The organism is Mycobacterium sp. DHQP2018-32-09 (assembly GCF_058148405.1).
On record NZ_JBYVYK010000043.1, the window covers coordinates 1 to 52,751 of the forward strand.

The 52,751-nt window shown below is 71.1% G+C and carries 49 protein-coding genes; 24 read left to right on the plus strand and 25 right to left on the minus strand.

The features are described 5' to 3' along the window. Nucleotides 1-353: 353 nt before the first annotated feature. Entirely contained in the window at nt 354-1,484 is a 1,131-nt protein-coding gene (locus AC30CM_RS19765; RefSeq protein WP_490118606.1) for a nitronate monooxygenase, read from the minus strand. A gap of 157 nt (nt 1,485-1,641) precedes the next feature. Between AC30CM_RS19765 and AC30CM_RS19770 the strand changes: the two genes are divergently transcribed. Then, the gene (locus AC30CM_RS19770) at nt 1,642-2,289 is read left to right on the plus strand and encodes a fatty-acid--CoA ligase (protein ID WP_490118607.1); all 648 of its coding nucleotides are present in this window, start codon (nt 1,642-1,644) and stop codon (nt 2,287-2,289) included. Nucleotides 2,290-2,292: 3 nt separating this feature from the next. Here the strand turns inward: AC30CM_RS19770 and AC30CM_RS19775 are convergent, their stop codons facing one another. After that, on the minus strand, nt 2,293-3,066 hold the full coding sequence (locus tag AC30CM_RS19775) for an HAD family hydrolase (protein WP_490118608.1): 774 nt from the start codon (nt 3,064-3,066) through the stop codon (nt 2,293-2,295). A 141-nt stretch (nt 3,067-3,207) separates the two neighbouring features. Here AC30CM_RS19775 and AC30CM_RS19780 point away from each other — a divergent pair, with 141 nt between their 5' ends. Beyond that, on the plus strand, nt 3,208-3,651 hold the full coding sequence (locus AC30CM_RS19780) for an STAS domain-containing protein (RefSeq protein WP_490118609.1): 444 nt from the start codon (nt 3,208-3,210) through the stop codon (nt 3,649-3,651). A gap of 69 nt (nt 3,652-3,720) precedes the next feature. Next, nucleotides 3,721-4,167: an ATP-binding protein gene (locus AC30CM_RS19785; RefSeq protein WP_490118610.1), complete on the plus strand. Its 447-nt coding sequence runs from the start codon at nt 3,721-3,723 to the stop codon at nt 4,165-4,167. A 27-nt stretch (nt 4,168-4,194) separates the two neighbouring features. On the opposite strand, the gene AC30CM_RS19790 is transcribed toward AC30CM_RS19785, so the two are convergent. Beyond that, nucleotides 4,195-5,274 (minus strand): NAD(P)H-dependent amine dehydrogenase family protein, encoded by a 1,080-nt coding sequence (locus AC30CM_RS19790; RefSeq protein WP_490118611.1) that lies wholly within the window; start codon nt 5,272-5,274, stop codon nt 4,195-4,197. A 77-nt stretch (nt 5,275-5,351) separates the two neighbouring features. Here AC30CM_RS19790 and AC30CM_RS19795 point away from each other — a divergent pair, with 77 nt between their 5' ends. The 3 genes from AC30CM_RS19795 (at nt 5,352) to AC30CM_RS19805 (ending at nt 9,319) form a co-directional block, all read left to right on the plus strand. After that, nucleotides 5,352-6,095 carry a glucose 1-dehydrogenase gene (locus AC30CM_RS19795; RefSeq protein WP_490118612.1) on the plus strand — a complete coding sequence of 248 codons (744 nt, stop codon included), beginning with the start codon at nt 5,352-5,354 and terminating at the stop codon, nt 6,093-6,095. Between the two features lie 151 nt (nt 6,096-6,246). After that, on the plus strand, nt 6,247-9,024 hold the full coding sequence (locus AC30CM_RS19800; RefSeq protein WP_490118613.1) for a glycoside hydrolase family 2 protein: 2,778 nt from the start codon (nt 6,247-6,249) through the stop codon (nt 9,022-9,024). Nucleotides 9,025-9,094: 70 nt separating this feature from the next. After that, nucleotides 9,095-9,319: a hypothetical protein gene (locus tag AC30CM_RS19805; RefSeq protein ID WP_490118614.1), complete on the plus strand. Its 225-nt coding sequence runs from the start codon at nt 9,095-9,097 to the stop codon at nt 9,317-9,319. Here AC30CM_RS19805 and AC30CM_RS19810 read toward each other — a convergent pair. Beyond that, on the minus strand, nt 9,292-10,143 hold the full coding sequence (locus AC30CM_RS19810) for an alpha/beta fold hydrolase (protein WP_490118615.1): 852 nt from the start codon (nt 10,141-10,143) through the stop codon (nt 9,292-9,294). The genes AC30CM_RS19805 and AC30CM_RS19810 overlap by 28 nt on opposite strands. Before the next feature lie 102 nt (nt 10,144-10,245). Between AC30CM_RS19810 and AC30CM_RS19815 the strand changes: the two genes are divergently transcribed. From AC30CM_RS19815 to AC30CM_RS19830, 4 genes are all read left to right on the plus strand, one after another. Then, entirely contained in the window at nt 10,246-11,529 is a 1,284-nt protein-coding gene (locus AC30CM_RS19815; protein WP_490118616.1) for a competence/damage-inducible protein A, read from the plus strand. A 6-nt stretch (nt 11,530-11,535) separates the two neighbouring features. Next, on the plus strand, nt 11,536-12,456 hold the full coding sequence (locus tag AC30CM_RS19820; RefSeq protein ID WP_490118617.1) for a phosphotransferase: 921 nt from the start codon (nt 11,536-11,538) through the stop codon (nt 12,454-12,456). A gap of 10 nt (nt 12,457-12,466) precedes the next feature. Next, nucleotides 12,467-14,965, plus strand: coding sequence for a GcvT family protein (locus tag AC30CM_RS19825; protein WP_490118618.1), 2,499 nt, complete (start codon nt 12,467-12,469; stop codon nt 14,963-14,965). Between the two features lie 133 nt (nt 14,966-15,098). Continuing rightward, the gene (locus AC30CM_RS19830) at nt 15,099-16,322 is read left to right on the plus strand and encodes an alpha/beta hydrolase family protein (protein ID WP_490118619.1); all 1,224 of its coding nucleotides are present in this window, start codon (nt 15,099-15,101) and stop codon (nt 16,320-16,322) included. A gap of 15 nt (nt 16,323-16,337) precedes the next feature. Here the strand turns inward: AC30CM_RS19830 and AC30CM_RS19835 are convergent, their stop codons facing one another. The 5 genes from AC30CM_RS19835 to AC30CM_RS19855 are packed head-to-tail and all read right to left on the minus strand — an operon-like array spanning nt 16,338 to nt 22,160. Beyond that, on the minus strand, nt 16,338-17,267 hold the full coding sequence (locus AC30CM_RS19835; RefSeq protein ID WP_490118620.1) for an alpha/beta fold hydrolase: 930 nt from the start codon (nt 17,265-17,267) through the stop codon (nt 16,338-16,340). A gap of 46 nt (nt 17,268-17,313) precedes the next feature. Continuing rightward, on the minus strand, nt 17,314-18,315 hold the full coding sequence (locus AC30CM_RS19840; protein ID WP_490118621.1) for an FAD binding domain-containing protein: 1,002 nt from the start codon (nt 18,313-18,315) through the stop codon (nt 17,314-17,316). Then, nucleotides 18,312-18,881: a (2Fe-2S)-binding protein gene (locus tag AC30CM_RS19845; protein ID WP_490118622.1), complete on the minus strand. Its 570-nt coding sequence runs from the start codon at nt 18,879-18,881 to the stop codon at nt 18,312-18,314. Before AC30CM_RS19845 ends, AC30CM_RS19840 begins: the two co-directional genes overlap by 4 nt. Before the next feature lie 55 nt (nt 18,882-18,936). Beyond that, nucleotides 18,937-21,075, minus strand: coding sequence for a xanthine dehydrogenase family protein molybdopterin-binding subunit (locus AC30CM_RS19850; protein ID WP_490118623.1), 2,139 nt, complete (start codon nt 21,073-21,075; stop codon nt 18,937-18,939). Next, nucleotides 21,072-22,160, minus strand: coding sequence for a cupin domain-containing protein (locus tag AC30CM_RS19855; protein ID WP_490118624.1), 1,089 nt, complete (start codon nt 22,158-22,160; stop codon nt 21,072-21,074). The genes AC30CM_RS19850 and AC30CM_RS19855 overlap by 4 nt, the downstream gene beginning before the upstream one ends. 165 nt (nt 22,161-22,325) lie before the next feature. On the opposite strand from AC30CM_RS19855, the gene AC30CM_RS19860 reads away from it, so the two are divergent. Continuing rightward, nucleotides 22,326-22,979, plus strand: coding sequence for a response regulator (locus AC30CM_RS19860; protein WP_490118625.1), 654 nt, complete (start codon nt 22,326-22,328; stop codon nt 22,977-22,979). Between the two features lie 10 nt (nt 22,980-22,989). On the opposite strand, the gene AC30CM_RS19865 is transcribed toward AC30CM_RS19860, so the two are convergent. After that, a complete protein-coding gene (locus tag AC30CM_RS19865; RefSeq protein WP_490118650.1) occupies nt 22,990-23,349 on the minus strand; it encodes a response regulator transcription factor in 360 nt (119 codons plus the stop codon). A 99-nt stretch (nt 23,350-23,448) separates the two neighbouring features. Here AC30CM_RS19865 and AC30CM_RS19870 point away from each other — a divergent pair, with 99 nt between their 5' ends. Further along, nucleotides 23,449-24,978 carry a histidine kinase gene (locus AC30CM_RS19870; protein ID WP_490118626.1) on the plus strand — a complete coding sequence of 510 codons (1,530 nt, stop codon included), beginning with the start codon at nt 23,449-23,451 and terminating at the stop codon, nt 24,976-24,978. A gap of 30 nt (nt 24,979-25,008) precedes the next feature. Here AC30CM_RS19870 and AC30CM_RS19875 read toward each other — a convergent pair whose 3' ends face one another. From AC30CM_RS19875 to AC30CM_RS19885, 3 genes are all read right to left on the minus strand, one after another. After that, nucleotides 25,009-26,472 (minus strand): amidase, encoded by a 1,464-nt coding sequence (locus AC30CM_RS19875; protein ID WP_490118627.1) that lies wholly within the window; start codon nt 26,470-26,472, stop codon nt 25,009-25,011. A gap of 60 nt (nt 26,473-26,532) precedes the next feature. Continuing rightward, nucleotides 26,533-27,531: a TerC family protein gene (locus AC30CM_RS19880; protein ID WP_490118628.1), complete on the minus strand. Its 999-nt coding sequence runs from the start codon at nt 27,529-27,531 to the stop codon at nt 26,533-26,535. A gap of 181 nt (nt 27,532-27,712) precedes the next feature. Continuing rightward, the gene (locus tag AC30CM_RS19885; RefSeq protein ID WP_490118629.1) at nt 27,713-27,958 is read right to left on the minus strand and encodes a hypothetical protein; all 246 of its coding nucleotides are present in this window, start codon (nt 27,956-27,958) and stop codon (nt 27,713-27,715) included. 179 nt (nt 27,959-28,137) lie between these two features. Here AC30CM_RS19885 and AC30CM_RS19890 point away from each other — a divergent pair, with 179 nt between their 5' ends. After that, nucleotides 28,138-28,551 (plus strand): VOC family protein, encoded by a 414-nt coding sequence (locus AC30CM_RS19890; protein ID WP_490118651.1) that lies wholly within the window; start codon nt 28,138-28,140, stop codon nt 28,549-28,551. A gap of 14 nt (nt 28,552-28,565) precedes the next feature. On the opposite strand, the gene yaaA is transcribed toward AC30CM_RS19890, so the two are convergent. Genes yaaA through AC30CM_RS19920 form a run of 6 tightly spaced genes read right to left on the minus strand, consistent with a single transcriptional unit; the run spans nt 28,566 to nt 32,719 of the window. Next, entirely contained in the window at nt 28,566-29,312 is a 747-nt protein-coding gene (gene yaaA / locus AC30CM_RS19895) for a peroxide stress protein YaaA (RefSeq protein WP_490118630.1), read from the minus strand. A gap of 25 nt (nt 29,313-29,337) precedes the next feature. Next, a complete protein-coding gene (locus AC30CM_RS19900) occupies nt 29,338-30,477 on the minus strand; it encodes an alkaline phosphatase family protein (RefSeq protein ID WP_490118631.1) in 1,140 nt (379 codons plus the stop codon). After that, nucleotides 30,474-31,088: a class I SAM-dependent methyltransferase gene (locus tag AC30CM_RS19905; RefSeq protein WP_490118632.1), complete on the minus strand. Its 615-nt coding sequence runs from the start codon at nt 31,086-31,088 to the stop codon at nt 30,474-30,476. Before AC30CM_RS19905 ends, AC30CM_RS19900 begins: the two co-directional genes overlap by 4 nt. A 21-nt stretch (nt 31,089-31,109) precedes the next feature. Then, nucleotides 31,110-31,571: a Rieske (2Fe-2S) protein gene (locus AC30CM_RS19910; protein ID WP_490118633.1), complete on the minus strand. Its 462-nt coding sequence runs from the start codon at nt 31,569-31,571 to the stop codon at nt 31,110-31,112. A gap of 21 nt (nt 31,572-31,592) precedes the next feature. Continuing rightward, complete coding sequence (locus AC30CM_RS19915; protein ID WP_490118634.1) at nt 31,593-32,159, minus strand: DUF6529 family protein; 567 nt, start codon at nt 32,157-32,159, stop codon at nt 31,593-31,595. Continuing rightward, the gene (locus tag AC30CM_RS19920; protein WP_490118635.1) at nt 32,156-32,719 is read right to left on the minus strand and encodes a hypothetical protein; all 564 of its coding nucleotides are present in this window, start codon (nt 32,717-32,719) and stop codon (nt 32,156-32,158) included. Before AC30CM_RS19920 ends, AC30CM_RS19915 begins: the two co-directional genes overlap by 4 nt. A 250-nt stretch (nt 32,720-32,969) precedes the next feature. Here AC30CM_RS19920 and AC30CM_RS19925 point away from each other — a divergent pair, with 250 nt between their 5' ends. Both AC30CM_RS19925 and AC30CM_RS19930 read left to right on the plus strand, forming a co-directional pair. Then, the gene (locus AC30CM_RS19925; RefSeq protein WP_490118636.1) at nt 32,970-34,214 is read left to right on the plus strand and encodes an acyltransferase family protein; all 1,245 of its coding nucleotides are present in this window, start codon (nt 32,970-32,972) and stop codon (nt 34,212-34,214) included. Nucleotides 34,215-34,256: 42 nt separating this feature from the next. After that, nucleotides 34,257-34,949 (plus strand): Rv0518 family GDSL lipase, encoded by a 693-nt coding sequence (locus AC30CM_RS19930; RefSeq protein WP_490118637.1) that lies wholly within the window; start codon nt 34,257-34,259, stop codon nt 34,947-34,949. A 22-nt stretch (nt 34,950-34,971) separates the two neighbouring features. Here AC30CM_RS19930 and AC30CM_RS19935 read toward each other — a convergent pair whose 3' ends face one another. Further along, the gene (locus AC30CM_RS19935) at nt 34,972-35,814 is read right to left on the minus strand and encodes an aminoglycoside phosphotransferase family protein (protein ID WP_490118638.1); all 843 of its coding nucleotides are present in this window, start codon (nt 35,812-35,814) and stop codon (nt 34,972-34,974) included. Between the two features lie 29 nt (nt 35,815-35,843). On the opposite strand from AC30CM_RS19935, the gene AC30CM_RS19940 reads away from it, so the two are divergent. Next, nucleotides 35,844-36,797, plus strand: coding sequence for an enolase C-terminal domain-like protein (locus AC30CM_RS19940; protein WP_490118639.1), 954 nt, complete (start codon nt 35,844-35,846; stop codon nt 36,795-36,797). Here AC30CM_RS19940 and AC30CM_RS19945 read toward each other — a convergent pair. Beyond that, entirely contained in the window at nt 36,794-37,093 is a 300-nt protein-coding gene (locus AC30CM_RS19945) for a DUF4193 domain-containing protein (protein ID WP_490118640.1), read from the minus strand. The genes AC30CM_RS19940 and AC30CM_RS19945 overlap by 4 nt on opposite strands. Before the next feature lie 158 nt (nt 37,094-37,251). Then, on the minus strand, nt 37,252-37,941 hold the full coding sequence (gene tenA / locus AC30CM_RS19950) for a thiaminase II (protein ID WP_490118641.1): 690 nt from the start codon (nt 37,939-37,941) through the stop codon (nt 37,252-37,254). A 261-nt stretch (nt 37,942-38,202) separates the two neighbouring features. Between tenA and ripD the strand changes: the two genes are divergently transcribed. From ripD to AC30CM_RS19965, 3 genes are all read left to right on the plus strand, one after another. Then, a complete protein-coding gene (gene ripD, locus AC30CM_RS19955; RefSeq protein WP_490118642.1) occupies nt 38,203-38,820 on the plus strand; it encodes an NlpC/P60 family peptidoglycan-binding protein RipD in 618 nt (205 codons plus the stop codon). 57 nt (nt 38,821-38,877) lie between these two features. Continuing rightward, on the plus strand, nt 38,878-39,372 hold the full coding sequence (gene tpx, locus AC30CM_RS19960) for a thiol peroxidase (protein WP_490118643.1): 495 nt from the start codon (nt 38,878-38,880) through the stop codon (nt 39,370-39,372). A 97-nt stretch (nt 39,373-39,469) separates the two neighbouring features. Further along, nucleotides 39,470-41,293, plus strand: coding sequence for a fatty acyl-AMP ligase (locus AC30CM_RS19965; RefSeq protein WP_490118644.1), 1,824 nt, complete (start codon nt 39,470-39,472; stop codon nt 41,291-41,293). Here AC30CM_RS19965 and AC30CM_RS19970 read toward each other — a convergent pair whose 3' ends face one another. The 3 genes from AC30CM_RS19970 to AC30CM_RS19980 are packed head-to-tail and all read right to left on the minus strand — an operon-like array spanning nt 41,294 to nt 45,152. Continuing rightward, nucleotides 41,294-42,466 (minus strand): SfnB family sulfur acquisition oxidoreductase, encoded by a 1,173-nt coding sequence (locus AC30CM_RS19970; protein ID WP_490118652.1) that lies wholly within the window; start codon nt 42,464-42,466, stop codon nt 41,294-41,296. Between the two features lie 56 nt (nt 42,467-42,522). Then, complete coding sequence (locus AC30CM_RS19975; protein ID WP_490118645.1) at nt 42,523-43,689, minus strand: LLM class flavin-dependent oxidoreductase; 1,167 nt, start codon at nt 43,687-43,689, stop codon at nt 42,523-42,525. A gap of 11 nt (nt 43,690-43,700) precedes the next feature. Beyond that, on the minus strand, nt 43,701-45,152 hold the full coding sequence (locus tag AC30CM_RS19980) for an LLM class flavin-dependent oxidoreductase (protein ID WP_490118653.1): 1,452 nt from the start codon (nt 45,150-45,152) through the stop codon (nt 43,701-43,703). Between the two features lie 260 nt (nt 45,153-45,412). Between AC30CM_RS19980 and AC30CM_RS19985 the strand changes: the two genes are divergently transcribed. Genes AC30CM_RS19985 through AC30CM_RS20005 form a run of 5 tightly spaced genes read left to right on the plus strand, consistent with a single transcriptional unit; the run spans nt 45,413 to nt 52,720 of the window. Beyond that, nucleotides 45,413-49,507 (plus strand): SpoIIE family protein phosphatase, encoded by a 4,095-nt coding sequence (locus tag AC30CM_RS19985; RefSeq protein ID WP_490118654.1) that lies wholly within the window; start codon nt 45,413-45,415, stop codon nt 49,505-49,507. Next, on the plus strand, nt 49,504-49,806 hold the full coding sequence (locus AC30CM_RS19990) for an STAS domain-containing protein (protein WP_490118646.1): 303 nt from the start codon (nt 49,504-49,506) through the stop codon (nt 49,804-49,806). Before AC30CM_RS19985 ends, AC30CM_RS19990 begins: the two co-directional genes overlap by 4 nt. Nucleotides 49,807-49,824: 18 nt before the next feature. Continuing rightward, a complete protein-coding gene (locus AC30CM_RS19995; protein WP_490118647.1) occupies nt 49,825-50,400 on the plus strand; it encodes a DUF1707 SHOCT-like domain-containing protein in 576 nt (191 codons plus the stop codon). Nucleotides 50,401-50,450: 50 nt separating this feature from the next. Further along, nucleotides 50,451-51,476, plus strand: a complete 1,026-nt coding sequence (locus tag AC30CM_RS20000) for an NADP-dependent oxidoreductase (RefSeq protein ID WP_490118648.1) — start codon at nt 50,451-50,453, stop codon at nt 51,474-51,476. A gap of 14 nt (nt 51,477-51,490) precedes the next feature. Then, nucleotides 51,491-52,720, plus strand: coding sequence for an ankyrin repeat domain-containing protein (locus AC30CM_RS20005; RefSeq protein WP_490118649.1), 1,230 nt, complete (start codon nt 51,491-51,493; stop codon nt 52,718-52,720). The last annotated feature ends 31 nt before the right edge of the window (nt 52,721-52,751 follow it).

A 52,751-nucleotide genomic window follows, 5' to 3' on the forward strand; every position in this document is an offset into this window, starting at 1 on the left:
CCGTCGCCGCGGCGCCCGCGCAGGGTCCGATTCCCGTCGCCGCGGCGCCCAATCCCGGCCCGGCTCCCGCGCCGTAGCGAGGCGGCGCGTCAGCCCACCGCCTCGATCGACGCCGGGACGTGCCCCGGCCGGGGCCCCGGGTACTCCGACGCGCCGCAGACCGTCGCCCACCCCACCCCGCCCCGAACGCCCCACCCCGCCCCGAACGCCGAGCCGGGCTGGCACGCGGCTTCGCCCGGGGGAGTCGTCCACCTTCGATCGCCTCAGAGCCGCGGCGTCCCCGCGATCACGACTCTGGCGGCAATCTCGACGCCCCCCGGACGGCGTGTGGCCGGGTGAGGTCGGCGGGGCCGCTAGACCCCGGCGGCTTCGTTGAGGTCCTGGAGCCTGCCGGTGGCCTCGAGGTACTCCTGCACCCAGCGCTCGATCACCACCGCGGTCTTCTCGACCTTCTCGAACTGGCCCACCACCTGGCCCACGGGATTGAACGCCACGTCGACGGTCTCGTTGGGGTACTTGTGGGTGGCCGCGACCGCCATCCCGGACACCATGTACTGCAACGGCATTCCCAGGGGCTTCGGGTTGTCCGGGTTCTCCCAGGCGTCGGTCCAGTCGTTGCGCAGCATGCGGGCGGGCTTGCCGGTGAAGGACCGGCTGCGCACGGTGTCGCGACTGGTGGCCTTGGCGTAGGCGGCGTGCTGCACGTCGGTGTGCTCGGATTCCTCCACCATCACCCACTGCGAACCCGTCCATGCGCCCTGTGCGCCGAGTGCCAGGGCCGCGGCGATCTGCTGTCCGCTGCCGATGCCGCCGGCGGCCAACACCGGGACCGGTGCGACGGCCTTGACCACCTGGGGCCACAGCACGATGGAGCCCACCTCGCCGGAGTGGCCACCGGCCTCGCCGCCCTGCGCGATGATGATGTCCACGCCGGCGGCGGCGTGCTTTTGCGCCTGCGAGGGAGAGCCGCACAGCGCGGCCACCTTGCGGCCCGCGGCATGGATGTGATCGATCATGTCGGCGGGCGGCGTGCCCAGCGCGTTGGCGATGAGCGTCATCTTGGGATGTCGCAACGCGATCTCGACCTGCGGCGTGGCGGTGGCCTCGGTCCACCCGAGCAGCTGGAAGGCGTCGGCGCCGCTGTTCTCGATCGGCACGCCGTGGTCGGAGAGGATCTTGCGGGCGAAGTCGACGTGCTCCTGGGGCACCATGTCCTGCAGCGTCTTGGTCAGTTCGTCGGCCGACAGGCCCGAGTCCATGCCCTCGTACTTGTTGGGGATGACGATGTCGACGCCGTAGGTGTGGTCGCCGATGTGCTGGTCGATCCAGTTGAGTTCGATCTCCAGCTGTTCGGGCGTGAAGCCGACGGCGCCGAGCACGCCGAACCCGCCGGCCTTGCTGACGGCCACGACCACGTCGCGGCAGTGGGTGAACGCGAAGATCGGGAACTCGATGTCCAGGACGTCGCAAAGGGGAGTGTGCATACCGGCTCCTAGGGCCACGGGACGACGATCGGAAAAAGTGGAACGTGTTCTAGTTTGATACCCGGCCAGGGTGCCCGCGGTCAACCGGCCACGCCACGATGCGCGGCGCGCGGTGCGCCTCGTCGCGAAGGCGTCCGGGATCGGGCACGCTGGGGACGTGCCCACCGCGACGCGCTGGCTCGACCACTCGTTGGTGGTCGCCGCGGACTATCGCGTACCCGCGCCGGCGCGCGTGGGGCCGCTGCTGCGGCGCCGGCAGTCGGCCTTGGCCGCCATGGGCGCCCACCACGTCCTGGTGTACGCGTCCGTCGCCGATCCCCGCCGGGTCGTGGTGATGATCGCGATCCACGCCCGCGAGACCGTCGCGGAGTTGCTGCGGTCACGGGTGTTCTTCGACTGGTTCGACGACGCGGGGGTCGACGACATCCCCGCCCTGTTCGCCGGCGAACTCGTCGAACGACTCGACCTGGTCGGTGACGAGTACGCGTCGGCACCGGAGGTGCTGGTGTCGGTGATGACGCCGGTGGTCGACGTGACCAACCTGATCACCCACGTCCGCGAGACGGCCGGCGCGCTGCGCGCGGCGGGCATCCGGAAGCTGTCGATCTTCGACGCCTTCGACGATTCTCGCGAGGTGATGATGCTGTTCCAGATCGACGACGAGGGTCACGCCCGGCACTGGCTACGCGATTCGGACCTGTCCACCGAGTGGCTGGGCCGCGCCGGGATCGGCGCCTACCCGCCCGTGTTCGTGGGGCGACTGCAGTGCGTGCTGGCCATCGACCACACCGCCCCCGGTCGGTGAGTGTCAGGGCCGCGCCTCGCCGTTGCGCGCGAGGCGCCGCAGCAGCCGGGAGGACCGGCGGGGCGCCGACCCGTCGGGGTGCAGCACGGGCCACCCGCGACGCGCGGCCTCGGCCGCCAGGCCCGCGCGCGGGTTCACGGGCCGGGGGAAGCCCACGTCGCGCATGAGGTGTACGTCCTCGTCGCCGTCGGCGTAGAAGTAGCTGCGGGCCAGGTCCACGCCGTTGGCCGCGCTGAAGCGGCGTGCCGCGTCGGCCTTGCGGGCCCCCCAGACGATGGGCCGCACGATGTCGCCGGTGAGGGCGCCGGCGTCGTCCACCGCGAAGTGGTTGCACACCACGTGCGTGATCCCCAGATAGCGGGCCACCGGCTCGGCGTGGATGGTGAGTGCCGACGAACTCATCACGACGGTGTGACCGCGGTCCTGGTGGGCGGCGACGATCTGACGCATGGTGTCGTACACGCGGGTCTCGATGTGCCTGCGGAACAGCTGCTCGCCCAGGACGTCGAGATCGGCCAGCGGTTCGCCACGCAGGTAGCCCGCGGCCCGCACGATCAGGCGTTCGAACTCCATGCGACCGAGGCGGTAGCGCACCGAGGCCTCGATGACCCCGAGTACCTCGCCGATGCGGGCCTGCCGGTTGCGGATGCGATGACCTGCGTGAACCGTCGCCGTAAACCCGGAGACCAGGGTGCCGTCGAGGTCGAAGAAGGCGCCGACGGCGGCCTCCCGCGGGCTTGCGGCAATGGCCTCCAACTGCGTGCGCGCCGTCGTCACCTCGCCAATTTCATCACGGATGTCTGACGCCCGCCGCCGCGTTGGGTGGCCGAGCAGCGCGGCGTCACCCACATCGGCTAGGTTCGACCACAGTAGTGTTTCGTTCTCGCCGGGTTCAGCGCGCAGCCTCGTGGGCACGGAATGACAGCCGATCCGCCCGTCAGCGCGTCGGCCGAACAGGGAAGATGGGCATTGGACGAACAACTCGACTCATCGGCCGCGGGCGCGGCTTCCTCGTCGTCGTCGGCGTGTGAGGTCAGCGAGCGGCAGGTCGGAGAGGTCGCCGTGGTGGCGCCCTCCGGTGTGGTGGACATGCTGACCGCCCCCCAGCTCGAGCAAGCCATCGGTACGGCGCTGGCAAAGAAGCCCAGCGGACTGGTCGTCGACTTGACCGAGGTGGAGTTCCTCGCGTCGGCGGGCATGGGTGTCATCGTCGCGGCGCACGACCAGAAGGACGACGCCACGACGTTTTGCATCGTGGCCGAGGGGCCTGCCACCAGTCGCCCGCTGAAGCTCGTGGGCATCGCGGACATCGTGCCGATGTACGCCAGTCTCGACGAGGCGCTCTCGGCTCTGGAGTCCTGACCGGCGGCCCGCGAATTCGCCTCGCAGACACGCTTACCGAGCTGACCGATCGGGTAAGCACAACCTGCCATGATCGAGCCAATGCCTACCGCCGACGTTGCCAACGCCGAGCGCTTCGCGCGTCTTGGCGTCGTGGCCGATGCGAGAACAGCCGGTCAGATCCGCGACGAGTTCGCGCGTTGGCTGCGTGAGCACTTCGACCTGGACCCGGTGCGCACCAGCGACCTGGTGCTGGCGATCAACGAAGCGTTGGCCAATTGCGCCGAGTTCGCCTACGTCGGGCACCCGCGGCGCGGCACCATGGACCTGCTGGCCGCGCACGATCCGTCCTCCGGGACCATCACGGTCGTGATCGCCGATCGAGGATCGTGGCGCAACCCCGATTCGCCGCGGGCGCTCAGCCGCGGCCGCGGCATTCCCCTCATGGAGGCGCTGGCGGATCGCGCCGAGATCGACGCCACGGATTCCGGCACGCACGTCCGGCTGGAATGGTCGAACGTGGGCCGTCTGACGTAGCACATACCGGCGACCCAGGCCGGCGACCTAGCGGTCGATCCTGACGACGCCGCGCCCCGTGCCCAACGGCATGTCCAGCGTGGTACGGATGCCCGCAGGCGCGGCCACCACGTCGGGGATCGCGTTGACGATGCGCCCGGCGGCGGCGAGGATCGCGGCGTAGTTGTGGTCGCCGTTGCGGCTGGTGGGCGAGACGTCCATGACGTAGGACGGTTCCCCGGTGATCTCCACGCGGTACGAACCGCCCGGTTGCGCCGGTTGCGCCCAGTCCGGTCGCAGGTCGCCGCGCAATCGGGTGACGTGTTCCACCACGATGACCGGCGTGCCTGCCACCATGCCCTCGATCAGGAACCGCACGGCGGCCACGGTGCCCCGCGCGATGGTGCCGACGGCGACGTCGAAGTCCTCGGGAGCGGGTTCTTGCTCGACGGAGTCGCGGATCTCGTCGAGTTCGACGCCCAGGCCCGCGGCGAGCTGCCGCAGCGCGGTGCCCCACGCGATGCTCAACACACCCGGTTGGAACAGGATCGGCAGATCCCCCATCTGGTTGCCGAAACCCATCACGTCGAACATCACGGTGGCGCCGTCGTAGGTCGCGTAGTCGGCGATCTCCATGGTGCGGATCTGCTCGATGCGCTGGCACGTCGACGCCAAGGCGAACGGCAGCAGGTCGGTGGCGAAACCCGGATCCACGCCGGTGATGAAGATCGTCGAATCGCCCTCGCGCGCAGCGTCTTGCACGCGGTCGACGTACTTGTCCGGGATCACTCCCCAGGGATACTGCAGCACGCCCGGTGCGGAACCGACGACGTCGATGCCCGCGGCGAGGATCCGTCGGACGTCGGCCATGGCCTCGGGCAGCCGCACGTCGCCCATGGCGCAGTAGACGATGCAGTCCGGCCGGGCGTCGATGATCGCGTCGAGGTCGTCGGTGGCCGCGACGCCCGTCGTGACGTCGAGCCCGGCGAGGTCGCCGGCGTCCCTGCCGACCTTCGCGGCCGTGGACACCCACACTCCCGTCAGCTCGAAGCGGGGATCTTCGACCAGCTGACGCAGGGCCAGGCTGCCGCAGTTGCCGGTTCCGATGAGCGCGACGCGATGGGGCATGCCGACGAGTATGCGTTGCCCACCAGCGAATTGGAACAGGTTCTAGTTCTCGGGGGCATGCGGTAGCCTGACCCGTCATGGGACGCGTCGACGGAAAAGTGACACTGATCAGCGGCGGAGCACGGGGGATGGGCGCCGCGCACGCCCGCGCACTGGTGGCCGAGGGCGGCAAGGTGGTTATCGGTGACATCCTCGACGACGAGGGCAAGGCGCTCGCCGACGAACTCGGCGAAGCCGCTCGCTACGTGCACCTCGACGTCACCGACGCCGAACAGTGGGACGCCGCCGTGCGGGTCGCCGTCGACGAGTTCGGCAGGCTGACCGCCCTGGTCAACAATGCCGGCATCGTGGCGCTGGGCCAGATCGGCAAGTTCGACATGGCCAAGTGGCAGAAGGTCATCGACGTCAACCTCACCGGAACGTTCCTGGGCATGCAGGCCGTCGTCGAGCAGATGAAGGCCGCAGGCGAAGGTTCGATCATCAACGTGTCGTCCATCGAGGGGCTCCGCGGAGCACCCATGGTGCATCCCTACGTGGCGAGCAAGTGGGCCGTGCGCGGGTTGGCCAAGTCCGCGGCCATCGAGCTGGGGCCCAAGAACATCCGCGTCAACTCGATCCACCCCGGGTTCATCCGCACGCCCATGACCAAGCACTTCCCCGACGACATGGTGACCGCACCGCTGCGGCGTCCCGGCACGTCCGAGGAGGTCTCGTCGTTCGTGGTCTTCCTGGTCAGCGACGAGTCGTCGTTCGCCACCGGCAGCGAGTTCGTGATGGACGGCGGTCTGGTCACCGACGTGCCCCACAAGGATCTCTTCTAGCGGCGACCCGCGCCGGCGGTCTCTTCTCGCGGCGACGCCGACGACCTCCCGTTCGCACCCCCGGCGGCGGTTGGGCACAATGAACGCTTCACGCCGTTCGACCCGGTCCCACCGTGGCTCGTGGACCGGGAGGAGTACCGACATCTCGACCGTGCCCCGGCGACGCGCAGGGCTGGCCGCCGCACTCGCCGTCGTCGCGCTGCTGCTGCTCCTCGCCACGCCCGGAGACGTCCCCCGATTCGCCACCCCCGAGGCCCCGGCCACGACCGTCGAACTCGCCGACGGGTGGGGTTTGGCGTCGGCGAGAGTCGTCGGCGACGACGGTGCGGCCATCTCCTCGGCCGGCTACGCCGATCCCCGGTGGCATGCGGTGCGGAGCATGCCGGCGACGGTGCTGCAGGCGCTCGAGGACGACGGCACCTATCCCAACCTGTACTTCGGCAAGAACCTGCGCGACGAGGTGCCGCAGGACCTGTGGCGCCAGGACTGGTGGTACCGCACCACGTTCGACGCACCCGCCGGGCACACCAGCTACCGGTTGAAGCTGCCGGGCATCAACTATCGCGCCCAGATCTGGCTCAACGGTCGAATGGTCGCCGACGACCGACAGGTGGTCGGCATGTACGTCGACCACGACGTCGACGTCTCGGCGGCCATCACCCGCGGTGCGCCCAACGTGCTGGCCATCCGCATCACCCCGGAACGGGCGCTGCAGGACGTCGACGGCGTGGAACTCGCCGACAGCTGGTTCGACTGGATCAACTGGAACTACCTCGGCTACCAGGGGCCCGGCAAGAACCCGGTCAACGGCAACTCGTTCGTCGCCGACCGCAACGCAGGCATCTGGAAGCCGGTGTCCCTCGAGGCGTCGGGTCCCGTCACCACCACGACGGGCACCGTCACCACGGCACTGCCGCTGCCGTCGACCGACAGCGCGCGACTCACCGTGTACGCCACCGTGCGCAACACCGGCGCCGAGCGCGTCCGCGGCACGGTGCGGGCGCGGATCTCGCGTCCCGGCACGCCGACGGTGACGGTCGAGCAGTCGGTCGGTCTCGGCCCGGGCGAGACCCGCGAGGTGCGATTCTCGCCCGACGACTTCGCCGAGCTACGGGTGCAGCACCCCGACCTGTGGTGGCCCTACACCATGGGGTCGCCCAACCTGTATGACCTGCACATCGACTTCGTGCAGTTCGGCCAGTCCGTCGACACCTTCGCCACCCGGTTCGGGGTGCGCGAGGTCGCCCAGTTTCGCGACGACGACGAGCGCTTCCCCGAACTGGGGCGCGGCGGCAGCTTCTACCTGCGGGTCAACGGCCGTGACTTCCTGGTGCGCGGCGCCACCTACACCCCCGACCTGCTGTACGACTACGACCCCGCCCGCGAGGACGCCATCCTGGGCTACGCGCGGGATCTCGGTCTGAACATGCTGCGGCTGGAGTCCAAGATCCCCACCGAACGCTTCGTCGAGCGGGCCGACGAACTCGGGATCCCCCTCATGGTCGGCTGGATGTGCTGCAACCAGTGGGAGAAGTGGCCGCAGTGGGACGCCGAGGACGACCGCGTGGCCCGCGAGAGCCTGCGCTCGCAGATCACGATGCTGCGGTCGCACGCGGCGTCGTTCGTGTGGGCCAACGCCAGCGACGGCAGGCCTCCGGCCCCGGTGGCCGACGCCTATCACCGCATCCTCGCGGAGTTGCACTGGCCCAACGCGGTGGTCGACAGCGTGTCCTCCTACGCCGTCGACGACCGCGGCGAACGGCTGTGGGACGGCATTCAGATGGCCGGCCCGTACTCCTGGCGGCCACCGACCTACTGGTTCAGCGGACGGTACCGGGCCGCGCGCGGCGCGTCGGCGGAGCAGGGCGACAACGAGCACGTGCCGCCGTTTGCGAGCCTGCGGCGATTCATCCCCCGCGACGAGCTGTGGCCCATCAACGACTTCTGGTACTTCCACGCCGGGTCGAACCCGGACAACGCCGGCCTGCGCAGCATCCAGCGTGCGGTCAACCGCCGCTACGGATACTCCGACGACGCCGAGGAGTTCGCGGCCAAGGCCCAACTGGCGCACTACGAGTCGACGCGCGCGCAGTTCGAGGCGTTCGCCGCACTCGGCTGGGCAGACCACAAGATGACCATCTACTGGATGCTCAACAACCACTGGCCATCCTTCTTCGGCAACCTGTTCGACTACTACCTGCGCCCCGGCGGCGCCTACTTCGGCGCCAAGAAGGGCCTGCGGCCGCTGTCGGTGGTGTTCGACTCCTACGCCACCGGCGCGCATCAGAACGCCCGCGTGATGGCCGTCAACCAGAGCCCCGACGTCGCCGCCGACGTCCGGGTGCGGGTGCGTACCTACGACCTGAACGGCCGCGTGCGCGACGACCGCTCCAGTGCGCCGATGACGCTGGCGTCCGGCGCGAGCACCCTGGCGCTGACGCTGCCGCGCACCGTGCGCGACTCGCGGGTGTTCTTCGTGCGCTGCGAGTTGCTCGACCGCGACGGCGGCGTCCTGGCCGACAACACGTACTGGCAGTCCCAGCAGAACGACGACGTCGGAGATCCCGATCGCGACTTCGCGTTCCAGCTCGATCAGGCCAGCTGGGCCGACATGACCGCGCTCAACCAGATGCCGCGGGCCACGCTGGAGGTGTCCGCGCGCCACGCCGCCGACGGGACGGGCCGAGACGGCGTCGTCATCCGGCTCACCAACCCCACCCCCAGGATCGCGTTCTTCGCCAGGGCCGAGGTGACCGCCGAGCGCGACGGCGACGAGATCCTGCCCATCACCTACGACGACAACTACGTCACCGTCTATCCCGGCGAGAGCGTCGACGTGCGGGCGGTGCCGTCGGGTGACCCGAGCGCCGCACGCTGGGCGCGGGTGACGCCGTACGGGGCACCGCCCATCGAGGTGCCCGTCACGTGAGGATCGTGTGTCGATGGTGCGCGGTCGGGTAGAAACGAGACGAGGCACCAACGACTGACGGGAGGCTGAGATGACCGACGTGCCACCACTCGGCGAGGCCGACGACGCCGACGTCGCCGAACAGGCCAGGACCCTCGACGACGTCGAGGACGTCGCGGGCGACGACGAGACCGCCGCCGCCGTCCCCGCGATCGACGTCGCGCTGGAGGCCGATCCCGCGGACTACCTCGAGCAGCATCAACCGGTCGCCACGGCGGACGACGAGGACTACCCGGCGGTCTCCGACGAGCCGTGACGCAGGGCCGCGTCGAGCACCACCTCCGGCCGTGCCCACGGCAGCGCCCCGCCCACACCTGGCACGACGGTGCGGGACGCCCCGAGCCGGGCGGCCAGCGTGCGTGCCAGGTCGGGGGAGTGCGCGCGGTCGTCGGCCCCGACGAGGATCGACACCGGCACCGGCGGGCTGAACAACTCCGGGGGCCACGCCGTCATGGCCAGCACGGTGTCCCTGGCGTAGCCGTCCGGGCCGCCTGCCAAGCCATCCTCGAGCGCGTCGAGGAACGACGCCCGGAAACGCGGGTCGTCGTAGACGGCGCCGTCGGAGGGCGGGTGGTCGCCTAGGGCGAGGTCGAACAGCGCGCGCGGTGTCACCTCGGCCAGCGTGGCCAGCACCAGGTCCGGGCGTTCGGCGACGTCGGCCAGCAGCGCCCGGTAACCCGGCTCCAGGTGCGCGTTGACCGGCGGGTGGGCCATGTCGTCGATGGGTGCGGCCAGCACGACGCGGCTGGCCCGTCCGGTGGTCGCCAGCGCCAGCGCGAACGGGGCGCCCTGCGAGTGTGCGACGACCGGCACCGGGGCGCCGATCACCTCGTCGACCAGGTGCGCCACGTCGGCGGCCACGCTGCTCAACGTCTTGGCCGGATCGGGAGTGGAGCTGCCCAGCCCGGGACGGTCCACCGAGATCAGGAGCACGCCGCGCTGCGACAGCAGACCGTCGCCGAACCGCATCCTGCGGCCGCAGCCCGCTCCCGGCAGGAACACGACCGGCACGCCGTCTGACGGTCCGTACCGGGCATACCCCAATCGGCGGCCGTCGGCGAGGATCATGACGTCGGGCACGTGCGCACTCTAGTCCGTCGGCGCTGCGCCGGGACGGCGCAGGACCGCGCGCAGCACCGACGGTCGCGCGCCGCGCGCCCGAATCGTCGTAGGGTCGCAGACGTGAGTGTGCGCGCGGGCATCGTCGTCACCGGTACCGAGGTTCTGACGGGCCGGGTCCAGGACCTCAACGGGCCGTGGTTGGCCGATCAGCTGCTGGCACTGGGGGTCGAGCTGGCCCACGTCACCATCTGCGGTGACCGTCCCGACGACATCGAGGCGCAGTTGCGGTTCCTCGCAGGCGAGGGCGTCGACCTGATCATCACCAGCGGCGGGCTGGGACCCACCGCCGACGACATGACCGTCGCCACGGTGGCCCGGTTCTGCGGCCGCGACCTGGTGCTCGACGAGGATCTGGAGCGGCGCATCGCCGACATCCTGCGCCGGCTGCTGCAGCGCCGCCTCGGCGACGACGCCGCCGCCGTCGACTTCGAGCACGTGCTCGCGGCCAATCGCAAACAGGCGATGGTCCCGGTGGGTGCGGAGATCCTCGATCCCGTCGGCACCGCGCCCGGCGTCGTCGTCGCGGGCACTCCCACCGTGGTGGTGCTGCCGGGGCCGCCCAGGGAACTGCAACCGATGTTCCCCGCGGCACTGGCCACCACCGCGGTCGCCCAGGCCATCTCGGGCCGAACCGTGTACCGGCAGCAGACCATCCGCATGTTCGGGTTGCCCGAGTCGGGGCTCGCCGAGACGCTGCGTGTCGGCGAAGCCGAGATCGCCGGCTTCGAACGGCTCGAGATCACGACGTGCCTGCGCCGCGGCGAACTCGAGATCGTCACGCGGTACGAACCCGACGACCAACCGGTCTACGACGCGCTGGTCGACCTGCTGCAGAGCCACCACCGCCGCGAGGTGTTCTCCACCGACGGGTCGCTGATCGACGAGCAGGTGGCGGCGCTGCTGACTGGCCGGACCGTCGCCACGGCCGAATCCTGCACGGCGGGAATGATCGCCGCGCGCCTCACCGACCTTCCCGGGTCGTCGGCCTACGTCGCCGGGGGCGTGGTGTCGTACTCCAATCAGGCCAAGAGCGAGTTGCTCGGCGTGGACCCGGAACTCATCGAGCGGCACGGGGCGGTGTCCGAGGAGGTCGCGGAGGCCATGGCCGCGGGCGCGCTGGCCCGCTTCGGCGCTGACACCGCGATCGCCACCACGGGCATCGCAGGACCGGGTGGGGGAACCGCCGAGAAACCGGTCGGCACGGTGTGTTTCGCCGTCGGACTCGGCGACGGCACGATGCTGGTCCGCCGACTGCTGCTGCCGGGCGGCCGGTCCGACGTCAGGGAGCGATCGACGACGGTCGCACTACACCTGCTGCGGCGGGCGCTGACCGAAGGACGTTGAGCGCGGATGTCGTTCTTGCGCAGCCTCGCCGAACTCGATGCCCTGCTCGAGGAGCTGCCCGAGCTGTCCGGACTGCCGCGCCGTCTCGACGATCTGCCCGGCGGGTTGACCAACCGCAACGTCAAGGTGACCACGCCCACCGGGGTGTACGTGGCGCGCTGTCACGACCCGTCGTCCAGCCTGCTGGGCATCGACCGCGACAACGAGTACCACAACACCCGGGCTGCCGCAGCGGCCGGGGTGGGTGCCCCCGTGTTCGACTACCGTCCCGATCTCGGCATCCTGCTGATCGGTTACGTGCCTGGGCGCACGCTCACCGAGGCCGACTTCGGCAGGACCGGCGTCATCGCCAAGGTGGCGCACGGTTGCCGTCGGCTGCACGCCGGTCCGCGGTTCCTGCGTGACTTCGACATGTTCGCCCAACAGGCGGCGTATCTGAACGTGGTGCGCCGGCACGGTTTCCGGCTACCGGAGGGGTACGAATCGTACGCCGAGCACTTCGCCGCCATCCGCGTGGCCCTCGCGGGCGACCAGACGACGGTGCCGTGCAACAACGACCTGCTGGCGGCCAACTTCGTCGAGGACGGCGACCACGTGTGGCTCATCGACTACGAGTACTCCGGCAACAACGATCCCAGCTTCGAACTCGGCAACGTGTGGCGGGAATGTCGCCTGTCCCTCGAGCAGCTCGAGGAACTGGTGACGTGCTACCACGGACGCCCGTCACGACGTCTGCTGGCCAGGGCACGGTTGCAGGGCACGGTGTCCCAGTACGGCTGGACGCTGTGGGGTTGCATCCAACACGGCTCCAGTGCGCTCGAATTCGACTTCTGGGCCTGGACCCTGGAGCGCTACGAGCGCGCCGTGGAGGAGTTCCGTCACCCCGACTTCCACCGCTTGCTCGACGACGTTCGAGCGGCCGACTGAAGGGCGATCGATGTCAGATCACGCGCTACCGACCCGCTGCCACGTCGTCGTCATCGGCGGCGGCGTCATCGGAACCAGCGTCGCCTACCACCTGACCAAGCTCGGCTACCGTGACGTGCTCCTGCTGGAGCAGGGTCGGCTGTCGTCCGGGACCACCTGGCACGCAGCCGGTCTGGTGGGGCAGCTGCGGGCCTCGGAGAGCGGCACGCGGTTGGTGCAGTACTCCTGCGCGCTCTACGCCGAGCTGGAGGCCGAGACCGGGCTGACCGCGGGCTACCGGCAGTGCGGTGGGGTGACCGTGGCACGCACCGACGACCGCATGACCCAGCTGCGCCGCACCGCGGCCAACGCCGCGGCCTTCGATCTGGAATGCGAGCTGCTCACGCCGCAGGAAGCGCTCGCGCACTATCCGGTGATGCGCGTCGACGACCTGGTGGGCGCCATCTGGCTACCTGCCGACGGGCGCGCGAACCCCACCGATCTGACGCTGGCGCTGGCCAAGGGCGCACGCCAGCGAGGTGCGCGAATCATGGAGCGCACCAGGGTGATCGGAGTGACGACCGACTCCGGCGGCGGCACCGGGGGCCGTCGCGGCAGGCGGGTGACCGGGGTACGCACCGACGCCGGTGACGTCGAGGCCGAGATCGTCGTGAACTGTGCCGGTCAGTGGGCCATGCAGGTGGGTGCGATGGCCGGGGTCAACGTGCCGCTGCATTCCGCCGAGCACTTCTACGTGGTCACCGAGCCCATCGCAGGCGTGCACCCCGACATGCCGATCCTGCGAGACCCCGATGGCTACACCTACTTCAAGGAGGAGGTGGGCGGCCTGGTGGTGGGCGGCTTCGAGCCGCAGGCCAAGCCCTGGTTGTCCCCGACCGAGATCCCGTACCCGTTCGAATTCCAGCTGTTGGAAGAGGATTGGGAACACTTCCAGGTTCTCATGGACAGTGCGCTGTTACGCATCCCGGTGCTCGAACGGACGGGCCTGAAGAAGCTCTACAACGGTCCGGAGAGCTTCACGCCGGACAACCAGTTCATCCTGGGCGAGGCCCCCGAGTGTGCCAACTTCTTCGTGGGTGCCGGCTTCAACTCGGTGGGCATCGCCTCCGCGGGCGGCGCCGGGCGCGCCCTTGCCGAGTGGATCGTCGGCGGCGAGCCGACGTCGGATCTCACCGGGGTGGACATCCGTCGGTTCGCGCCGTTCAACGGCAACCCCCGGTGGCTGCACGATCGGGTGGCCGAGGTACTCGGGCTGCACTACGAGATTCCCTGGCCCAACCGCGAGATGACGACCGCCCGACCCTTCCGCCGGTCTCCCGTGCATCACCTGCTGGTCGACGCCGGTGCCAACTTCGGCAGCCGGATGGGATGGGAACGCGCCAACTTCTTCGCCCCGCCGGGGCACGAGGCGAGAATCGAATACTCCTGGGGCAAGCCGAACTGGCTGCCGTGGTCGGCCGCCGAACAGACCGCGACCAGGACCGCTGTCACCGTCTTCGACCAGACGTCCTTCTCCAAGTACCTCGTGGTGGGTCCCGACGCCGAGGCCGCCCTGCAGTGGCTGTGCACGGCCGACGTCGCCGTCGAGGTGGGGCGCACCGTCTACACCGGCATGCTCAACGCGCGTGGCACCTACGAGTCCGACGTCACCGTGACCCGCACGGCGCCCGACGAATACCTGGTGGTGAGCAGCGCGGCCACCACCGAACGGGACAAGGACCACATGGCGCGGCACCTGCCGCCAGACGCCAGGGCCCACGTCGTGGACGTGACCTCGGCGACGGCGGTGTTCGGGGTGATGGGTCCGCGGTCCCGCGATCTGCTGGCCACGCTCACCGACGCCGACCTCTCCGATGCGGCCTTCCCGTTCGCCACCAGCAGACAGATCGCGCTGGGCTACTCCACCGTGCGGGCCACCCGCATCACCTACGTCGGCGAATTGGGTTGGGAACTATACGTTCCCACCGAGTTCGCCGTCGGCGTGTACGACGACCTGATCGCCGCGGGGGAGCGCTTCGGCATCGCGCGCGGCGGCTACTACGCCATCGAGTCGTTGCGCCTGGAGAAGGGCTACCGCGCCTTCGGCCGGGAGCTGACGCCCAACGACTCGCCCGTCGACGCCGGGCTCGTCTTCGCCTGCAAGCTGCGCACCGACGTCGACTTCCTGGGACGCGCGGCGCTGGAACGGGCCGTGGCGGACGCCCGCGCCGCCGGCGGACCGCGCAGGCGCTTGGTCGGGTTCTCCGTCGCGTCGCCCGACGCGATGCCGTGGGGTGGCGAGCTGGTGCTGCGCGACGGCGTCGTCGCAGGCCAGGTCACCTCCGCGGCCTGGGGACAGACGGTCGGCGCCGCGGTGGGCCTCGCCTATCTGCGTGCCGCCGACGGGGCGGTCGTCGACGCGAACTGGCTGGCCACGGGCAGGTTCGAGATCGCCGTGGGCGGCGCACGGCACGGCATCACCCCGTCCCTCGCCGCACTCTACGACCCGGCCAACTCCGCCATCCGGTGACACCCGCCCGCGCCGCGTCGCACCGCTCGTGCCGACGACCGAGGGCGTACTGTCGTACGCCGACGCCGGCCGCATGCCAGACCCGGACCTCGGAAATGCCAGATACGAGGCCAGACAAAGAGAGTGGAGTGACGTGAAGATCCTGCTGGACGACGCGGAGATGGACGCCCAGCTGGGCCGGACCCTGATCGCCGTGGCCGCCGAGGGATGCGACCTGGGCGAGGCCCTCGCCACCGCCGCCAGGACCTCGGCGGGCGACGCCGACGGCTGGTACGCGCAGTGGTCGGCGACGGCGCAGGCCGCGCACGAGCTGGCCGACCAGGCCCTGGCGACCGGCCATGCCGTCACCGCCCGCAAGGCCTACATGCGCGCCGCCGAGTACTGGCGGCAGGCGTTCTTCTTCATCCGCCGGGACCCGTCGGACGAGCGGCTGCAGCACGCGTGGCGCAGGCACCGCGAGGCGTTCCGCACGGCGCTGCCCATGCTGGGTTGGACGGCGACCGTCGCCGAGATCCCGTTCGCCGGGGTCACGATGTCGGGATACCTGTTGCGTCCGGCCGACGACGAGGTGCCCCGGCCCACGGTGCTGGCGCCGTGCGGCCTGGACTCGACCGCCGAGGCCGGTTACTTCGCCACCGGGTACATGGCGCTGCCGCGCGGGTACAACTTCTTCGTCTTCGAGGGTCCGGGGCAGGGTGGGATGCTCTACGAGCACGGCATGACGTTCCGTCCCGACTTCGAGGTGCCCTTCGGCAACGCCTTCGAGTGGTTGCTGGCCCAACCCGGCGTGCATCCCGACGCGGTCGCGGTGCTGGGTCGCTCGTTCGCCGGCTACCTCGGCCCGCGCGCCGCAGCCTTCGAACCGCGCGTCGCGGCGCTGATCGCCGACCCCGGGCAGTACGACTTCGCCTCCCGGGTGACCGCGCTGGCCAAGGGCTTGGCCGTCGAGGATGCCGGCCAGGACGCCGACCGGTTCGTCGCGCGGCTGCAGGCACGGGACCCCGCGGTGGACGCGCGACTGCAGGCGGCACTGGAGGAGCCGCGCACCCGCGAGTGGTGGGGTGCCCGGATGGCGGCCATCGGCGGGGCCACCGTCGGCGACTTCGTGCGCAAACAGCTCGAATTCACCCTCGAGGGTGTGGCCGAGAAGATCACGTGCCCCACGCTGGTCACCGAGGGTGAGGGCGACTTCGCCTCGCAGAGCCGGCAGCTGTTCGACCGGCTGACGTGCCCCAAGCGGCTGAAGACCTTCACGGCGGCGGAGGGGGCGGGTGGACACTGCGAGGGCCTGGGCGCCGCGGTCTTCGAGAGCTATGTGTTCGACTGGCTCGACGGCGTGATGGGCAGGCAGAGCTAGCGTCGCACCGCCGGGCTAGGACTGCCCCCGGCGGCGCTCGCCGATGCCGTCCCACAGTTCGAGCAGCGTGCCGAGGATCTCCTCGGCGACGCCGAGGCCGCCGAGGTGGCTCTCGCCGGGCAGCGTGAACAGTTCGGCGTCGGGCAGGCGTGAGGTGACGTGGCGGCCGTGGGAGAACGGGACGATGTGGTCCTTGTCGCCGTGCCACCAGCGCACCGGTGCCTTGACCTCCTCGAGTCGGAAACCCCAGTCCCTGGCGAACACCGTGACGTCGGCGAACGGCGCCGACAGTTGCTTGCGGCTGCCGTTGAGCAGGTCGTCGAGGAACATCGCGCTGAACTCCGGCCGGGTCAGCAGCCGCCGGTCGCCCTCGGGGGACACCGCGGCGTAGGCCTGCAGGGCCAACGGGGCGATGGGCCGGAACGCGTGCACCAGGCCGACGGCCGCCATGCGCAGCGGCAGGCCGAGGATGGGCAGTGCCGGCGCCACCAGTGACCCCAGCCCCATGGCGCCGCCGCCGATGCCGTCGTCGCCGACCGTGGGGGCCACGCCGCCGAGCACCCCCGCCACCGCCACCCGCTCGGGCATGGCGGCCGCGCAGGCCAGCGTGTACGGGCCGCCGCCGGAGAGGCCGACCACCGCCATCTGGTCGACGCCCAGCACGTCGGCGATGGTGCGCAGGTCGTCGGCGAACGCCAGGACGTTGGGGTACTGGTGTGGTGTCGACGAGCCGATGCCGGGCCGGTCCACGCCGATGAGGCGGACGTTGCGCCGCTCGGCGAAGGCCCGCGCCTCCACGGGGATCTGGCGGCGGGCGCCGGGGGTCCCGTGTAGCCAGAACACCGGCCGACCCTGCGGATCGCCGAACTCGGCGAACCCGATGCGGCGGTCGCCGCCGACGGCGACGTTGCCCTCCAACTTGGGCCGCTCGATTGGCATGACCATGGGCATGAGTGTCGCATGCCCCCGGTTGCGGGCAGACGGGCTTGCCCTAACCGGCGGCGCCGGCGGGTAGGGCGGCCGCCCGCGCCAGCGCGGCCACGACCGTGTGCTTGGCCAGGTCGACCTTGAAGGCGTTGTCGCGCAGCGGTTCGGCGTCCGAGAGCAGCGCGCGGGCGCATGCCCGGAAGGCGGCGTCACCGGGCGAAGCGCCGACCAGCAGCGCCTCGGCGGCCCGGCTGCGCCACGGGGTGGCGGCCACCCCGCCGAGGGCGACCGCCGCCTGCTCGATCGTGCCGTCGACGACGTGCAGGCCGACGGCCACCGACACCAGGGCGAACGCGTAGCTGTGGCGATCCCGCACCTTCGCATACCAGCTGCGCTCGGCGTAGCGCGAGGGCGGCAACTCGATGCCGACCACCAGTTCGTGGGCGCCCAGCGCGTGGTCGCGCTCGGGGTGGTCCCCGGGCAGTCGCCAGAACTCCTGCCAGTCGACGGCGCGGTCTCCCTCGGGGCCGCGGACGTGGACGCGCGCGTCCAGCAGCGCCAGGGCGACGCCCATGTCGGACGGGTGCACCGCGATGCACGATCCGGTGGTGCCGAAGATGGCGTGCTCGCGGTGGAAGCCGGTGCGCGCCGCGCAGCCCGAACCGGGGACGCGCTTGTCGCAGTGCTCGAACGCGGGGTCCATGAAGTACGGACACCTGGTGCGCTGCAACAGGTTTCCACCAGCCGTGGCCATGTTGCGCAGCTGGGTGGTGGCCCCCGACAGGATGGCCTGCGACAGCACGGGGTAGCGCGTCCGGATCAGCCGGTGGTTGGCGAGCGGACCGTTGCCGATTCCCGCGCCGACCAGGACCGAACCGTCGGGGCGCTCCGTGACGTCGCGCAATCCGAGCCCGCCGACGTCGATGACCACCTCGGGAGCCTCGACGCCGTTCTTCATCAGGTCCAGCAGGTTGGTGCCGCCGGCGTAGTAGCGGCCCCCGGTCGCGACGGCCAGGTCGACGGCGTCGGAGACGCTGCGGGCGCGCCGGTACTCGAAGGTCTTCACGACGTCCGTCCCCGCGCCTCGGCCACCGCCGCGATCGCCGCCACGATGTTGGCATACGCGCCGCAGCGGCACACGTTGCCCGCCATTCGCTCCCGAATCTCGGCGTCCGACAGCCGAACTCGGCCACACAGCGCGTCGCCGCGATCGCCCTCGAACGACGCCGTGGACAGGTCGCCCCGTGCGTGTTCGGCCAGCATGGCGGTGGCCGACTGGATCTGCCCGGACGTGCAGTAGCCGCATTGGAACCCGTCGTGCGCGACGAACGCGGCCTGCACGTCGGTCAACTCGTCGGTCGCCTCACCGTCGGCCAACCCTTCGATGGTGCCGACGGCGCGCCCGGTCACCGTGGCCGCCAGCGTCAGGCAGGACAGCACGCGGTCACCGTCGATCGTGACGGTGCAGGCGCCGCAGAGCCCGTGGTCGCACCCCTTCTTGGTGCCGGTCAGGTTCAGGTGCTCGCGCAGCAGGTCGAGCAGGGTCGTGCGGACGTCGACGGTGCAGCGGCGGGGTACGCCGTTGACGCTCACCGCGACCGTCGTGGTGTGGGGTGCGGGCGTTGCCGTCATGTCGCCGTCATGTCAGCCGTCGTGTCAGCCGTCATGTCGGCCGTCGTGTCAGCCGTCATGTCGTGGTCTCCTCGTCGAAGGGAATCATCAGGTCCTCCAGGGTGATCGGCAGGGAACGCAGTCGGCGTCCGGTGGCGTGCCACACGGCGTTGGCGATCGCGGCGGCCACCCCGCACACGCCGATCTCGCCGATGCCGCGCACCCCGATGGGGTCCAGCGTGGGATCGGGACGGTCGACGAACGCGACGTCGAAGGCCGGCACGTCGGCATGGGTGGGCACGTAGTACTCGCCGATCAGCTGACCCGTCCGGTCGTCGAAGGGCACCCGCTCCATGAGGGCCATGCCGAGCCCGAAGAGGATTCCGCCCATCACCTGGTTGCGGGCCAGGGTCGGGTTGAGCACGCGACCGCAGTCGAACACCGCCACCCAGCGGGTCACGGCGAGGCGCCCGATCCGTTCGTCGACCTCCACCTCGCAGAAGTGCGCGCCGAACGATTGCGACACCGGGCCCGACTCGTCGGCTCCTCCCGCGCTGACCGTGAACGCGGGTGCGGGATCTCCTGCGGCCACGCGCCTGCGCCACTCGAGGCCCGCCGCGTGCACGGCGGAGCCGACGGTGGCCGTCGTCTGCGAGGCGCCGCTGTAGGGAGCGTCGGGGAAGGCCGAGTCGCCCGAGGAGAAGCGCACGCGTTCGAGTGGCAGGCCGGCAGCGTCGGCGGCCACCTGGGTCATCACGGTACGGACGCCGGTGCCCACCTCGTGGGTCGCCGAGGCGAAGTGCACGACGCCGTCGGAACCCGTGGTGACGGCGCACGAGGCGGGCATCCGGCGTCCGGGATAGGTGGCGGTGGCCATGCCCCAGCCGACGAGCGCGCCGTCCCGACGCGTCGCACGCGGGTGCGGGGCGCGCCGGGCCCAGCCGAACCGTCGCATCCCCTGGTCGTAGCATTCGTCGAGGTGCTTGCCCGCCCACGGGCGGCCGCTCGGCTGATCGATCGCCGCGTCGTTGCGGGTGCGCAAGACCACCGGGTCGACGCCGCTCGCCACCGCCAACTCGTCCATCGCCACCTCGAGCGCGAACAGGCCAGGAGCCTCACCCGGCCCGCGCATGAAACACGGTGTCGGCGCGTTGATCCGGGCCACCGTGTGCGACACCGCCAGTCGCGGCGACGCGTACAGCATGCGCGCCGACAACCCGGTGGGCTCGCAGAAGTGGGCGACGGTCGACGTCTCGGTGAGCGTGTGCTGTTCGGTGGACAGCAGGTGGCCGTCGCCGTCGGCGACGAGCGTGACGTCCTGCTCGGTGCGGGGACGATGCCCCGTCGCGGTGAACATCTGGTTGCGGGTGACGACGAGCTTGACGGGCCTGCCGACGACGCGCGCCGCGGCCGCACACAACACGACGTGCATCCACAGGAAGCTCTTCGAGCCGAACGCCCCGCCGACGAGCGGGGACAGGATGTGCACGTTCTCCTGCGGGATGCCGAGTTGCGCTGCCAGCGCGCGGCGTTCGCCGGTGATCCACCGCGTGGTGTCGTGGATCTCCAGGACGTCGCCATGCCACGCGGCGACGGTCGCCGCCAGCTCGATGGGGTAGTGCGCGTTGAGGCTGGTGGTGAACCGGGCGCTCACCGACACGTCACCGGCCGGCGCGGCGTCGGGCCCTCGCCGGTCCTGCAGCGACTCCTCGACGAGTTTGACGAAGTGATCGGGACGGTAGGTCCCGCGACGCACCGGCCCGCTGCCAGGGTCCGGATCGGCGGCCAGGACGTCGGCGGCCCGCCGGTCCGCGGGTGCCCGCTCGTAGTCGACCCGAATCGAAGCCGCTGCGTGCGTGGCGTTCTCGAGCGTGTCGGCCACCACCACGGCGATGTGCTGGCCGACATGGTGTACCTCCAGGTCGGCCAGTGGCACCCGCCGCTCCAACGGCAGGTCGTCGCTCATGTCGTCGGGCGGCGGGTACAGCGGCGGACGGTTCAGCGGCGTGAGCACCGCGAGCACCCCGGGTGCGGCAGCGGCGGCCGCGGTGGCGGCGCGCAGGGAGTCGGCGACGATCCGACCGCGCTCGATCTGCGCGCCCACCAGCACGGCGTGGACCAATCCCGGCGCGGTGACGTCCGCGGTGTACGTCGCCGTACCCGTCACCTTCTCGTGCGCCTCGACCCGCGGCAGGGCCCGCCCGATCGCCGTCACGGCTGCGTGGGTGCGACGGGGTCGAGCGCGTTGGTGCGGCTCACGATCAAGGGGTCGTGCGGGGTGAACGGGAACGCCGGCAGGTTCTCGAGGTGGGTGCCGAACGTGGCGGCCAGCACCTCGCGCGAGTAGGCGCTGACCGAGGCGCGATAGCCGATGTCCGCGGGGAACGGCTGATCGAAGAAGATCAGGAAGTGCCACGGGTCGGTGCCCACGTTCTCGATGTGGTGCGGGTAGGCCCGAGGGATGAAGTAGACGTCTCCGGTGGTCAGCAGCCAGGTGTCCAGCGTGCCATCGGGATTCATGATCGTCATCCGGGCGTCGCCGTGCTGGACGTAGCCCATCTCGGCGGTCACCGGGTGCCAGTGGGGTTCGCGCATACCGTCCTCCGTCACGCGCAGCGAGTACATCGAGATGTCCTTCAGCGCCGGCCAGAATTGGTCGCGGGCGAAGCGGGCGTTGCCGCTGACGTAGTTCAGCCCGGGTTGCTGCGCCTCGATGTCGAACTTGTGCGGATCGCCGAAGTACGCCGATGCCGGGATCTCGGGGTCTCCGACGCGGGCGGCGAGCTTGCGATCACGGGTGTCGCGACGGATGGTGGCCAGATCGGCGGCGGGCAGGTCGTAGGTGTTGCCCAGGACGGCGTCGGAGAACGCGCCGAAGGTGGCGCCCAGGCCGAAGTCCTCTGGCCGCTCGTTCCGGAACGCGATGATGAACTCCGCCACGTCGTCGCCGACGTTCTCGATGTGGTGCAGCGCCCCCGACGCGACGTGGAACATCTGGCCCGCCGTCACCACGAAGTTCGAGAACCTGCTGCCGTCGTCCAGCACCGACACCAGCGCGGTGCCTCGGACGCAGTAGGTGAGTTCGTTGGCGTTGGCGTGCCAGTGCGGCGTCCGCATCGCCCCGGGCTGGAGCAGCACGCGCTTGATCGAGAGGTTCTTCAAGATCGGCAAGGTGTCGGCGGTGACCCGGCGCATCGAGCCAAAGTCGTTCTCCTCGACGATCTCTCCGTTGAGCAGGGACAGAGTGTGCGTGCTGCGCTGCGTGCTCGGCTGCGTGCTCGGCTGTGTGCTCGTCGTCATGATCGGGCCCTCTCTCTAATCACTGCCATCTGCGGTACCGGATCAGCTTCGCGCGCATCAGCCGCGCTGTCGTCTCGGCTGGCTGCCAGCGACCGGTGAGCATTTCCGGAGGAGATTCTTCATGCCAGCCGGTAATCCCGTGAGCTGGATGCGAGAATCGTCGCGATGAACGCCGTACGAGTGGTCGTGGCCGATGACGACGTCTTGTTGCGCGAGGGGTTGGCCAGCCTGCTCGACCGTTCCGGTTTCGACGTCGTCGGTCAGGCCGGTGACGCCACGGCGCTGCTGGACCTGGTGGCCGATCTGGCGCCCGCACTGGTGGTCGTCGACATCCGGATGCCCCCCAGTCATGACACCGAGGGACTCGACGCCGCCAAGACCATCCGCCAAAAGTGGCCGGACATCGCGATCTTGGTGCTGTCCTCGCACGTCGACGTCGATCACGCCATGGAACTGCTGGCCGGCGGACGGTCCATCGGCTACCTGTTGAAGAGCCGCGTCACCGACGTGACGGACTTCGTCGACACGGTGGGGCGCATCGCGGGCGGTGCCTCGGTGGTCGATCCCGCCCTGGTCGCCGAACTGGTGTCGGCCCGCCGCCGCGACGATCCCCTGGAAGCGCTGAGCGCCCGCGAGCGAGAGGTGTTGGGGCTCATGGCCGAGGGCCTGTCCAACGCCGGCATCGGCCGACGCATCTGGGTCACCGAGGGCACCGTCGAGAAGCACGTCCGCAGCATCCTCACCAAGCTGAACCTGCCCGACACGGGAGACGACCACCGCCGCGTGCGCGCGGTGATCATGTACCTCGACTCGCTGTGAGCGACCGCGGTCACGCTTCCCGGCCGAGCAGGCTCAGGATCGCGGCCGGAGACAGCGCGAACTTCGGGACGAAGCCCAGAGCCGGGCTGGCGGCGATCATGTCGGCGAAGTCGTGCTCGGAGTGGGTCGAGATGAGGATCGTCGGCGGCGGCGGATCGTCGGCCCGCTCCAGTTCGGCCACCAGGTCGAAACCGCTCTCCGCGCCCAGGTCGACGTCCACCAAGGTCACGTCGGGCCGCAACTCGCGGTAGCGGTCCAGCGCCTCGGCGGTGCTACACGCCATGCCGACGACCTCGATCCCCGCGCGCTCGAGCATGCTGCTCGCGGCATCGCGGAAGTTCGCACTGTCGTCGACGATCAAACAACGCATGGCCACCACATGGATCGAGTGTGGCAGCGCCACCGGCGTGCGGCATTGCCGCTAGCAGGAATCCGCGCATGGATGCTGACGCACTACCATCCCCATTCGATGACTGATTCGGCCGAAGGCCCCGCAGCGCGCCAACCCCTGCGGTCGAGGCTGCTGGCGCTGTTGCTCAGCCCGCACGGACGTCCCATGGCATGGGGCTTCGTGGTGGCCGCTGCGCTGATCCTCGCCGAGGTCGCGCTGGTGCACCTGCTACGCCGCGTGGCACCGGACAACGCGTTCGGCGCGGTGTTCCTGCTCGGGGTGCTGGTGATCTCGGCCGGGTGGAGCTTCCCGGTGGCACTGGCGACGTCGATCGTCAGCGCCGCGGTGTACGTCTACATCCACCTCGAGGGCAGCGACAGCCTGTTCCCGGCGGTGTTCGTCTTCCTACCGCTGGCGCTGCTGATCAACGTGCTCGCCGGCCAGGCTCGACTACGGGCCGCCGAGTCCGAGGATCGCCGCCGCGTCGCCACGGCGCTGGCCCGGCAGCAGGCGGCACTGCGCCGCGTGGCCACGATCGTGGCCCGCGGCGCCGAACCGGCCGAGGTGTATCCCGCCGCGGTGTCGGAACTCGCCCGCGGCCTCGACCTGGAGCACGTCACCCTGGCCGGGTTCGTCGACGACGGCTGCGAGGTGCTCGCCTCCCACGACGCGGCGCAGCGGCGGATGCAGCCGGGGGACCGGTTCGGTCTCGACGGGGACAGCGTCACCCGGCGGATCCGTGACACGGGCGCGCCCGCACGCATCGACGACTACGCCGGCGTCAGCGGCGCCCTTGCCGCGCACCTGCGCGATCTGGGGTTGAAGTCCGGGGTGGGGGCGCCCGTGATGGTCGACGGCGTGCCGCGGTGCGCGCTCATCGTCGGCTCGACCGACGATGAGCCGCTGCCGGAGGAGACCGAGGCCCAGATCTGCGACTTCGCCGACCTCGTCGCGACGGCGATCCGCAACGCGGAGACGGCAACCGAGCTGCGGGCGTCGCGTGCCCGCGTCGTCGCGGCCGCCGACCAGGCGCGCCGCGGCATCGAGCGCGACCTGCACGACGGCGCGCAGCAGCGGATCGTCTCGCTCGGGCTGGGGCTGCGCACGCTCGAAGCGTCGATCCCGGAAGCCGAAGCGGCATTGCGCAAGCAGGTCGACAACCTGATCCAGGGCATGGCCGACCTCTACACCGAGTTGCAGGAGCTGTCGCGCGGCATCCATCCGGCGATCCTGTCCAAGGGCGGGCTGGGCCCCGCGCTCAAGACGCTGTGCCGGCGGTCGACGGTGCCGGTGCGCCTGGAACTGGCGGTCGACGGGCGACTGTCCGAGCGCATCGAGGTCGCCGCCTACTACGTCGTCGCCGAATCACTCGTCAACGTCGCCAAGCATGCCCAGGCCGACGGCGTCACCGTGCGGGCCGCCCTCGCCGAGGACGAGTTGCGCATCGAGGTGGTCGACGACGGGGTCGGGGGAGCCACCACCGGCGGCGGTAGCGGTCTCATCGGGTTGAAGGACCGCGTCGACGCCGTGTCCGGCCGCATCGAGGTGACCAGCCGCCCCGGCGAGGGCACCGCGGTGCACGCCCGCATCCCGGTGCCCGCGGCCTGAGACTGCCCGGGGTGCCGTGCCCGGCGACCCTCAGTGCCCTACGCGGCCCGCCGGCCGGCGATCCCGCCACGGCGTGGCCTGCTCGAGCTGGGCGGCCAACTGCAGCAGCACCGTCTCGTCGGGCGCCATCAGCTGCACCCCGATGGGGAGCCCGCCTGCGCTGACGCCGAGCGGCAGTGAGATCGCCGCCCAGCCGGTCACGTTGGCCAGGGCGGTCCACCCGGTGGTGGCGAACTCGACGTCGAAGAAGGCCCTGGTCGTGCCCCGCGGCTGGTCGAGCAGTCCGTACGGCGGCGGCGGGGTCAACAGCGTGGGGACCAGCAGCACGTCGTGCTCGGACATGCCCGCGGCGAACCGCCGCGTCTGCTCGTGGACGGCGGCGATGGCCGACGCGTAGGCCACCCCCGTGGTCTGCATGCCTTCGCGCACCATGACCCACGTGCTGGGTTCGAACTCGTCTTCGCGCGGGTCGCGGCCCAGGTGGGCGCGCGCGAGTGCGTGCAGTCCGGCGTTGCTCACCGTGTGCAGGATCGCGATGGCGTCGGCCACCTCGTCGGCGTCGACCATGGGGGCACCGGGGTCGACGCGGTGGCCGAGCCCCGCCAGCGTCGCGGCGCACGACTCGACGGCGGCCACCACGTCCGGATCGGTGTGGACACCGGGGAAGGGGGACACCGAGGTGGTGAGGATGCGCTGCGCCGCGGGCGGTTCTGCGATGGCGGCCAGGTAGGAGCCCGGCGGCGCCGGGGCGGTGTAGGGATCGCCGAGTTCGGTGCCCGCCACCGCGTCCAGCAGGGCGGCGCTGTCGCGCACCGTCCTGGTCAACGCGTGTTCGTTGACCAGGCCCTCCAACCCGTGTCCGGCACTCGGCGCGAACGACGTGCGGCCGCGGCGCGGTTTGAGCCCCACCAACCCGCAGCAGGAGGCCGGGACGCGGATCGATCCGGTGCCGTCACCGCCCGAGGCGGCGGGCACGACGCCCGCCGCGACGGCGGCCGCCGACCCGCCACTCGACCCGCCCGGCGTGACGTGCGAGCCCCACGGGTTCACGGTCGGGCCGAACAGCGACGGTTCCGTCGTGCAGTGATTGCCCCACTCGGGGGTGTTGGTCTTGCCGAACAGCACCAGCCCCGCGGCGAGGTAACGGTCCACGATCCACGCCGACTCCTCGGCGACGTGCGTGGCCAACGCGCGGGACCCCATCGCCTCCGGGGCACCGGCCAGCGACGCGCCGAGGTCCTTGAGCAGGAACGGCACTCCGGCCACGGGACCGTGCCCGCCGCCGCGCAGCGCGCCGGTCTGATCCAGCGTCTGAGCCTGGGCCCGCCCGCGGTCGAACAGGTCTGCGATCACGGCGTTCAGGGAGCGGGTGGCCTCGACGCGCAAGATCGCGGCGTCCAGCAGTTCCACCGCGGACGTCTCACCGGACGCGATCAGTGCTGCCTGCCCGACGGCGTCGACGTCGGCGAGTTCGATGGCTGACTTCAGGTCCATCGCCCCGATCCTCCGGGGTGCGCCCGCGCGGGGCAAGCCGCCACCCCGGAGGAGGCCGGGTCAGCTCACGCTGTCGTCGGAGAGCTCGTCGTCCTTCTTGTCGTCGGCCCGGGTCTTCCACAGGCTGGCCACGGTGGTCACCACCAGCGTCACGACGATCACGCCCAGGCTGAGCAGGGTCGGGATCTCCGGCACCGCGACGTGCTCGCCACCGTTGATGAACGGCAACTCGTTCTCGTGGAGGGCGTGCAGGAACAGCTTGACGCCGATGAACGCGAGGATGAACGCCAACCCGTAGGACAGGTACACCAACCGCCTGAGCAGCCCGCCCAGCAGGAAGTACAGCTGCCGCAGCCCCATGAGCGCGAACACGTTCGCCGCGAAGACCAGGTACGGCTCCTTGGTGAGACCGTAGATCGCGGGAATCGAGTCGAGCGCGAAGATGAGGTCCGTGGTGCCCAGCGCCACGATCACGAGGAACATCGGCGTCATCAGGCGCTTGCCGTCTTCGCGGATCCACAGCTTCAGGCCGTCCCACTTGTCGGTCAGCGTGAGGTGGTTGCGGGCGAACTTGACCACGGCGTTGTCGCCGTCGTCATCGTGGTCGGTGTCGCGGGCCAGGTTGATCGCGGTGTAGACCAGGAACAGGCCGAAGATGTAGAACACCCAGGAGAACTGGTTGATCGCGACGGCGCCGAGCGCGATGAAGATGCCGCGGAAGATCAGCGCCAGGATGATGCCGACCATCAGGGCTTCCTGCTGGTACTTCTTCGGCACGTTGAAGCTGGCCATGATGATCAGGAAGATGAACAGGTTGTCCACCGAGAGGCTGTACTCGGTGAGCCAGCCGGCGAAGAACTCCAGGCCGAAGTTGCCGCCGTGGAAGAACCACACCCACAGGCCGAAGGCGATGGCCGCACTGACGTAGACCGACAGGGCGATCGAGCACTCCCTCATCGTCGGTTCGTGGGGACGTCGGGCGATCATCACCACGTCGAAGAGCAGGACGGCGATCGTCACGGTGAGCGTGATGATCCACTCGGTAGTGGATACGTTCAAAGGTGCCTCCGGGGTAGCAAAAAACGCCCGAGGTCTCTGCCACCGCAGGATGCGGCCCACGGCACCGGCCGCCCAACTGTGGACGACGTGATGACGACACCGCGGCGAAGGAATACTCCCCTCGCCGACAAGTGTGACAGACGGCTCGCCGATCGCGGAAACGCGGGGTCGCGTGCGCGTCTCAGTGGTCGGGGCGGTTGCGGGCCAGGCTCGCCCCCACGGACAGCCCGATGAGCAGGTCGGCGGCGGTGATGAACAGGCCGCACCAGTACATCCACTTGACGGTGGGGTCGGGCTGAACGGCGAAGTAGGTGACGAGGAAGATCGGCCCGACGATGCCGCAGACCAGGATGAACGCCTGCAGTCTCAGGTAACGCCAGAACGTCTGCATGTCCGTGCCCTTCGTCGGGTCGTGGCTACGGTGCACGTCATCAGGGTGCACGTCATCACGGTGCGCGTCATCACGGTGCGCGTAGATGGTGCGCGTAGATCAAGCGTAGGGCGCGCCGGCCCAGGGGTTCCCGTAGAACCGGTCACCGCGCCCGCGCGGCGTCGCTAGGCTCGCGACGAGCCGCCCCCATGGGCCGCCCGTCGACCCGAACCGAGGTGAGCGTGAAGTTCGAGCTGTTGAGCCCCACCGTCGAGATCGGGCTGGTGACCACCGGCCTGGACGCGATGGTCGCCTTCTACGAGGGTTTCCTGGGCCTGGAGTTCCAGGGGGAGATCGCCTTCGCGACCGGCGTGCAGCGGCGGTACGCGCTGGGGGGCTGCGTGCTCAAGCTCGTCACCTACCACCAGCCGCCCGCCGCGCCCGTCGTCCCGGGGGGCGGGCCGGCGCAGGCGGGGTTGCGGTACTTCACGATCGGCATCACGGGGCTGCGGGCGGCGGCCGAGGCGATCCAGGCTGCCGGGTATCAGGTCGTCGAGGGGCCCTCGGAATTCGAGCCGTTCCCCGGAATGGGCTGGATGTTCGTCGCCGACCCCGACGGCAACGCCGTGGAGTTGTTCGGGACGCTCTAGCCCGGAGGGCGTCGTCAGGCAGGCACCACGACGGTCAGCTTGTTGCCGTCGCGCTCGACCTGCATGCCCGCGCGCGTGGCGATGGCAGCCACCTGTGCGGCGTCGTCGGGTTCGGCCCGCGAACTCACCAGCGCCCGCGCCAGCCGGCCCTTGTGCGCCTTGTTGAAGTGGCTCACCACGGCGCGGGTGCCGTCCGGTTTCTCGGACACGACGTCGACCGTGACGGCCTCCGGGGCGCGGCCCAGCGCCGCGTACGCCCCTGAGCGCAGGTCGACGATCAGGTGGTGCCCGGACCAGTCGTGCAGCACGCGCTCCAGGCTGGGCTTCCAGCGCGCTGCCAGGGAGGGCCGATCGGGCAGCTTGGATCCGGCCGACAGCCGATACGCGGGAATGGGGTCGATGGCGCGGACCATGCCGAACAGAGCCGATCCGATCATCAGCACCGAGCGCGCCCGCATCGCCGCCGACCCCCGCAGCGAGTCGACGTCGAGCGCGTCGTAGAGCACCCCGGTGTAGCGGCTGATGGCCGGCATGGTCGGGGAGGTGAGCAGCGCCGCGTTGCGGTCGATCTCGAAGTCCTGCTTCTCCGACAGCCCCAGCGCCGCGCGCGCCGCCGCGCGGTCCCGCACGAGGTCGAGCACCTCGTTGACGAGGGTGGCCCGCATCGGGGTGAGCAGTGGTATGCCGATCGAAGCCAGGTCCAGCGGATGTCCCTCGCCGCCGTCGCGCTTGGTCTCCGACGGCGGCAGCAGCACGATCACGGGCGTCGAGGGTAATCGAGGCGGATCACCGGCGTGCCAGCAGCAGTGGCACGCGCTGCTCGGCCGTGCTCAGCGAACCGTGGTGCCCGACCAACGACGACTCCACGGGCTCGGTGTTCGGCCGGACCATCCCCACCTCGCCGCGCGCTGCGGCGACGACGTCGCCGATGCGGGAGCGCGCCGCGTCGGACACGCGCGGGCCGAACCAGCCCGCCGCGATGGCCTCCTCGCGAGACGCCACCCAGGCCCGCTCCGCCAGCACTTCGCGCCACCGGGTCAGCACGTCGGCGGCGGCGCCGGAGCGCGCGTACACGTGGCGGGCGCGCACCTCGCCGCCCACGTCGTCGACGTCCTGCCACAGCTCGGGGGTGGCATCCAGGTCCACGTGGTCGGTCACCGTCACCATGCCGTGGTCGGCGACGACGGCCAGCAGGCCGCCCGCAGGAAGGGTCTCGACGACCGAGCCGACCAGACGATCGACCTGGCGCAGCTGCATGCGCCACGGCTCCGAACCCGGGCCGTGGAGATGCCCGAGCATGTCGAGGTCGGCGTGATAGCCCCAGCAGAATCCGCCGCCGGCGACCGTGTCACGGACCCGGGCCGCCAGGTCGCCGAGAGCGTGCACGCCCACGTAGCGGCCGCCGCGCAGCACCGCGCGCGTCAAGCCCGAGCCGTCGAACCGCGCCGCCGAGATCACCGCGACGTCGAAGCCGGCGGTGGCGGCGCGTTCGAACGTGGTGGGAAGCGGTTGCACGCGTTCGGGTTCGAGGGTGTCGCGCAGGTCGGCTCCGTGCGGGTGCGGTTGCCAGGTGAGGGCGTTGACGACGCCGGTGCCGGGCACCCGGAACGTGTAACCGACCATGCCGTGTTCGCCGGAGCGTCGACCGGTGCCGACGGCGGCCAAGCCGGCCGCCGTGGTCGACGGGAAGCCCACGCTCAGCGTGCGACCGCGCAGGTCCGCCAGGACGGGCGCGTCGGCCGCGTGGGCGTCGAGCAGTTCGGCGCCCAGCCCGTCGATCAGCAGTACGCAGGCCCCGGTGACGTCACCGTCGAGGCCGATGCGGTCCTCGAAACCCGGGGCGCCCATCGCGGTGAGCACGGCGGGCACGACGTCGCACAGGTGCGCCAGGTCGCGATCCGGCGCGGGCAGCGGGGTGGGTTTCACCCGTGCGCCCTCGCGTGCACGGACACGGCGTAGTCGCCGTCGGCATACGGTCGCCCGTCCCACGTCGCCCACCGCGCGACGGGGATCAACCCGGCCGCCGCGGCCAGCGCGTCGTAGCGGTCGAGGGGCAACCGGTCGGGGCGCACTCCGAAGCCGGCCACCAGGCGGCCGCCGGGCCGCAGGCAGCGCGTCAGCTCGGCCAGCACCGTGCCCTCGGTTCCGTCTGCCAGGAAGATCATCACGTTGCCTGCCAGCACGACCACGTCGACCGGGTCGGCCTGCAGATCGGGGACGGCGGTGACCACGTCCACCAGGTCGGCCTCGACCCATCGCAGGGACGGCGCCTTCGCCCGCGCCGTCGAGAGCATGTCGGCGTCGGCGTCGACACCCACGACGTCGAAGCCGCGGTGCGCCAGTTCGACGGCGACCCGCCCCGTGCCGCACCCGGCGTCGAGTACGCGCGTCCCGCCGGTGTCGGTCAGCAGTGCGGTGACGGCGTCGGCCTCGCCGTGGATGCCCTGGCCGCGCTGCTCGAGCGCCCGCCATCGGGCGTCGTAGTCGTCACCGCGCGGTGCGTCGGTGTGCTGCCATCGCGTGCTCACCGGGGCCATCCTGCCACCGGCATCGCGCGGTCAGCCCGCGACGATCGAATCGCCCTGCACCGCAACTGGCTTGGGGGTCAACGGCTTGGTGGCCGGGCCGTCCAGCACGGCGCCCTCGAGGCTGAACCGGCTGCCGTGGCACGGGCAGACGATGGAGCCACCCGCGACCTTCGACACCGAGCACCCGGCGTGGGGGCACACCGGGGAGAACCCCTTGAACACACCGGCGCTGGGCTGGGTGACCACCACCCCGTCGGCTCCGCTGCCGACGACGACCCCCGATCCGACGGGCACGTCGGCCACCTTCGCCAACGGCCCGTCGGTCGGGGCAGGGGCGGCCTCCGGCGCGCTGCCGGAGGTGCTGCAGGCCGTGAGTGCCACGGCCGTGGCGCCCAGTCCGGCGAGGACGGCGCGGCGGGACGCTGCGGGGGTCGACGGTGCGGCGGTGTCGTGGGGGGACGGGCCGTCCGGACGTCGGTGGCTGGAGCTCATCAGGCGATTGTGGCGCATGCGCTACGACGCGATCTGGAAGAACCACAGTGCCGACGTCAGCCACGCGAAGACCAGCCCGAAGAACGTCAGGCCACCGACGACCGGGATGACCCACGGCCGCAGCCCGCGGCGGGTCAGCAGCAGCATCTTGGTGACGAACACGCCGTAGAAGAAGCAGCCGAACAGGGAGTGGAACAGCACCCGCGGATGGGCCGTGGCGAACCCCAACGCGAACAGACAGTGCACCGCGACCGGCACCGACGCCAGCACGGCCAACCGGCCGGACCAGACGTGGGCGGCGGTCAGCCAGCCGGGGGAGCGGCGGGCGGGCAACAGTCCGTACATCGCGAAGGCCGAGACGAATTGGAACACCGCCAGCCCCACGGCCAGCGTGGCCAGCCATGTCTTGACTGCGGCACCGCTGGCGAAGCCCACCAGCGACAGCGCGAAGAATCGCGGTTCGTGCGCGTGGGCGAAGACGCCGAGGCCCACGGCGACGGCCGACCCCGTCAGCACGCACCCCAGCACCGCCAGGGTCGAGGTGGTGGGCGCCTGCGCCGGTCGCGTGACGGGTTCGGTGGCGGTCATCGGCGGGACCCCGACGTCGGGGCGGCGGCGAAGTCCCAGCTGCGTTCGCCGATCCACAGCCGTCCGACGACGTCGTCGCCGCGCAGTCGGCCTTGGATGCGGGTGGTGCCGCCCTGGTCGGCCAGCCGCAGCGTGCCGTCGGAGGCAGTGCCCCGCAGCCAGCTCTCGAGCGCGGCGCCGTCGCAGACGTAGCCGGTGGCCGGCGTCATGGCAGCTTCGGTGTCGGTGGGGGTGCCTGCCACGGTGAGGTCGATCGTGATGCGGCCCGCTGCGGTGTCGACGGCGCCGGCGTAGGCGGGGGCGAACCGGGGCGTGGGAGCCGGCGCGGTCAGCGGGGCCGGGCGCTGCGCGGTGCCGGGTGCGCGGGTGGGCTGCGCCTGGGTGGGCTGAGGCTGGGTGGGCTGAGGCTGGGTGGGCTGCGGCTGGGCGCGCTGCGCCGAGACGACGGTCGCGGCGGGCGTCGGCGGGGTGTTGGCGAGGTTGGCCCACCACAGTCCGGCGCCGACGGCGGCCACCGCGGCCATGGTGAGGACCGGTCGGGGAACGCTGTTCTTGGTCATGCCCCGACGGTGCCCGCACCGCACGCCGCGTGCTTGGAGGTGCGGTGGAGATCGCGTGGAGATCACCCGGTGACAGCCAAGCCACAGCGTTGCGGACACGCGCGGGCGCGCGCGGCGCTGTTACCCTGCGAAGGCCGTGACGCCGGCTCCCGTGTGATCCCGGGCGGCCGACGCGGGCAATGCGAAAGCACGTCCCGCGTGCCCGGGAGCGACAACAGCCAGATACGAAACCAGATACGGAAAGAGTGTCGTGCGCAGCGGTGAGATCAAGGCCCTGACCGGTCTTCGCATCGTCGCCTCGATATGGGTGGTCCTGTTCCACTTCCGGCCGCTCCTCTGGGAGGCCTTTCCGGACTTCTCCTCGGCGCTCAAGCCCGTGCTCGACCGGGGGGCCCAGGGTGTCGACCTGTTCTTCATCCTGAGCGGCTTCGTGCTCACCTGGAACTACCTCGACAAGATGGGCCCGTCGTTCTCCCCGCGCGCGACGCTGCGTTTCCTGTGGCTGCGGCTGGCGCGGGTGTGGCCGGTCTACCTGGTCACCATGCACCTCGCGGTGCTGTGGGTGGTGTTCACGCTCTACGTCGGTCGCTTCCCGCCGGACAACGTCGACCCCTTCAACGCCACCAGCTACCTGCGGCAACTGTTCCTGGTGCAGCTGTGGTTCGAGCCGTACTTCGACGGCACCAGCTGGAACGGCCCTGCCTGGTCCATCAGCGCCGAATGGTTGGCCTACCTGCTCTTCGGCGGCCTGGTGCTGGTGATCTTCCGGATTGCCCGAGCCACCCGAGCCCGCAGCCTGCTGCTGCTGGCCGTCGCGGTGTCGCTGCCGCCGGTGGTGCTGCTGCTGGTGTCCGGCCACTTCTACACGCCGTGGAGCTGGCTGCCCCGCATCGTCATGCAGTTCACCGCGGGGGCGTTGGCATGTGCGGCGGTCCGCAAGCTGCATCCCGGTGCGAGGACGCAGCGGGCGGCCGGCTACGCGTCGATCCTGCTGCTGGCGGCGATCGTTGCGACGCTGTACCACTTCGACGCCCATCCGCTGCCGAAGAACCCCGACGCCGGCGGTGTCGTCGACGTCTTGTTCGTGCCGTTGATCGTCGCGCTGGCGATCGGCGCGGGCAGCCTGCCTCGGCTGCTGTCGGGCCGGGTGATGATCTATCTCGGCCAGGTGTCCTTCGCGGTCTACATGACGCACGAACTCGTCCATCAGGCGTGGATCTGGACGGCCAAGCAGTTCGAGCTGACGCTGACGGGCACGGGCGGGAAGTTCCTGTTCCTCGGTTTGCTGGTGTTGGTGTTCGCGCTGTCGAGCCTGCTGTATCACGTGGTCGAGGAGCCGGCGCGGCGGTGGATGCGGCGCATGGTCGACGTGCGCAGTGTCCCAGCGGGCGAGCGTGAGGCCGCGCACGGCGAATCGTCAGCCGGCGCGGGTAAGCTGCAGAGCCTTGCCGACCGTGAGGAACGGTCGCAGTCCCGCCCGGCACGCGCCGGGTGACGTCGCGTCCGGCCCGCGCCGGCCTTGAGGGGAGGATGCCTGGTGGGCCGTCCTGTTGCGTTGCTGGTTGCCCTGTTGACGGTGTTCGGGTGCGTCTCGCACGCCGCGCCGCGGGTACTGGCCGTCACGCCCGCCGGTGTCAGTTCGGCGCCGAACCACGTTGCCGTGGTGGGCGACTCGTACACCACCGGGAGTGACCAAGGGGGCAACGGTCCGGCCAACTGGACCACGCTGGCCTGGCAGCGGCTGTCGCGGCAGGGGGTGTCGATCGACGCCGACGTCGCTGCGGAGGGTCGGGCGGGTTACGTGGTGCGCGGCTACCAGAACAGCGTCTTCGGTGATCTCGCGCCGCGCGCCATCCAACCCGACGACACGCTGGTGGTCTTCTACGGCTCGCGCAACGACCAGGGCGTCGACCCGTTGGCGCTGGCGTCGATGTCACAGGGCGCGTTCGACTTCGCGCACCGCACCGCCCCTGGGGCCCGGCTGCTCGTCATCGGTCCGCCGTGGCCCACGGCCGACGTGCCCCCCGCGGTGCTGCAGATCCGCGACGTGCTGCGCACCACCGCCGGTTTTGCCGGCGCCACCTTCGTCGACCCGATAGCCGAGGGCTGGTTCGTCGGCCGCCCGGACCTGATCGGCGCCGACGGCGTGCACCCCACCGACGCCGGACACGCCTACATGGCGGACAAGATCGCCCCGCTGATCGGGGCCGAACTGCCGCGCCGCCTCTAGCGGGGCGCGGCGGGGGCTGCCGTCACCCCTGCACGGCCTTGGCGACCGCGACGCACGTCGTCACCCAGGCGGCGTCCGGGTTGAGGCCGCGCAGCTCCCGCTCGGCCGCGTGCGCCATCTGCAGCACCACCCAGTCGCGTGCGCGTTCGTCGGACAGGCCCGCGGCGTCCACCAGTGTGAAGAAGCGTCGCCGCACGCCGTCGCGGATGGCGCCGGCGACCTCGTCCCAGCGGTGCCAGAGCATGGGAGCCACTTCGAAGTGGGGGTCGCCGTTGATCGGGCGCGGCGCGATGGCCAGCCACGGCTCGCGGTCGGCGGCCAGCACGGTGCCGTAGTGCAGGTTGCCGTGGATCAGCGTCGCGCTGGTCGCCGGGTCGGTGGCGAGGTCCCGCCCCACGGCGACGGCCTGTTCCACCAGGCGGTGGGGGATGGCCGCACCGCGCGGCAGGGCCGCGAGGTCGTCGAGCCACGGGCCGATCACGTCGGCGAGCGCCGGCAGTTGCGGCATCGGGGCGCCGTGCAGACGGCCGGACACCTCGGCCACGATCTCGCACGCGGTGACGTCCCACTCGTCGCCGAGGTCACGGGGGTGCAGGCGTTCGAGCAGGACGGCGTGGCGATGCGGATCGGCACTCAACAGCCGGGCCGCCCCGGTGCCGGCCCATCGGCGTAGCGCCAGGTGTGCATGCCGGTGTCCGCCGATCTTCAGCACCGCGGCGCCGCCGTCGCGCGTGCGCACGGGCACCACGGTGGTGTGCGGGTCGCCGAGCACGTCGCCGTCGGGACGGAGATCCCATTCGGCGATCAGGTCGCCGAGGACGCGGATGTCGACCGCCGGGTCCGGTGGTGACGGCTCGCCGCTCACGACGTCTCTCCGGGATAGGTTGGGCAGCGATGAGGACGATGGTCGACTTCGACGCCGCGGTGGCGTTCGCGCTCCCCATGACCGACGGGGCGGTGCGGGTCGGGGCGCTGCTCGAGGGGCCGCAGGGGTGGGGTGAGTTCAGCCCACCCGAGGACGCTCCCGACGACCGGTTGGCGCGCTGGCTGACGATGGCGACGGAGCCCGGCACGGTGGGCTGGCCGGACCCGGTGCGTGGTCGGGTCGCGGTGTCGGTGCCGGTGCCGCTGGTGATCGCCGAGCACGCGCGACGACTGGTCGCCGACTCCGGCTGTGCGGCCGCCGACGTGGTGGTCGACGGCGGTGCGGCGGCGAGTGCCGACGACGACGCGCGGCTGGCGGCGGTGCGCGACGCACTGGGCCCCGACGGGGCCATCCGGGTGCGGCCGGTGCGCCCGTGGGACGTCGAGACCGCCGTGGCGGCGGTGCCGCGGCTGGCGGCGGCCGCAGGTGGGCTGCAGTTCGTGCTCCGGCCGTGCATGACGCTCGCGGAGTCGGCCGCGCTGCGGCGACGCGTCGACCTCGCGGTGGCGATGCCCGCGTGGCTGGCGTCGGCGGATGACCCCGGGTTGCGGGGCGCGGCCGACGTGGCGGTGCTGGCGGTGGGTGCCCTGGGCGGTGTCCGTCGCGCGCTGCGGCACGCCGAACGTCACGACCTGCCGTGCGTGGTGGTGTCCACGGTGGAGAGCAGCATCGGTCTGGCGGCCGGCCTGGCCCTGGCCGGCGCCCTGCCCGATGTCCCGTTCGCCTGCGATCTGGGTACGCGGCTGCTGCTGACCGACGACGTCGTGGCCGACGCGCGGTCGCTGCGTCCGGCCGACGGCTGGCTGCCCGTGGCACCCATGCCGTCGGCGCCGGATGCGGACGCGTTGCGGCGCACCGCGGCCAGCGACGCGCAGGCGGCGCAGGTGCTGCGGCGCCTGCGGATCGCCCGCGACGCGTCCTAGACGCAGTCCGAGCAGATCTGCTGGCGGTCGGTCTCGAGGGCGAGGCGGTTGCGGTGCTGCACCAGGAAGCAGCGCGCGCACGTGAACTCGTCGGCCTGCTTCGGGAGGACGCGCACGGTGAGTTCCTCGCCCGACAGGTCGGCGCCGGGGAGGTCGAAGAGTTCGACCTCTTCGCCGTCGTCGACGTCCAGGACGGCGGTGGCGGCGTCGTTGCGACGACCGGCCAGCGCCTCGAGCGACTCGTCGGCGACGTCGTCGGTGTCGGTCTTGCGGGGGGCGTCGTAGTCAGTGGCCAAGGCGCTTCCTTTCGTGTGCTGTTCCGGCGCCAGGTCAACGTCCGCCGTGGTGCCGATTGTTCCCACCCCGGGCGGCGCGAAAACATCGCTGCGGGCGGCGCGAAGCGATCCGTTTCTCGGGTGAGCCCCAGAGGCGCCGCACCGCTGCCGGACGGCCGTCAGACGGGCCAGGTTTCGCGGCGGTGCGCGGCGTCGAAGAACATCCATTCGTAGCGCGACGTGGTGACGAAGTGGGCCCTCGCGGCGGCTTCCTCGGCGGGCGCGAGCGTCGGTCCGACGCGGTCGGTCAGCGCCAGCACCTCGGCCACCGTGGCGGCGAACTGGTCGCCGGAGTAGGAGTCGATCCACGCCTGGTAGCGCGGGTCGGCGGAGCCGCGTTCGGCGAGCGCGGCCCCGACCCTGGCGTAGATCCAGTAGCAGGGCAGCACCGCCGCGAGTCCCTCGGCGAAGCTGCCGCCGTACGCGGTGGCCAGCAGGTAGCTGGTGTAGGCGCGGGTGGTGGGAGCCGGCGTGCCGCCATCCAGCGCGGCGGGGTCCATGCCGAGTTCGGGGAGCAGGGACTGGTGCAGCGCGAGTTCGACGTCGACCACCTCGGCGGCGTGCCTGGTGAAGGTCGCGGTGTCGGCCAGGGTGGGCGCCTTGGCGCCGACGATGGCCAGCGCCCGGGAGTACACGCGCAGGTAGTGCACGTCCTGGGCGACGTACTGGCAGAAGGCGGCGTCGTCGAGGCTGCCGTCGGTCAGGCCGGTGACGAAGGGGTGCGCCAGGATCGCGTCGAAGATCGGTTCGACGTCGCGCCACAGCGTCGACGACCAGGTGGGCGCGTTCGGGGCGGTCACGGCGTGCATCCTGCCACGCAGCGTCCTCGGCGCGGCGGTCGCGTGCCGGAACCGGCGGTGAAAGCCCTTAGGACCTAACGTGATTGGCGTCACCCGACACGGTCACCGTTCGGTCACGGTCTCACAAAGAATCCCATGGGTATGAGCGCCGGGGGCGACGGCGGTGGCACCATGTGTTGTGGAAGTGACGGATGTGAAACATGTCGCTTCACCCTGCCGGGGATCGAAACCTCGGACTCGGCAGGAGCCGACCAGAAGCGAGAAAGAACGATGAGACGCATCTCCGCCCTCTTGGCCTTCGCCCTCAGCCTCGCCGTGCTGTTCACGGCGCCGGGCCTGGCTCGTGCCGACGCGACGTCTGCCCAGCGTCAGCAGGCCATCGACTTCGTGATCAAGCGCGCGGTGTCACAGCAGGGCGTTCCGTTCACCTACGGCGGCGGTGACGTCAATGGCCCCACCCTGCCCGTCGAGCGGCCTGCGGCGCCGCAGCAACAGGCCGAGCAGTCGTCGACCTCGGGCCTGGCGGCCGCCAACCCCGACCCGCTGTTCCCGGGATTGTTCTCGCCGACCGCGCCCGCCGTCCCCGCGGCGCCTGCGGCCCCGCGGGTCCCCGGGTTCGACGCCTCGGGCCTCATCGTCTATGCCTTCGGGGGTGTCGGCATCAAGATGCCGCGCTCGTCGGGCGAGCAGTATCAGGTGGGGCGCAAGATCGCGCCGTCCCAGGCGCTGCCCGGCGACCTCATCTTCTACGGACCCGACGGCACGCAGAGCGTCGCACTGTTCATCGGCAACGGCCAGATGGTGGAGGTCGGCGACCGTGGCGTGGCGGTGTCGCCCGTGCGGACCGCCGACATGACCCCGTACCTCACGCGCGTCATCGAGTGGTGACCCGCCCTGCCGCACCCTGGCCGATCATGGGTGCGGCAGGCTTGGCAGACTGGACCCATGGCACAGATAACCTTGCGCGGTAACCCCATCAACACCTCCGGTGAGCTGCCGGCCGTCGGTTCGCCGGCACCGGCGTTCACGCTGACCGGAACCGACCTCGGTCAGGTCAGCAGCGAGCAGTTCCGGGGCAAGCCGGTCGTGCTCAACATCTTCCCGTCCGTCGACACCCCGGTGTGCGCGGCGAGCGTGCGGGCCTTCAACGAGAGCGCCGCGGCCAGCGGTGCTGCCGTGCTGTGCGTCTCCAACGATCTGCCGTTCGCCCAGAAGCGGTTCTGCGGTGCCGAGGGCATCGAGAACGTGACGACGGCATCGGCGTTCCGGGACGACTTCGGCAAGGACTACGGCATCACGATCGTCGACGGTCCGATGGCCGGCCTGCTCGGTCGTGCCGTGGTGGTCGTCGGCGCCGACGGCAACGTGGTGTACACCGAGTTGGTGCCGGAGATCGGCCAGGAGCCGAACTACGACGCCGCCCTCGCGGCCGCGGGCTGAGCCCGGCCGCCCGCCCCCTCGCAGACTGCGGGGAGATCACACCCGGAACCCGGAGCGTGGTCTCCCCGCAGTCTGCGTACGCGCCTAGACTGGTGCCATGCGTCGCGAGAGTTCGCCTCCCGCCGGTCTTTTGCGCATCGAAGACTGCGTGGACCGACGCGGCCGCGTCGTCGTTCCCGCCGGGACCACCCTGATCTCCCTGATCGAGCGCAACATCGCGGCGGTCGGTTCCCGGGTGGCCTACCGCTACCTGGACCACACCCGGTCCGACACCCGCTCGGACGGCGGCGTCGCCGTCGAACTCACGTGGGCCGAACTCGGCGTGCGGTTGGCGGCGGTGGGAGCCGAGATCCAGAGGCACGCCTCGCCGGGCGACCGTGTCGCGGTCCTGGCGCCGCAGGGGCTGGACTGGGTGGTGGGGTTCTACGCCGCCATCAAGGCCGGAACCATCGCGGTACCCCTGTTCGCGCCCGAATTGCAGGGCCACGCCGAGCGTCTCGCGACGGCCTTCGCCGACGCCACGCCCAGCCTGGTGCTCACGACGTCCGCCGCGGAGGGGGCGGTCACCGCATTCCTGGATGCGGTGCCCGCAGCGCGCCGCCCGCACGTGCTGCTGATCGACCGCGTGCCCGACGCCGCGGCAGAGACGTTCACGCCGGTCGCGCTGGGCCTCGACGACGTCTCGCACCTGCAGTTCACGTCCGGGGCAACCCGGCCGCCGGTCGGCGTCGAGGTCACCCACCGGGCGGTCGGCACCAACCTCATCCAGATGATCCTGTCGATCAACCTGCTGGACCGGAACTTTCACGGCGTCAGCTGGCTGCCGCTCTACCACGACATGGGGTTGTCGATGATCGGCTTCCCCGCCGTCTACGGCGGCCACTCGACGCTGATGTCGCCGACGGCGTTCGTCCGCCGTCCGCACCGCTGGATCCGTGCGCTGTCCGACGGCTGCCGTGAGGGCAGGGTCGTGACGGAGGCGCCCAACTTCGCCTACGAGTGGACCGCACAGCGCGGGACGCCGGACGCCGACGCCGACGTCGACCTGAGCGGTGCGGTCCTGATCATCGGCTCCGAGCCGGTCAGCATGGCCGCCATCGAGACGTTCACCGCCGCGTTCGAACGATTCGGGTTGGCGCGCACGGCATTCAAGCCGTCGTACGGCATCGCCGAGGCCACGCTGTTCGTCTCGACCATCGCGCCCGACGCGGAACCGAGCGCGCTGCACCTCGACCGCGCCGCGCTCGCCGAGGGTCGTGCCGTGCCCGCCACGCCGTCGGCGGACACCGTGGTTCGGGTGTCGTGCGGCCAGGTCGCCCGCAGTCAGTGGTGCGTGGTGGTCGACCCGGACACCGGAGCCGAGTTGCCCGACGGCCGCGTCGGTGAACTGTGGCTGCACGGCGACAACGTCGGCCGCGGCTACTGGGGCAGGCAGCGCGAGACCGAGTACGCGTTCCACGCGGTGCTGGGCCGCCGGCTGCCCGTCGGCAGCCACGCCGACGGCGTGCCGGCGGAAGCCAGGTGGCTGCGCACCGGTGACCTCGGCTTCCGGCTGGGCGGCGGCCTGTACGTGACCGGCCGCCGCGCCGACGCGCTGGCGGTCGACGGCTGCACGCACTACCCGCACGACGTCGAGGAGACCGTGGCGGCGGCGTCGCCACTGGTGCGGCGCGGCTATGCCACGGTGTTCACCACCGCGGACGACCGGGTGGTCGTGGTCGCCGAGCGGGCAGCGGGCACCAGCCGCGTCGATCCGGATCCCGCGGCCGCGGCAGTCCGTCAGGCCGTGGCGGACCGACACGGCCTGGACGTCGCCGACGTCAGGTTCGTGCCTGCGGGCACCATTCCGCGGACCACGAGCGGCAAGCTGGCCCGCCCCGCCGCGCGGGAGGCCTATCTGGCGGGGGCGTTCGGCGGCTAGCTAGATCTGGCCGTGCCGCGGGGGCCGCGTCCCCGAGAGCGTGTGGCGGCCGATGTGCTGGAGCTTCCAACGGGTGGCGTCGTGCAGGGTGTGGGTCCTGGCGTCGCGCCAGAAGCGGTCGGTGCCCGCATTCGCCGTCGCGCTGCGGGTGCCCCCCAGGTCGAACACCGCGTTGGCGGCCTCCAGGCTGGCGCGGACCGCGGCGACCTTGGCGACGGCGACGGCGATCGACGCGGCCGCTGCGGTGTCGTCGGTGAGATCCGCTCGCGCCCGGTCGATCTCGCGGGCCGCCTCACCCAGGAGTGCCCGTGCCGCGCGCACCGTGACCGTCACGTCGCCGGCGAGGGCGATCAGCGTCGGATCCTCGGCGGCGCTCTCGACGCCGGCCTCGACGTGAGGTCGGGCCGTCGCGGCCAGCGCGACGCCGGCCTCCAGCGCCCCGGTGGCGACGCCGACGTCGATCGCGGTGTGCAGCAGTTGGGCGTGGGCCCCGTAGACCGTCGCGGTGGTGAAGATGGGCGAGAACGGCACCACGTGGTCGGCGGGCACGCGCACGTGGTCCAGGGTGACGGTGCCGGACGCGGTGGTGCGCTGGCCCAGCCCGTCCCAGTCGTCGACGACCTGCACCCCGGCCGCGTCACGGGGTATGAACGCCAGGGCCTTCGGGGTCGACGCGTCGGGCGGCGTCCCGTCGCCGTCGGTCAGGGACGCGCGCACGATCAGCCAGTCGGCGAACAATGACCCGGTGGCGTAGAACTTGCGGCCCGTCAGCACGTAGCCCGACGCCGCGCTGCCGGTGAGGGTCGTCGTGTCGACGTTGATGGCGTGCGGTCCGCGCTCGGTCTGGGCGTTCGCGAACAGGGCCCCGTCGCGTACCGCACCGTAGAAGAACCGTTGCTGCGCGTCGCTGCCCTGCAGGCGAAGTGCCTCCAGGAACGTGTAGTGCGAGTGCGGGATCTGCGCCACCGACGGGTCGGCGTGGGCGATGGTCCGGAACACCTCGGCGACCACGGCGGCGGGTGCGTCCTGGCCGCCGAAGCGTGCGGGCACCGACAGTGTCAGCAGGCCCGTGGACTTGAGTTCGGCCACCTCGGCATGCGGCAAGCGGCGTGCGGCATCGCGTTCGGCCGCATCGCGGGCGAGGTGGTCGGCGAACCGCCGCGCCGTCGCCACCGGGTCCGCGAGCCGAGGGGGTGCGGTCACCGGATCGTGCACGGCCGCTGAGGCGTTCACCTCCCGCTCGTGAAGGGGATGGACGCGGGCGCCGCCGTGGTGACACCGCCCTCGAACAGGCCGCGGTCGCGCAGGATCGGCACGACACCCTCGCCGAACCAGTACAGCTCCTCGAGGTGGGGATAGCCGGAGAAGATGAACTCGTCGATGCCCACCTCGGCGTATTCGGCGATGCGGTCCGCGACGTCGGTGTGGCTGCCGACGAGCGCGGTGCCCGCGCCGCCGCGCACCAGGCCGACGCCGGCCCACAGGTTGGGGGCGATCTCGAGGGACCGAGCGTCGTTCCACGTGCCGTCGGCGCGATGGGCCTCGTGCAGGGCGCGCATGCGACGCTGCCCCTCGGACTGGCTGCGCGCCAGGCCGTCCTGAGCCGACCGCACGGTGTCCTCGTCGAGCGCGGCGATCAACGTGCCGGCCTGGGCCCAGGCCTCGTCGGCGGTGTCGCGGGAGATGGTGTGCAGGCGGATGCCGAAGCGGACGGTGCGGCCCGCGTCGGCGGCCTCCTTGCGGATCCATTCGACCTTGTCCCGTACCGCCTCTGGCGGCTCGCCCCACGTGAGGTAGACGTCGGCGTGCCTGGCGGCGACGGGGCCCGCCGCAGCGGAGCTGCCACCGAAGTACAGCGGTGGAACGGGAGTGGGGGGCTGTGCCAGCGCCGCGCCCTCCACCGTGATGTGTTCGCCACTGGTCGTCACCGTCTCGCCGGCCCACAGTCTGCGGACCACGTCCAGGAATTCGTCGCAGCGGGCGTATCTGGCGTCCTTGTCCAGGTAGTCGCCGAACGACCGCTGTTCGTGTGCCTCACCGCCGACGACGACGTTGAGCAGGATCCGCCCCGGGGCGTGCCTGGCGAACGTCGCCGCCATCTGCGCCGACAGCGTCGGGCTCACCAATCCGGGGCGGAACGCGACCAGGAATGCCAGCGACGTGGTCTCCCTGGCCAACAGGGCGGCGGTGACGAAGGCGTCCTCGCACCAGGCCCCGGTGGGGATCAGTGCGCCGGTGAACCCGAACGTCTCGGCGGCGCGCACGATCGACGCCAGGTAGTCGACGGAGGCGTCGCGATCGCTGTGCGCCACGCCTGCGGGCAGGCCGTGCCCGCCGCCGACGATCAGTCGGCTGTCGCCGTAGGTGGGCAGGAACCAGTGCAGTGTGAGGGACACGTGTCGTTCTCCTATCGGCCCTGAGTCGGATGCGCGGCGATCGACGCGGACGACGAGGGCAGCGTCGAGGGGCGTTCGATGACGGTGGAGCGATCGCCGCCCACGCGGTAGGCGGCGCCGCGATGGTCGGCGGGTAGGCGATCTCCGCGCCCGAACAGCTTGTGGCGCAACGTCCCCGGGGTGTACTCCGCCTGGTAGGCGCCGCGTTCGGTGAGGACGGGCACCACGTGGTCGACGAAGTCGGCGAACGACCCCGGCGTGATGGCGTAGGCGAGGTTGAAGCCGTCGACGTCGGTGTCGGTGACCCATTCCTGCAGCAGGTCGGCGATGCGCGTGCCGGACCCGACGAAGCGGGGTCCGATGCCGCCGATCGTGCCCCACTCTGCGATGTCGGCGACGGCCCATTCGCCGCCGTCGGGATCCGCGGACTGGAAGGCCTTGACGGCGGACAGGATGGCGTTGGAGTCGACGTTGCCGATCGGTTCGTCCAGGCCGTAGCGCGCCAGGTCGACGCCCATCCAGCCCGACATGAACGTCAACGCGCCCTCGGGGTCCCCGTAGGCCAGGTACTCGGCGTGCTTGGCCGCGGCCTCGTCGTCGGTGGCGGCGGTGATCACGGTGGAGAGGTTGAAGATCTTGGCGGCGTAGGGGTCTCGGCCGGCCAGCTCGAGTTCCCTGCGGATGGTGGTGACGGTCTCGCGCAGGATGGCCTTGGTGGGTGCGGCGGTGAAGATCGCCTCGGCGTTCTCCGCGGCGAACCGTACGCCCCGTGGCGACGCGCCTGCCTGGAAGATCACGGGCGAACGTTGTGGCGAGGGCTCGCCGAGGTGGATCCCCGGGACGCTGAAATGCGTTCCCCGGTGGCCGATGTGGTGCACCTTGCTCGGGTCGGTGAACACGCCGCGGTCGCGGTCGCGGACCACGGCGTCGTCTTCCCACGATCCTTCCCACAGCTTGTAGAGCACCTCCAGGTACTCGTCGGCGTGGTCGTAGCGGGCGTCGTGGGCGGGTTGGTCGGTCTGCCCCATGTTGCGGGCCGCGGCAGGCAGGTACCCGGTGACGACGTTCCAACCGACGCGGCCCTTCGTCAGGTGGTCGAGCGTGGTCATCCGGCGTGCGAAGGGATAGGGATGCTCGAAACCGGTTCCCGTGGTGACGCCGAAGCCGAGGTGTTCGGTCACCAGGGCCATGGCGGACACCAGCAGGATGGGGTCGTTGACGGGCACCTGCGCTGCCTGCCGGAGCGCGGCCTCGTCGCTGGCGCCGTAGACGTCGTAGGTGCCCAGCACGTCGGCGATGAACAGCCCGTCGAAGCGGCCGCGTTCCAGCAGTTGGGCCAGCTCGGTCCAGTACTCCAGATCCTTGTAGCGCCACGATTGATCCTGGGGATGGCGCCACAGCCCGGGGGATTGGTGGGCGACGCAGTTCATGTCGAAGGCGTTGAAGCGGATCGTGCGAGTCACCGGCGCCATGTTCGTGCCGGGCGTCGGTTCGGTCACGGCTTTGCCTCAGGCCGATTCGAAAGACGGGTAACGGTGGGCCGCCCACGGCCGTGCCGGTCACGTGGGGCATGCTTCATCCAGACCGATTCGGGGCATCCACGTGTGCGCAGGTCACGTCGACGGAAGGATTGCCGGTGAGTGACACTCCCGCTCACCGCCCCCCACCGACGCCGCCCGACGCGAGCGTGTTCGACGCCGACCCCGATCTTCGCGACGATCTGATGGCCGTCGACTGGGCGGCCACGCCGCTCGGTGACCCCGCAGACTGGCCGCAGAGCCTGCGCACCGCGGTGCGCATCCTGCTCTCGTCGCGGTTCTCGATGTGGATGGGGTGGGGCCCGGAGCTGACGTTCTTCTGCAACGCCGCCTACCGGCACGACACCCTGGCGGGCAAGTATCCGTGGGCACTCGGCCGCCCGGTGAGCCAGGTGTGGGAGGAGATCTGGCCGGAGGTCGCGTCGCGCGTCGACGGCGTGCTCACCACCGGCATCGCTACCTGGGACTCCGCACTGCTGCTGTTCGTGCAGCGCTCCGGATACACCGAGGAGAGCTACCACACCTTCTCCTACAGTCCGTTGCATGACGACTCCGGCGACATCGTCGGCGTGCTGTGCGTGGTCAGCGAGGACACCCAGCAGGTGATCAGCGAGCGCCGGCTGGCGACCCTGCGCGATCTCGGGTCCGACCCCAGCGTGCTGCCGTCGGAGGAGCGCATGCTGGCGGCGACGGCCGCACAACTCGGCCGCAATCTGCGGGACCTCCCGTTCACCCTGGTCTACCTGTGCGACGACACCGGCGCGCTGCGCCTGGCCGCGGCCAGCGGCATGCCTGCCGGCCACGTCGCGGCCCCGTCCGAGGTGGATCCCGCGCCGACCGCCGACGGCTCGCCGTGGCCGGTCGCCGACGTCATGGCGGGCGGTGCCGTGGTGGTCGACGTGACCGCAGACGTCTTCGGCGACCTGCCGACCGGCGCGTGGTCGGAGCCGCCGGTGCAGGCGCTGCTGCTGCCGCTGCTGCTGCAGGGCGAGGCGTGCGGGTTCCTGGTGGCCGCGCTCAACCGGTACCGCCCCTTCGACGAGGGCTACCGCGCCTTCGTCGACCTGGTGGCCGGGCACCTGGCCGCGGAGATCGCGAGCGCGCGCAGCTATCGGGCCGAGCAGCGCCGTGCCGAGGAACTCGCCGAACTGGACCGGGCCAAGACGACGTTCTTCTCCAACGTCAGCCACGAATTCCGGACGCCGCTGACGTTGATGCTCGGCCCGTTGAACGACCTGCGCTCCCGTGCCGACGGCGTGGACGACGCCGCGCGCGCCGAGTTGGAGGTGATCAATCGCAACGGGCTGCGGCTGGCCAAGCTGGTCAACACGCTGCTCGACTTCTCGCGCATCGAGGCCGGACGGATGCGTGCGTCCTTCGTACCGGTCGACCTCGCGGTCGTGACGGCCGATCTGGCCAGCGTGTTCCGCTCCGCGGTGGACCGGGCCGGCCTCGATCTGGTGGTGGACTGCCCGCCGCTGGATCGACCCGTCTTCGTCGACCGGGACATGTGGGAGAAGGTGGTGCTCAACCTCCTGTCGAACGCGCTGAAGTTCACGTTCGACGGATCGGTGGCGGTGCGGGTCCGTGCCGACGGGGAGCACGCCGAGGTGACGGTCGCCGACACCGGCATCGGCGTCCCGGCGGCCGAGATGCCACGGCTGTTCGAGCGGTTCCATCGCATCGACAACGCGCGCGCCCGCTCTCACGAGGGCAGCGGCATCGGGTTGGCGCTCGTCAAGGAACTGGTGGCACTGCACGGCGGCACCATCAGCGCCCACAGCGTCGAGGACCAGGGCACGACGTTCGCCATCCGGCTGCCGTTCGGGTCGGCCCACCTGTCGCCGGACTCCGTCGTCGCCGCCCCGGTGAGCCGGTCGGCGTCGACGGCGGCCGATCCGTTCGTCCAGGAAGCCCTGCGCTGGTTGCCGGGCTCGCCGGATCTGGGCCCGGCGGCCGGCCGTTCGGAGCTGGATCTCAATCCGGCGGTCGCGCGGGCGCCGGCGTCGGCCCGTTCGGTGCGCGTGCTGGTGGCCGACGACAACGCGGACATGCGCGACTACCTGACCCGGCTGCTGGTCACCGCGGGCTACGTCGTCGAGGGGGTCACCGACGGCCGCGCGGCGCTCGACCGGGCCCGTGCGACGGTGCCCGACCTGATCGTCAGCGACGTGATGATGCCGCGGTTGGACGGTCTGGCGCTGGTGGCGGCGTTGCGCGCCGATTCGCGCACCGCGGCGGTGCCGGTTCTGCTGCTGTCGGCGCGCGCGGGCCAGGAGGCCTCGATCGAGGGGCTGGAGGCGGGCGCCGACGACTACCTGGTGAAGCCGTTCGCGGCGGCCGAACTGCTGGCGCGGGTCCGGGCCAACGTGGAGTTGGCGCGCATGCGCGGTCATCACGCGCGGTGGCGCACCGCGCTCATCGAGTCGCTGCAGGAGGCGTTCTTCGTCTGCGACGACGAGGGCGCGGTGATCGAGATCAACTCCGCGTTCACCGACGTGCTGGGATTCGGGCCCGAGGGGTTGCCGTACCCGCCGGTGCATCCGTGGTGGCCCGACCGGGACCGCGACCCCGAGGCGCACCAGCGCGTGGCCGAGGCGTTCGGCGACCTGGTGCGCGAGCAGCGGGGCACCTACACCGTTCCGGTGATCCACCGCGACGGACACCGGCTGTGGGTGACGGCCAGCTTCAACCATGCCGCCGACCCGGACACCGGCCGGCAGATCACGGTGGGCACGCTGCGCGACACCACTGCCGAGCACTACACGGCGCAACGGCAGAGCACGCTGGCCGAACTGAATCGCGTACTGGCCCAAGCGGATACGGTCGACGAAGCGTTGCGCTACGCGATCGCCGAGCTGCGCAGGCCGTGGAATGCCGAGCGCGTGGTGGCGGTGACGTTCACCCCGGGTTCGGAATCGACGCCCGACGACGTGGTCTCGACCGGTGATGAGATCGGCTGGGAGCAGCTGCCCGAGGCGACACGGCAGGCCATCACGGCGCTGAGCCACCGTGAGTTGCTGAGCGTGGACGGCGTGCCGGGAGGCACGGGGATCGTCATGCAGCACCCCCGTGGGGTGCTGGTCATCTGGTTGGACGTGCCGGAGACGCGGATCACCGCCGAGGACCACATGCTGCTGACGGTGCTTGCGGGACGGCTCGGGCAGGGGCTGCTGCGGGTGCAGCAGCTCGATCAGCAGCGGGAGACCGCGCTGGCGCTGCAGCATTCGATCCTGGGCCCGGCTCAGCTGCCGGACGGCTTCGCGGTGCGCTACCAGCCTGCCACCCAACCGCTACAGGTCGGTGGCGACTGGTACGACGTCGTCGATCTCGATGACGGTCGGATCGCGCTGATCGTCGGCGACTGCGTGGGACACGGCTTGGCGGCGGCCACCGTGATGGGGCAGTTGCGCAGCGCGTGCCGGGCATTGCTGCTCGAGAACCCCAGCCCGCGCGCGGCGCTCATGGCGCTCGACCGGTTCGCGGTGCGCCTCAGCGGGGCGTCCTGCACCACGGCCTTCTGCGCGGTGTTGGACGGCAAGTCCGGCGAATTGGTGTATTCGAGCGCGGGCCATCCGCCGCCGATCCTGGTCGCCGCCGATCGCAGCGTGCGCTTCCTCGAAGGCGGCCGCGCCATCCCCCTGGGCATCCGCACGGATCGGGAGCGGCCCGAGGAGCGGATGACGATTCCGCCACGCGGGACCCTGCTGCTCTATACCGACGGCCTGGTGGAGCGTCGCGGCGATTCGCTCGACGAGGGGTTCGATCGCGCCGCCGACGCGGTGATCGCGGGCGTCACGTGCACGCTGGAGGAATTGGCCAGCAGCGTCATGTCCACGCTGGAGCCGCGCCAGGGCTATCAGGACGACGTGGCGCTGCTGCTGTATCGACAGCCGGCGCCGCTGTGCCTGACCTTCCCCGCCTATGCCAGCGAGTTGGCAGGTACGCGACGGGCGTTGCGGGAGTGGCTCCTTGCCGCGGATCTCACCGACGAGCAGACACAGGGACTGTTGGTCGCCGCCGGCGAGGCGATCGCCAACGCCATCGAACACGGCCACCGCGACGATCCGGGTGGCGTGATCAGCATGGAGGTGTTCGCCCTGATGGACGAGGTCCGCCTACGCATCACCGATTCCGGTACCTGGAAACCCGAGCGCACGGTCCCCGACTTCACCCGCGGTCGCGGCATTGCGCTGATGGAGGGGCTCACCGACTTCTTCGACATCCAGCACGAGCCGACGGGAACGACCGTGCAACTGCACGCGAGGATCGAGACATGACCACGGCGCTGACCGTCACGACGCGCACGCTCGACGACGGCTCGCCCGTCGTGGCGGCCGAGGGCGAGATCGACCTGAGCAACGTCACGTCGTTCGCCCGGGCGCTCGACTCCGCGATCGAGGGCGCCCGCACGCGGGTGCGCGTCGACCTGAGTGCCATCGACTACCTGGACAGCGGCGCCATCAACGTGTTGTTCGGGCACTGTGATCACATCCAGGTGGTGGCGAACCCGGTGTTGATGCCGGTGCTCACCGTCAGCGGCCTGCCCGAGCTGGTGGACGTACGCCCGTCCGGGTGAGTGCCTATCCTGGTGGCGATGGACGATCCACGATTGCGGGTGGGTGACGCCGACAGGGAACGCGTGGTCGATCAGCTGCAGCGGGCGGTCGGCGCGGGCATGATCACGCTCGACGAGTTCGAGGTCCGGATGGATGCCGCGCTGCGGGCGCGTACCCGCGGTGAGTTGGCCCCGATCACCGGCGACTTGCCGTCGGATCCGCACGCGACGTCGGTGACGTCCGCGGACCCGACCGTGCTGCCGCTCACGGTGACCATGTCGTCGGTGACGCGCAAGGGTCCCTGGCACGTGCCCGGCGCGGTCACGGTGAGGTCCCGTTTCTCGAGCGTCACGCTCGACCTCACCGAGGCCGACGTGCGTTCGCGCGTCGTGTCCTTCGAGATCGACGACGTGTGCAGCAGCATCACGGTGGTGCTGCCGGACGACGCCACCGCCGATCTGACGGCGCTGCGGTGTCTGGGGAGCAGCGCCGACTCATCGGTGGGCGCGGCACCTTCGGGGCGCGTGCACGTCGTCGTCAGCGGGCGCCTGCGGTTCGGCTCGCTGAGCGTGCGGCATTCCTACGGTGCGTGGTTGCGAAGACGCCTCCGCTGACGTCGGCCGATCGGTACCGGTGCCGGGTGCTCCTTGGGTACGGTCGCGACGTGTCCGCTGCGTTCAATCGACAGGTGGTGTTGCGCCGCAGGCCCACCGGCCTGGTGTCCGCCGACGACGTCGAGATCGTCGACGCCGCCGTGCCCGAACCCGCCGAGGGCGAGGCGCTGCTGCGCACCACCTACGTGGGCATCGACGCCGCGGTGCGCACGTGGCTCGACGATTCTCCCGGCTACCTGCCGCCGGTGGCGCTGGGTGAGGTGATCCGTGCGGCGGGCATCGGCGAGGTGGTGGCCACCCGCTGCCCCGCGTACGCGGTGGGCGACGTCGTGACGACGCTGTGCGGGTTCCAGCAATACGCGCTCATCCGTGACGACCTGTTCTCGACGCCGATGCCGGGGCTCACCGACCAGCTCGCCATCATGTCGGTCTACGGCCCCACCGGGGCTACCGCCTATTTCGGCATGATGGACATCGGCAGACCGGAGGCGGGACAGACCGTGGTGGTGTCCGCGGCCGCGGGCGCGACGGGCTCGGTGGCCGGTCAGATCGCGAAGATCCACGGCGCGCGGGTGATCGGCATCGCGGGGGGTCCGCAGAAGTGCCGGGCGGTGGTCGAATCGTTCGGGTTCGACGCGTGCATCGACTACCGTTCCGACGACGTGCCCGCCGAGCTGCGACGGCTCTGCCCGCGGGGTGTGGACGTGTACTTCGACAACGTGGGCGGCTGGATCCTCGACGCCGTGCTCGGGCGACTGGCCCAGCACGCGAGAGTGGTTCTCTGCGGGGTCATTTCGAGCTATCTCACCGGTGAGCACCCCGGCCCGGCCAACTACGTCAACCTGCTGGCCCGGTCGGCGAGCATGCAGGGGTTCAACGCGTTGGAACAGTGGGGTCGCTTCGACGAGGCGTTCGCGGCGTTGCACGGGTGGGAACGGGAGGGACTGCTCACGCATCGCCAGACCGTGTACCAGGGAGTCGAGTCGTGCGTGGACGCGCTCAACGGACTGTTCACGGGGGTGAACGTGGGCAAGATGCTGGTCCGGGTGAGCGAACCGACGGTCGCGACGGATTGACCGAGGAGGCCGTCATGGTCGGTTCCCTGCCCGACGATCCATCGATTCACCAGCTGCACCGGGAGGCCCGGGGGCTTCAGCGCGCGGTGGTCGCGGGGGACGTGGCGGCCATCGACGTCGTGCGGCGGCATCACCCGACGTCCGCTGCGGCACTGGGGGATCGCTTCGCCTTGCACGACGCGCAGCTGACCGTGGCCCGGCGTCACGGGTTCCGCGACTGGCCCGCGCTCGTCGGCTACCTCGACGTGGTGGCCGCCCTCGGGGCCGACCCCGGCCGCGTCGACGAGGAGGCGCTGGACCCGGCCGACCGGTTTTGCGCGTTGGCGTCGCTGCGCTACGACGCCGAGGACGCCCCGCCGCGATGGCGGGCCGCCGAGGAACTCGCGGCCGCCGATCCCACCGTGGTGCGCCGACACGTGTGGGCGGCCGCGACGGCGGCCGATCCCGAGGCGCTCGGTGTCCATCTGCGCGGCGATCGGACCGCCGCCACCGCAGCGGGCGGACCCTTCGGCTGGCAGCCGCTGGCGTACCTGGCGTACTCCCGGGTTCGCTTGCAGCGCAGCGGCGCCGACGTGCTGGCAGCGGCGCGGCTCCTTCTCGAGGCCGGCGCAGACCCGAACTCCGGATACCTGTGGCGTGGGATGGCGCCGCCGTTCACGGTGCTGACGGGCGTCTTCGGGGAGGGGGAGCAGGGCCCGGGCCGCCAGCCCCGGCACCCGTACGCGCAGGATCTCGCGACCATGCTGCTGCAGTACGGTGCGCACCCGGTGGACCACCAGAGCCTGTACAACCGGATGTTCCGGGCCGACGACACGCATCTCGAACTGCTGTTCGCGTTCGGTCTGGCCACCGCGGGCCTCAGCCCGTGGGAGCGGCGGCTCGGCGACGCGATGGAGACCCGCGCGCAGATGTGGCGACGGCAGATCGACTGGGCCGCCGCCCACGGCTTCGCGACGCGGCTGTCGCTGCTGAGGCGGCACGGCATCGACGTCGGGGACGCGGTCGCCGTGGAGGTGACGGTCCCCGAGGACCCGAATGCCCGCGACGCCGACGGGGCCACCGCGCTGCACCACGCGGCGTTCGACGGTGACCTCGAGCGCATCCGCGCCCTGTTGGCCGCCGGGGCGGACCCCGCGCTCACCGATGCCCGGCACGGCACCACGGCGCGGGGTTGGGCGGAGTACGCCTATCAGCACGGGGCGGCGGAGCTGTTGCGCGAGGCCGAATCTGGGCCGGCCACCTAGCTGCCGTTGCGGCGTCGTAGCGTCGGGGGGG

Coding starts and splice junctions, on each gene's coding strand:
- AC30CM_RS19765 (WP_490118606.1), bottom strand. CDS start 1,484: ATGCACACTCCCCTTTGCGACGTCCTGGACATCGAGTTCCCGATCTTC.
- AC30CM_RS19780 (WP_490118609.1), top strand. CDS start 3,208: ATGACAGCCGATCCGCCCGTCAGCGCGTCGGCCGAACAGGGAAGATGG.
- AC30CM_RS19785 (WP_490118610.1), top strand. CDS start 3,721: ATGATCGAGCCAATGCCTACCGCCGACGTTGCCAACGCCGAGCGCTTC.
- AC30CM_RS19790 (WP_490118611.1), bottom strand. CDS start 5,274: ATGCCCCATCGCGTCGCGCTCATCGGAACCGGCAACTGCGGCAGCCTG.
- AC30CM_RS19795 (WP_490118612.1), top strand. CDS start 5,352: ATGGGACGCGTCGACGGAAAAGTGACACTGATCAGCGGCGGAGCACGG.
- AC30CM_RS19805 (WP_490118614.1), top strand. CDS start 9,095: ATGACCGACGTGCCACCACTCGGCGAGGCCGACGACGCCGACGTCGCC.
- AC30CM_RS19820 (WP_490118617.1), top strand. CDS start 11,536: ATGTCGTTCTTGCGCAGCCTCGCCGAACTCGATGCCCTGCTCGAGGAG.
- AC30CM_RS19825 (WP_490118618.1), top strand. CDS start 12,467: ATGTCAGATCACGCGCTACCGACCCGCTGCCACGTCGTCGTCATCGGC.
- AC30CM_RS19835 (WP_490118620.1), bottom strand. CDS start 17,267: ATGGTCATGCCAATCGAGCGGCCCAAGTTGGAGGGCAACGTCGCCGTC.
- AC30CM_RS19845 (WP_490118622.1), bottom strand. CDS start 18,881: ATGACGGCAACGCCCGCACCCCACACCACGACGGTCGCGGTGAGCGTC.
- AC30CM_RS19855 (WP_490118624.1), bottom strand. CDS start 22,160: ATGACGACGAGCACACAGCCGAGCACGCAGCCGAGCACGCAGCGCAGC.
- AC30CM_RS19860 (WP_490118625.1), top strand. CDS start 22,326: ATGAACGCCGTACGAGTGGTCGTGGCCGATGACGACGTCTTGTTGCGC.
- AC30CM_RS19865 (WP_490118650.1), bottom strand. CDS start 23,349: ATGCGTTGTTTGATCGTCGACGACAGTGCGAACTTCCGCGATGCCGCG.
- AC30CM_RS19870 (WP_490118626.1), top strand. CDS start 23,449: ATGACTGATTCGGCCGAAGGCCCCGCAGCGCGCCAACCCCTGCGGTCG.
- AC30CM_RS19875 (WP_490118627.1), bottom strand. CDS start 26,472: ATGGACCTGAAGTCAGCCATCGAACTCGCCGACGTCGACGCCGTCGGG.
- AC30CM_RS19905 (WP_490118632.1), bottom strand. CDS start 31,088: ATGGCCCCGGTGAGCACGCGATGGCAGCACACCGACGCACCGCGCGGT.
- AC30CM_RS19910 (WP_490118633.1), bottom strand. CDS start 31,571: ATGAGCTCCAGCCACCGACGTCCGGACGGCCCGTCCCCCCACGACACC.
- AC30CM_RS19915 (WP_490118634.1), bottom strand. CDS start 32,159: ATGACCGCCACCGAACCCGTCACGCGACCGGCGCAGGCGCCCACCACC.
- AC30CM_RS19920 (WP_490118635.1), bottom strand. CDS start 32,719: ATGACCAAGAACAGCGTTCCCCGACCGGTCCTCACCATGGCCGCGGTG.
- AC30CM_RS19940 (WP_490118639.1), top strand. CDS start 35,844: ATGAGGACGATGGTCGACTTCGACGCCGCGGTGGCGTTCGCGCTCCCC.
- tenA (WP_490118641.1), bottom strand. CDS start 37,941: ATGCACGCCGTGACCGCCCCGAACGCGCCCACCTGGTCGTCGACGCTG.
- ripD (WP_490118642.1), top strand. CDS start 38,203: ATGAGACGCATCTCCGCCCTCTTGGCCTTCGCCCTCAGCCTCGCCGTG.
- tpx (WP_490118643.1), top strand. CDS start 38,878: ATGGCACAGATAACCTTGCGCGGTAACCCCATCAACACCTCCGGTGAG.
- AC30CM_RS19965 (WP_490118644.1), top strand. CDS start 39,470: ATGCGTCGCGAGAGTTCGCCTCCCGCCGGTCTTTTGCGCATCGAAGAC.
- AC30CM_RS19985 (WP_490118654.1), top strand. CDS start 45,413: ATGGCCGTCGACTGGGCGGCCACGCCGCTCGGTGACCCCGCAGACTGG.
- AC30CM_RS19990 (WP_490118646.1), top strand. CDS start 49,504: ATGACCACGGCGCTGACCGTCACGACGCGCACGCTCGACGACGGCTCG.
- AC30CM_RS19995 (WP_490118647.1), top strand. CDS start 49,825: ATGGACGATCCACGATTGCGGGTGGGTGACGCCGACAGGGAACGCGTG.
- AC30CM_RS20005 (WP_490118649.1), top strand. CDS start 51,491: ATGGTCGGTTCCCTGCCCGACGATCCATCGATTCACCAGCTGCACCGG.